Origin of the sequence: Larkinella fluvii (genome assembly GCF_051857545.1) — a bacterium.
Lineage (GTDB): Bacteria > Bacteroidota > Bacteroidia > Cytophagales > Spirosomataceae > Larkinella.
Map to the genome: position 1 here is coordinate 57672 of NZ_JBPZHB010000019.1, position 44618 is coordinate 102289.

At 56.5% G+C, this 44618-nt stretch carries 10 protein-coding genes (1 of these 10 only partly in view); all 10 read right to left on the reverse strand.

The features are described 5' to 3' along the window. Positions 1-13098, reverse strand: partial view of a beta strand repeat-containing protein gene (locus ACS5NO_RS31940; protein ID WP_439418860.1) — the 5' portion only. 4662 nt of this gene lie to the left of the window's left edge; only the first 13098 of its 17760 coding nucleotides appear in the window; the start codon lies at positions 13096-13098; its stop codon lies beyond the left edge, outside the window. Positions 13099-13175: 77 nt separating this feature from the next. Continuing rightward, on the reverse strand, positions 13176-29312 hold the full coding sequence (locus tag ACS5NO_RS31945) for a beta strand repeat-containing protein (protein WP_439418861.1): 16137 nt from the start codon (positions 29310-29312) through the stop codon (positions 13176-13178). A gap of 410 nt (positions 29313-29722) precedes the next feature. Continuing rightward, positions 29723-30562, reverse strand: a complete 840-nt coding sequence (locus ACS5NO_RS31950; protein ID WP_439418862.1) for a phage tail-like protein — start codon at positions 30560-30562, stop codon at positions 29723-29725. Between the two features lie 156 nt (positions 30563-30718). Then, complete coding sequence (locus ACS5NO_RS31955) at positions 30719-35026, reverse strand: hypothetical protein (RefSeq protein WP_439418863.1); 4308 nt, start codon at positions 35024-35026, stop codon at positions 30719-30721. 66 nt (positions 35027-35092) lie between these two features. After that, positions 35093-37462 (reverse strand): hypothetical protein, encoded by a 2370-nt coding sequence (locus ACS5NO_RS31960; protein WP_439418864.1) that lies wholly within the window; start codon positions 37460-37462, stop codon positions 35093-35095. Between the two features lie 477 nt (positions 37463-37939). Next, positions 37940-38134, reverse strand: a complete 195-nt coding sequence (locus ACS5NO_RS31965) for a hypothetical protein (protein WP_439418865.1) — start codon at positions 38132-38134, stop codon at positions 37940-37942. 265 nt (positions 38135-38399) lie between these two features. Then, the gene (locus ACS5NO_RS31970) at positions 38400-39128 is read right to left on the reverse strand and encodes a hypothetical protein (RefSeq protein WP_439418866.1); all 729 of its coding nucleotides are present in this window, start codon (positions 39126-39128) and stop codon (positions 38400-38402) included. A gap of 30 nt (positions 39129-39158) precedes the next feature. Continuing rightward, positions 39159-41267, reverse strand: coding sequence for a hypothetical protein (locus ACS5NO_RS31975; RefSeq protein ID WP_439418867.1), 2109 nt, complete (start codon positions 41265-41267; stop codon positions 39159-39161). Between the two features lie 284 nt (positions 41268-41551). Next, entirely contained in the window at positions 41552-42217 is a 666-nt protein-coding gene (locus tag ACS5NO_RS31980) for a hypothetical protein (RefSeq protein ID WP_439418868.1), read from the reverse strand. 30 nt (positions 42218-42247) lie between these two features. Then, on the reverse strand, positions 42248-44368 hold the full coding sequence (locus ACS5NO_RS31985) for a hypothetical protein (RefSeq protein WP_439418869.1): 2121 nt from the start codon (positions 44366-44368) through the stop codon (positions 42248-42250). Positions 44369-44618: the final 250 nt, after the last annotated feature.

Below are 44618 nucleotides of genomic sequence, written 5' to 3' on the forward strand. Positions count from 1 at the left end.
CGTCGGCGGACCCGGTTTGGGGATTACCACAATCGGGATGGTCACATCCGTACACAGTCCCGTCTGGTCACACACGTGCAAACACAACTCGTCGGGGCCACTGTAACCCGTGTTCGGTGTGTAGGTCACGCAGATCTGGTGCGTCGTGTTGTTGATCGACACGCTGGCCGTGCCGTGCTGGGGCTGGCCACACACCGTGTAGCTATGCACATCGCCCACATTGGGATCCAGAATCGGATAACATTCCGTCTTGGGTTCGCCCGTGATGGTCACAATCGGCGTCACCGGAACCACCGGCGGTTTGCCCACCGTGGTCGTTGGCGAAGTCGGAACGATGGTGATGGGGACATACGTCGTATCGCACAAACCACCCTGATCGCAGGTGATCAGACAAACCTGATCCAGGCCTGTGTAACCCGCCGTCGGCGTGTAGGTAAAGCACACCGTGTGCGTCTGGTTGTTGACCGTCAGGGGCAGACTCACCGTGCCGTGGGCCGGTTGGGCACATAATGTCACCGTGTGGGTATCGCCCACGTTCGGATCGGTGATCGGCAGACAAACCGTCACCGGTTTGCCCGGTTCGGTCACCACCGGATGACCCGGTACCAAAGGAGGTTCGTTGCAAGTGGTTGGAGCAGGCACAGCAATTACCTGTGTACAAGTGCCATTGCTCACGGTCAAACTCACCGGCACTCCCAATTGAAGGCCCGTAATCGTCTGCGTAACCGCGTTCACCACGCCGGAACTTGCCATTACCGTTACCCCCACCGGAACCGTGTATTTGACACTATAGGTAGTACCCGAACAACTCGTTCCGCCGACACTGATCAACGGATTCGTGCAAGGGGTAGGATCAGGACAGTTCGCACCTGCGATCACGACCGTCTGCGTGCTACACCCCAGTGTGGCAACAACCGTCACATTCGAACCGGTCGTACCCGTCACCAAACCATTGGCGTAACTGCCTCCTACCACGCTAAAGCTGGTTCCCGCATTAGCCGTCACACTCACGACATACGCTGTGCCGTTCTGGCAGATCGCCTGGCCTACTGATAGCCCAACGACGGAGGTACAACCTACCGGACAACTTGGGGCTACCACCGTTGTGCTCGTCACCGCACCACACCCGTTCGAAGCCGTTACCACCACAGATTGGCCGGACGGGATTCCGCTAATGGTGTTGGTAGCCGTATTTACCGTACCAAAAGTAGCCGACACAGTCGCTCCGGCACTGAGTATATAGCCGACCGAATAGGTATTGATGACCGTGTTACAGACCGTACCCGTGACTGAAAGCACCGGTTTTTGACAAACCGGACAGTTCATCGGAGCCGGGATGTTCACCACTTGTGGAGGACAACTGCCGTTGCTGGCCGTCAGACTTACCGGCGTTCCCAAAGGAATCCCCGTAATCATCTGCGTCACCGTGTTCAACACACCTACACCCGGCGTTGATGTCACCGTTACACCCGCTGCCGCAAAGTATTTGACACTGTAGCTGGTGCTTTCACAACTCGTGCCCGCCACACTCACCAAAGGATTCGTACAAACCGGGGGCGTCGTACAATCGATACCGCCTACAATCACCGTCTCCGAAGTAACGCAACCCGCCAGGCTGGCCACAATCGTTACATTCGTACTGCCCGCCACCGTCACCAGACCACCGTTCACCGTGCCACCGAAGGCCGTGATCGTTGCCCCCGCGTTGGCCGTCACACTCACCACGTAGCTCGTGCCGTTGCAAACCGGCTGGCCTACTTTCAGACCCGCCGTCTGGACGCAGGCAGGCACCGTACAATTCGGGGCCACAATCGTGAAGCTGCTCACCGAGCCGCATCCACTGGTAGCCGTTACAGTCACGTTCTGACCCGAGGGAATGCCCGTGATCATGTTCAGTGCGGTATTGACCGTACCCCCACTGGCCGACACAACCGCTCCCGCACTGACCAGATAGCTGATCGAATACGTGTTGGTCGCTGTGTTACACACCGGACCCGTCACCTCCAGCACCGGTTTCTGACAAACGGTACAGTTGGTAACAGCAACGGAGGTGGTTGTTTCTTTCGTAACAGAACAACCTGCTGTCGCGTCGGTTACTATGACCGTATAGCTTCCACTATTAGCCAGGGTGGCCGGGTTCACGGTCACCACCGCTCCGTTGGCGGTAAAATTATTCGGTCCCTTCCAGGTATAGGTATAATTGCCCGACGGAAGAACCGTAGCATTCAACACAAAACTGCCACCTGCACAGGCCGTCGCGCTGCTGATCGTTGCCGTCACTGTCGGTGCCGGATTAACTGCTAACGTGACGGTAGCCGGAGCAGACGTACATCCGTTCACCGTTTGTGTGACGAAATACGTCAAGGTACCCGTCACGGTCGGGGTTACGGTAATGGGGTTGCCACTGGTTGTGACGCCCGGGCCGCTCCATTGGAAGATTGCTCCAACGGAACCACTCGCAGTCAGCACCACACTCTGACCCTGGCAAATTGTACCCGGATTTGGTGCTTGCGGGGTTGGTGGAGTCAGTGGCCCGTTCAACGTGGCCGAAACCGGAACGGCAACCTGACAACCGAAAGCACTGATGGTTATATTCGAATAAGCACCTGCTGACAGATTGGTCAGGATATGCTGACCCGCCGGATTACTCATCAAGGACTGGCAAATGCTATTGCCTCCGTTGAAGCTGAAACAAACGGTATAAGTCTGGTTCGGTAAGGGGCCGGTTAGGGTAATCGTCCCATCATTCAACGTACAGGAGGTCGGATTTGTACTGGCCACCTGGGTAATGCTCGGTGTCGGATGAACAAGCGCCGTCACGGTTGCTGGCAGACTCGTGCAACCCGCAACCGTTTGTGTAACCGTATAGGTCAACATGCCCGTTGTAGTCGGTGTTACGACCGCCGGACTACCTGTGGCCATGAAACCTCCGGGGCCGGTCCACTGGATGGTCGCACCCGGCGTACCGGTCGCCACCAGTGTGAATGATTGCCCCAGACACACTGCGCCCGGATTGATCGATAACGGCGTTGGCGGATTGACCGGATTGTTCAGCGTGGCCGATTTTGGTATACTGATACAACCACCGATGCTAACTGTAATGTTGGTATAAATCCCGGCTCCCAATCCGGCAATGGTCAGTTGACCCATTCCGTTTGCGATTAACGCTGAACAGACCGGACTGTTTCCATTTTTGGTGTAACAGACCTGATAGCCCTGATTAGCCAGTAGGCCCGTCAGAACAAGAGAGCCGTCCGTGCCGGTACAGGTGGTAGGATTGTTAGCAATGATGGAGGCAATATCAGGCAATCCGCTCCCCGTGATCGTTACAACCTCCCGGGCCGAACAACCTTTGCTATCGGTTACGGTTACTGTATATGTTCCTGCCGGCAGATTACCTGCACTGACCGTTTGATTAGCCGCATTGGTAATCATTACCACAAATTGTGGTGTACCACCGGAAATATCGGTTACCGCCAAACTCCCGGGTTGGCCACAGGTTGCAGGGTTTACCTGGACATTAAAGTCAATGGCTGACGGTACGGTAACCACATAGGTCTGGCTGCTGACGCAAGTACCTTCTGTCCGGGTCACTATATAGGTTCCTGACCCGGCGGCAAAGCTTTGCGCCGTGGCTCCGTTGGTAGAACCGATTATGCCAACGCCAACCTGTGTAACGGTATAGTACACCGTTGGGGATTGCCCGCCCAGGAATACCAGCGAGCCCATCTGACCCGCACAATTCGGCTGATTTACCGACCAGTTGCTTACCGCAGGAGCCTGCGTCGGATTCAGCATAACGGTCGTTGTACTGGATACACAAGTGGGTATACCACTGGTGGCCACACTGATTGTATAAGCGCCTGATGATAACCCACTCAAAATAGTTGATGTACCAGCGACAGTCGTTGTGACCCCGTTTACGGTCAGTTGATAATTGCTATTGCCGGGAACAGCGTTCCAACTCACCACAATACTGCCATTGTTAGACCCACAGGCCGTTGGTGAAATACCATTTGCGGTCAAACTCAAGCTGGAGGGCCGTTGCGGAACGCTAATGGTTTGATAAGAAACACAGGGGGTATTGCCCGCCGAACTAATTGTAAAGCTATAGCTACCCGAAACCAGACCAGTTACTGCGATAGGGCTGGCACTGGTCAGTGTTCCGGTTGCTGCCCCGCTCCATTGGACCGTGTACGGAGAAGTACCCCCGGTTGTAGTAAATACCAAACTACCATTAGACAGACCACAGTCAGCACCTACGAGAGTGGAAGGTGTTACCTGAATTCCATCCGAAGGGTTGATAACTGCTGTATCTGCATAGGTACAGGTCAAACCGGCCTGCGTAATGGTTACCAATAATCGGTACATTCCCGCCGACAAACCATTCAAACTCGGCGTATTACCCACGGTCGCATTGTTAACCAGATTGGTCCACTGATAGGTAACCGTAGCACTTGCTGGTGCTGCCGGCACTACCGTAGCAGTGGCACTACCTGTCGATAGACCGCATTGGGTACCAACGGACTGCAGGCTAATATCCCGCACCAGACAAAGCTGTGGGCAGTTCGATGGAGCCGGGATGTTCACCACTTGTGGAGGACAACTGCCGTTGCTGGCCGTCAGACTTACCGGCGTTCCCAAAGGAATCCCCGTAATCATCTGCGTCACCGTGTTCAACACACCTACACCCGGCGTTGATGTCACCGTTACACCCGCTGCCGCAAAGTATTTCACACTGTAGCTCGTGCTTTCACAACTCGTGCCCGCCACACTCACCAATGGATTCGCACACATCGGGGGCGTCGTACAATCGATACCGCCTACAATCACCGTCTCCGAAGTAACGCAACCCGCCAGGCTGGCCACAATCGTTACATTCGTACTGCCCGCCACCGTCACCAGACCACCGTTCACCGTGCCACCAAAGGCCGTGATCGTTGCCCCAGCGTTGGCCGTCACACTCACCACGTAGCTCGTGCCGTTGCAAACCGGCTGGCCTACTTTCAGACCTGGAACCAGTACACAGGGAGGCACCGTGCAATTCGGGGCCACAATCGTGAAGCTGCTCACCGAGCCGCATCCACTGGTAGCCGTTACAGTCACGTTCTGACCCGAGGGAATGCCCGTGATCATGTTCAGAGCGGCATTGACCGTACCCCCACTGGCCGACACAACCGCTCCCGCACTGACCAGATAGCTGATCGAATACGTGTTGGTCGCTGTGTTACACACCGGACCCGTCACCTCCAGCACCGGTTTCTGACAAACCGGGCAATTCGTTGGAGCCGGAATCAGGATTACTTTATCCAGGCAAGGTCCTGTAAAGTCGGCGATTGGCGGGGTAGATACCGTCAAACTCACCGGGGTCCCCAGTAGAATGCCGGTTATTTTTCCGGTAGCCTGATTAACCTGTCCTGAGCTCGCCAATACCGTAGTACCGGTGGTCGTTGTGAAATTGACGGTATACGTGGTCGTCCCCGTTTCACATACGGTACCTCCTATGCTAATGCCCGGATTTACACAAGGCGTTGAGCAATTTTCAGGGCTCTTTATCTCGACGTTCGTGACGCAATTTCCACTACCTGCACTGATGACCGCACTGGTTCCGAGTGGAATCGTTATGGTATGATTAACCTGATTGATGGTACCGTTTGTTGTGGTAACGGTCACCCCTGATTCGGCTGCGAAACTAACCAGATAGACATTTCCTGACAGGTCGCAAATGGGCTGTCCAACCTCCAACTGAGGGGGGACACAGCCGGTTGTGCAACTTGTTGGACTTTGTACCGTTAGTGTACTCTCACAACCTACCCCGGTAGTCGCGGTAATGACCACAGGCGTCCCCACAGGAATGTTACTGATCGTATTCCCACTGAGAGTACCCACATTTGAACTGACCCCGGTCGTGCTGCTGAAAAAGGAGACGGAATATGTATTCCCATTACAAACCGGACGGCCTGCAGTCAAGGTCGGTTTGTTGCAATACGTACAACTCGCCGGTGGTAATACAATGCCACTAGCGGGACAACCCGGTGAATTCACCAATAGACTGGCACCCGCTCCAACCCCGGCGACGACTTCAATCGTGCCCGTAGCCTGATTAACCGTCCCCCCCTGACTGATGGTAACCGTCGTTCCCGCCGTTGCGATGTAATTAAAGTAGTACGACGTTCCTCCCGGTCTGCAAATGGGTCCGCTCAGACTAATGCCCGGGTACAGACACGGATTGCTACAATCAGGGCTCCCTACATTGATTCGGGTCATGCAGTTTCCTGTACCTGCGGTTACAACAAGATTGGTTCCCGCGGGAATGTTACTGATGGTATTACCATTGACATTTCCAGCATTGGCACTCACACTCGTACCAGGATCTACGGCAAAGCTTACCGCATAAGTCGCTCCATTGCAAATCGGCTGGCCTACCGTCAATTGGGGTGGCACACAACCGGTTGTACAACTTACAGGACTTTCTACGGTCATCGTATTGTCACAGCCCGCTCCGGTACTGGCGGTAATCACCACCGGTGTACCCACGGGAATATTGCTGATTATATTGTTACCGATCGTGCCTACATTCGAACTGACACTCCCCATGACCAGTCCCGCAGAACCAACATAGAAGCGCACCGAATACGTATTGCCGTTGCAAACCGGAGCCCCTACCGTCAAGATCGGCTTCTGGCAGGTGACACAATTGCCTGGGGCAGGTACTGGAATAACCTGCGTACAGGTGCCATTGCTCACAGTCATGCTCACTGGCACTCCCAATTGAAGTCCGGTAATGGTTTGTGTAACGGCATTCACAACGCCGGAACTTGCCGTCACCGTCACGCCCGCTGGTGCAAAGTACTTCACACTATAGCTGTTGGTTTCACAACTCGTGCCCGCCACACTCACCAATGGATTCGTACACACCGGGGGCGTCGTACAATCGATACCGCCCACAATCACCGTCTCCGAGGTCGGGCAACCCGCCAGGCTGGCCACAATCGTTACATTCGTACTGCCTGCCACCGTCACCAGACCGCCGTTCACCGTGCCACCAAAGGCCGTGATCGTTGCCCCCGCGTTAGCCGTCGCACTTACCACGTAGCTCGTACCGTTGCAAACCGGCTGGCCTACTTTCAGACCTGGAACCAGTACACAGGGAGGAACCGTACAGGTCGGGGCCACAATCGTGAAGCTGCTCACCGAGCCGCAACCACTCGTGGCCGTTACAATCACGTTCTGACCCGAGGGAATGCCCGTAATCATGTTCAGGGCCGCATTGACCGTACCGACATTGGCCGATACACTCGCACCCGCACTGACCAGATAGCTGATCGAATACGTGTTGGTCGCGGTGTTACACACCGGACCCGTCACCTCCAGCACCGGTTTCTGACAAACGGTACAGTTCGTTGGCAAACTCAATGTAGCTGTTCCTCTGGCTACGCAGTTCAGGGCGTCGGTCACCGTCAAGGTGTAACTTCCTGCCCCTACTCCGGTTAGTGAAGGGGTATTGGCGCCATTACTCCACAGATAGGTATACGCCGGAGAGCCTCCGCTGACGCTTACCAGGGTAATGTTGCCGGTTGTCGTGCCACAGGCAATCGTACTGGCCGACAATTCGGCCATAATGCCCAAAGGTTGCGTAATCGTTACCTGGTCACTCGTCTTACAGCCGTTGCCGTCCGTTACGATTACCGTGTATATCCCGGCGGCTAAACCACTGATGCTGCTGGTCACTGCTCCCGTACTCCAGAGGTACGAAACCGGAGCAACTCCACTCGTCACGTTGACGGAAGCGGTTCCGGTGGCGCCCCCCTGACAGGAAACATTGGTTTTGTTGATGGTAAATTGAGGGCCACTGACGTCATCAATGCTCACCGAAGCCGTTACCGAACATTGATTGACATCGGTTATTTTCACCGTATAAGTACCCGCTGACAGCCCGGAAACACTGGCGGTCATTGCTCCGGTACTCCAGAGGTATTGGTAACCGGAACTGCCACTGGCGGTTACGGTCGCCGTCCCGGTTGCCTGACCGCAAGCCGATGCGGTTCCGCTGATGGTCGCGGTCAGGTTTCCAGGAGTGCTCGGTATGGTTACCAGCGCCACATCTTTGCAACCAGATTGGTCGGTCACAGTCACACTATACACCCCGGCCACAACGGCATTAACACCAGCGGTAACGCTTCCTGTACTCCACTGGTACGTATAAGCCGGGCTACCACCGGAAGCTGTTACACTCGCAGCACCGGTTGCTCCTACGCAGGATGCCGGCGTAATCGAAGCGACGGTAAGTTGCGGTCCTCCGGCATTCCCGACCGAAACCAGGGTCGTTGAGAAACAGGCTGTGTTGGCAGCATCCGTTACGGTTACGGAATAAAATCCTGTTGCCAGAGCCGTTAGAGTAGGCGTTGTCGCCCCGGTATTCCAGCGATACGTATAGCTTCCGCTGCCTCCACTGGCAGTTACCGTCGCCTGACCATCCGTCTGGTTACAGTGAGCACTGGTGGAGACGACGTTCAATCCGATGGCACAAGGCGGTTGACAAACCAAAATACCGATGGAAGTAGTGGTTACCTGGGTAGTCGAGCAACCTGCGGCATTCGTTACGACGACGGTATAGCTGCCGCTGTTGGCGAGTGACGCGGAATTCACCGTTACCATGGCCCCGGTTGCTGAGAAATTATTCGGACCGCGCCAGGTGTAGGTATAACTACCGGCCGGGGTAACGATCGCATTCAGGACAAAACTACTGCCGACGCAGGCGGTGGCACTGCTGATTGTTGCCGTTACCGCAGGTCCCTGACCACCACCAATGGTAACCGTTGTGCTGGTCAAGCAGCCTTTGGAATCCGTTACGGTCACTGTATACATTCCGGCAATCAATCCGGTACTGCTCGCACCCGCTGTCGTAGTACCCGATACCGGGCCGGTGTAAGAAACGATGTAACCGGGTGTTCCCCCTGTGATGTTGGTAACCACCAGACTGCCGGGCTGTCCGCACGTTCCATCCATCGGTTGGACGTTGAAACTAATGGCTGCCGGAGCAACAATTTCCAGTGTCTGGGTCGTAATACAACCCGTTGGTTCCAGGCGGGTAATGACGTAGACACCAGCACCCAGTGTGTAGGTGCGGGGAATATCGCCCGTTGTACTGGCGATCAGCGTATTGTTCAGATACGCAAGTGTGTATTGCGTAGAGGAAGATTGCCCTGCGCCAAAAGTAATGATGCCGGTCTGCCCCGCACAATTGGGTTGCTGCTGGATCGTCCATCCGGCAACCAGAGGAGCCGGAACGGGATTGATCGTAACGACTTTACTATCAGAGACGCAAAGCGGATTGCCGCTGGCGATTTGAATACTATGTGTTCCTGCGCCAATGATCAAGGTTTGGGAAGTACCGGAAACCGGCGTAACAACACCATCTACTGTTAGCTGATACGGTCCTCCCACCGAATTCCAACTGACAACGATGGTGCCCGAAGTCCCGCAGGTGACAGGTTGAAACACCTGCGTAGCCAGGCTCAGGCTGGTTGGTAACACCGGAATACTGACGTTCTGTAGTCCCCTGCAACTGCTCCCAATACCGGTAACCGTAAAAATGTAATTGCCTGCTGACAGACCGTTGATTTGTACCGGGCTGCCCGGTGCATTCATGCTGCCCGTGCTGGTACCACTCCAACTAACTGAGTAGGGTGTAGTTCCTCCCGTAACAATCAATTGAACACCGCCATTTGTGGCACCACAGTTGGCACCAGTAATACTTGCCACCGACACATCCGGGCCGGGCGTATCACTAATCGGCACCTGACCCGTAAATACTTGTACACAATTACCCGTTGTCTCGGTAATGGTCACGGAATAGACTCCGGCAGTCAGTGCAGAGACCGAAGCCGTATTGCCCACAACCGCATTGGTCGCTACATTTCTCCAGAGATAGGTAACCAGCGTTCCTACCGGAGAAGCCGGCAACAGCGTGGCCGTCACGGAACCATCACTGGAACTACAGGAAGGATCCTCCGCCGTGAACGAAATTGAAGCAGTCCGGGGTGGACAGCAATCAGCTACGGTGACAGACACGGGTGTCGTCGCGGTAGCACTGCAACCGTTTAGATCAGTAATGACAAAAGTATAAGACCCGCTGTTGCTTACCTGGGCAGGTGTGATAATCGGATTTTGGAGAGATGACGCATAGCCATTGGGGCCGGTCCAACTGTAGGTATATGGTGGGACGGTACCGGTCGTTACATCGCCAAGCAAGTTCAGAGAACTGCCAACGCAAACCGATGCCGACACAAAATCGGCTTTGATGACCGGCGCCGGGTTAACGGCCACAACGCCCACCGCGGTCCCGGTACAGGCATTACCGCCCGTCACCACCACGGTATAACTACCCGCGTCTGAAGCGTCCACTCCGGTCAGAACAATCACCGGTCCACTGGCGGTGAACCCGTTCGGGCCAGTCCAGCTATAACTGGATGCCCCACCGCTAGCGGACAGCGTTACATTGCCCCCCACACAGGCCTGCTGAGGTTGCACCTGCACCGTCGGAGCTGCGCCCACCGTCGTGCTAACCACCTGCGTAGCGGTGCAGCTATTGAGATCGCTGACCGTCAGCGTGTAGGCTCCGCTCATGGTAACCTGAGCATTGGAACGCGTCAGAGGATTTCCGGTTAATGTTAGTCCATCCGGAGTTTTCCAGGTACTGGTGACGGGTTGAGACCCGCCGGTTAGGGTGGCTGATAAACTCAATACCTGCCCTACGCAGGCCGGTGTAGCGGTCAAATTGGTAATGACCGGATTGGGATTGACGAAGACTGTAACGGTTGCGATGCTGGTACAATTGGGTGCTCCGGAGTCAGTCACTACAACCGTGTAGGTTGTGGTAGAAACGGGGGTCACGGTTACGCTCTGGCTATTTCCCAGCACGACGTTCGGAGTCCACTGATAGCTAAGCGCTCCCAGACTACCCGTTGTCGTAGCAGAAAGTGTTGTACTTCCACCCACACAGATCGTTATCTGAGTAGTCGAAGCCGTTGCGGTCAGCGAGCAACAGTTGATCACACTCACCGCCACTGGCGTTGCGGATGTTGCCGTACACTGGTTGGCATCCGTCACCTGTACCGAATAATTCCCGGTGTTGGCCAGGGTTACATTGGCTATCGTTATCGGGTTAGCGGTTGTCGTTGTCGAGAAATTAGGGCCTGTCCAGGTAAAAGAATAACCCGGTGTTCCGCCAGAGGGGGTAGCCGACAGACTCAAACTGCCGCCCACACAGGCGGTTGTCGTAAGAGCCGTTGTCGTTACCATCGGTGCCGGATTGACCGTAACGGTCATACTGGCCGGTGCTGAAGTGCAACCGCCTACCGTCTGGGTTACGGTATAGACAAAACTGCCCGCTGTTCCGGGCGAAGCCGTTACCGGATTACCCGTCGTTTGCGTCAGGTTCTGACCCGTCCAGGTAAAACTGGCATTGGCAGCACCCGTCGCGGTTAGCGTCAGGCTGTTGCCCAAACAGATGGTGGCGGAAGGCGGAAGCGTCGGCGTGGCTGGTGGATTGGGATCCGTTAAGGTGACCGATATCGGCGTGCTTGCACATACACCATTTAAAGCCGTAAAAGAATAGACTCCTGCCGATAATCCCGAAACCGTTATCTGACCGGATCCGTTGGCGATCAGATTTTGAGTGGGCTGCCCCGTTCCATTTTTAGTAAACGCTACGGAATAACTTTGACCCGATGCTAACCCGTTCAAGGTCACCGTCCCGTCGGCTCCGGAACAGGATGTAGGATTCGTCATCGTGAAACTGGACACATTGGCTCCATTGACAACCGTCAGGGAAGTGGTAGCCGTCGCCGTACAGCTCCCGGCCGTGGTGGCCAAAACCGTATAGCTATAAACGCCCGGTGCCGATACAGTAACGGTAACCGGATTTCCGGTCGATGTGGTTAAACCGGGACCACTCCAGTCATAGGTGCTAAACCCACTGGTTGCGGTCAGCGAGGCCGTGGCGGTTCCGTTCGAAAGACAGACCGGCGGATTGTTTGTAATTGACACCGTGCCCGAACTAAGCCACGAGATGACCACACACGCCTGATCGACAGACGTGTTACAGACATCTCGGAGGGAGTTACAGATGGTTACTGAGCCGGGTTGCGTTACCCCATTTACGGTGGGGAAGGTAATGGTATAGGTTCCTGAAACAGGGTCGGTTACGACGGTAGCCTGCGGGCCATTCGGGTCCTGGGTTACGGTAAAGTTGCCCCAAACCTGATTGGCGGTGGAAACGACGGTGGTTCCTGCCGGCAAGTTGGCGGGATTCCAGTTCCGGAGAACCTGGGTAAAATAGTTATCAGAATAAGAAGTAGTGGTTGCGCATAGGGTTTTGATATCGTCTTGAATATCGGGTAATACAATTGTGGGGGAACTTAGCGGGGCATTTTTACAATAGCGCTCCAATGCCGGGACAAAAGCCGCCCGGGGAATCTGGATGGTAATTTCATTATTCAGGTTGGCTCCGAATACACTAAGCACATCATTGCGAACCGGTTCTCCGTTCACCAGAATCCGCAAGGCCGACGCGCAACCCGTTCCCGGAAACGAAAACAAAGGAACCGCTACGCCCGGCGTTACCGGATCCTGGTCAGTTAGCGGACCTGTTGGTCCATCCGGGTCAATATCGTTACCAGCCGGAGCCATCCCGACCTGGTGAACGGCCAAACCGTTGAGCGTGCCTAGCGGGGTGGCTCCTACACTGGTAATCAATTCATTATCAAGCACAAAATCCGTCCAGATACCATTATGATTGGTAATCTGGAAGTTGGCATCACGACCATTGCCCCCCGGCGTGGTAAAGCCGTTGGGTGCAATGATCGTGAACTGACCGGTTACGGTACGATGCAACGTGTTGTCGGTCGGAATATACCAGGCCGTATAGCGATTTGTAGCCGGATCGTAGGTCAATTGAAAATCGACCAGGGGGGTTCTACCCAACGGATCACAACCAGGGACATTTTGTGCCCTGACAGCATTTCCCCACGCTCCTGCCAGAAACAGGAGCATGATTACCCAGGGTTTTAGCCACATATTCACTACAGCTTTCATGTTGATCGTGTTTTTAATTCTGCTACCTGCGTTCATTCTTGTATTTCTCATGATTCGCTCCAAGTTTCTCATCATTCTTACGGAAGTTGCTGTACGATGATAAATGACGGGATATTTAAATCATTACTTGGGTGCTGAATCATGATGTTGTAAATAATATGCGTATCGTTTTGCTGCCCCTGGAAGATGGTCTTTCCGTTCAAATTAACATCCCCGCTGAAGTAGCCATTTAGAATGAATGACGGGATGTTAAAGAGGTTGGCCGGCGCAAGGAGTGGCTCCGTTGTAATCTGGATATATACTTCCAGCGGATCATTCAACTGACTCTGGTAAATCGTTGCGTTGTCCACATTGGCATTACCACCCCACAGCGCATACTTACCCGGTGCCCACGAAATATCCCGGCGTTCTTTGTCTCCATAAAGGCCAACACTATTGGGATCGCTGGTATCGTGCCAGATCTCAGCCGGCGTCAGGTTACGGAAATCGACCGTTACATTCGATCCGATTACATTCAGGCTACGCGTCGTCTGCGTCATCACACCCAGGTGGTTCCGGTGCCGGACGGCCACGTAATAATCACCCGGTGCAACGTGACTGATGTTCAGACAGGATGTTCCGTCAAGATCGACAATCGTACCATTTCGCAATACCAGTGCCGAGCGGGTGTATTTAACAATCGACGGCGTGGTCTTATCACGGAATTCAACAAACACCCAATCAACCACCGAATTCTCTCCCCGATTGGCAAACGTAACCGCCGGGTTGGTGATCGTTTCGTTGAATGGATCCAGTGCCGGGATTGAACCGAGGCCACCCGGATAGAAGGTCCCGATATAGGGTATAGCCCGGTACGGATCATTCACAGGAATGATTCCCAGTGCCCGCAGATCATCGCGCATGAGTGGGATAATGTTCCCGCCTGTTGACGCCGTACTGCTTGCCGGATTCGTCGGCCATATCCCATCGTCATCCACCAAAGCCCCCTGTAGATAGACGTATGGCGTGAAGCAGAAGTTACAGTTTCCGATGGTGAGACTAACCGCCTGACTGATCGTACAGCCGTTTCCATCACCCACTGTTACCGTGTAGCTACCAGCCGATAAGGCCGTCAGATTCGCTACGACTCCGGAAGCGCTGGTTACCGTGGTAGTATACGGGGCCATTCCGCCACTGGTTTGAACGATTGCAAGGCTACCACTGGTCAGCGAAGTACAGGTCGGCTGACCGTATTGAACGTTGATCTCCAGACCCGCAGGTTGATTGATGATCCACGTCTGAACGGCAACACACGAGTTCGACGTTGTGCGGGTTACCAGATACGTACCACCCGGCAGGTTCAGCGTCAGCGGTACATTCCCCGCAGTCTGCCCTACGATGGTATTCGAACCGGCAATCCGGACAACATATTGGTCGGTAGCAACGCCGGGAGCAGGTCCATAGGTAAGGGTTCCGCTACCGTCGGCACACAACGCATCCGTTTTCGACCAGCCCGCAATGGCCGTGCTTCCCGTCGTATTGATCAGCACATTCGTTTTGGTAACAGAACAACCATTGGCATCCTGCACCGTCACCGAATAAGAGCCCGCGGGCAGATTCGGGAAGGTTGGGGTTCTGCTGGTGGTCGAGAGCGTGATGTAGCCGTTGACCGTATATAGGAACGGTGCTGTACCGCCGGTCACATTCAGCGCAATCGAACCGTTAGCCGCTCCACAACCCGTTACATCGGTTGGTGTTGCCGATACCTGCATCACTGCCGTATCGTTGTGAGGAATCGTTACTTCTACCAGTGACCGGCAAACACTGGTTCCCGCCGACACGCTGAAGATGTAATTTCCGGCAGGCAGGCTACCAATCAGAACCGAACCGGCACCCGCGGCATTCTGCGATCCGGTAGCCGCACCCGTCCAGGTCACCTTGTAAGGCGTTGAACCACCTGAAAGGGTCAGAATCACACTCCCATTCGATGCGGTGCAACTTGCACCGGTCGTTATTGCCACTGTGGCAATTGGGCCGCCGATCTCATTGACATGAACTACGTCAACATACTTGCAGCCATTGTACACGCCACTCTGGGTAGTGACTGTCGCCGTTACGCTGTAGGTTCCGGACGCCAGCCCCGTGATGGTCTGCGAATTCTGTCCATTGCTCCACTCGTACGTTACAAATGAACCAGCCGGAGCCCCCAGTAAGGTAGCCGTCGCTGTGCCGTTTGATACGCCACATTCTGAATCCAGAACCGACTTGTTGAACGTCAGAACCGGACAGACCTGCGGACAGGGTGGCACGGTAATCAGGACACTGCTCACACCGGTACAGCTATTGATGTCGGTGACCCTAACTGTGTATTGACCCGCCGACAGCGTGTTCAGGTTCGAAACGACCTGGTTCTGACTATTTAATACCGTTACACTATAAGGTGCCGTTCCGCCACTGATTTGAACCACCCGGATTTTGCCGTCCTGGTTGCTTCCTCCGCCCGGCGCACAGGTTTCACCCGTGTACTGGACATTGAAGTCGATGCCTTCCGGTGCCGTAATGGTAAAGGATTGATACGAACTGATGCAATTGTTATCGCGCCGTTCGATGACATACGTGCCACGCGAAACCGCAACAGTAGCCGTGGTATTACCCGGTACGGTGGCAATCAGCGTGGTACCGCCCAGCAGAACCCGGTAGGTAACCGTTGACGCCTGACCACCCGCGAAGGTGAGCGTTCCACTGTTATCGGGGCAAAGCGCGCTCTGCGGTGTCCAGCCCGTCACTGACGGACCACCGGTGGTACCGATGGTGGCCGTGACCGTGGTCGAACAACCGTTGGCCGCGGTCACGCCAACCGTATAATAACCCGCCGGCAGATTCGGAATCGACAACGACGTCGAAGCCTGGCTGGCATATGCCAGCCCGTTCAGGGTGTAGGTGTAGTTCGGCGTACCGCCAGTTACCGTCACCGCAATCGAGCCGTTGCTGGCGCCACAACTACCGGCACTGGTTGGCGTGGCTGTCAGGGTAATATCCGCCGAAGTAGATACTGGCACCGTGACGTTTATGACGCCCTGGCAATTCGAACCGGTTCCGGTCACCACGAAGGTGTAACTTCCCGGTGCCAGGTTCGAAATCAGTACTGACGACGGATTCGGAGCCGCCTGGGTTCCGCTAACCGGGCCAGTCCAGCTTACTTTATAAGGTGCCGTACCGGCGGTCAGACTCAGGGACACCATACCCGTATTGACCGAGCAACGCGAGGGCGCGATGGCCAGAACGGATGGAATTGGGCCGCCCATTTCGTTGACATTAACGGTACCGACATATTCACATCCGATTGAAGTGCCGTTCGGCGTACCGGTTACCGTAGCGGTTACGCTGTAGATACCCGTACTCAGGCCAACTGCCGTGGGGCCGTTCTGGCCGTTGCTCCAGAGGTAGTTCACTGCACTACCTGCTGGCAAACCGCCCAGAGAAGCAACCGCTGTGCCATCATTGGCACCACAATTGGCATCGACAACCACCGTATTGAGCGGTAATACCGGACAGATTCGCTGACAATCCGGAATGGTGATGAGCAATTGCTGGATACCGGCGCAGTTGTTAACATCCCGCACCTCAATGATGTAGTTCCCGGCAGTCAGACCATTGGTAGCCGTACTGCTGCTGACCATGGTGTTGTTATTATCCAGAATACGAATCGAATACGGTGCTTTTCCACCTTCGATCTGGATGATCTGGATGCTGCCGTCGTTCTGAGCCACCCCGTTAGGTCCACAGGTCGCAGCTTTGTACTGAACATTGAAGTCCAGACCCGTCGGCGCATTGATGATCAAATTTTGAACGGAAGTACACAGATCCGCCGTACTGGTTCGGATGACGGCATAGGAGCCGGCACTCAGCACCAGTGTCGTTGCCGTAGCACCGCTGACGGTGGCGATGGTTCCGCCGTTCACCACACTAACCACACGGTAAGATGTCGTACCGGGTTGTCCACCGGCAAACACCAGCGAGCCAATATCACTCGGACAAGTGGCACTGTTTGCGGTCCAGCCCGCTACCGGTGGTGCGCTCGTATCCCCAATCAATACCGAAACTTCGTTAGCGGCACAACCGTCGGCGCTGCGAACACCGACCACATACGATCCCGCAATGAGGTTGCTCAGGGTGAAGGTCGGCAGCGATGACGTGCCGATTACTTGCCCGTTGAGCAGATACGTGAACGGTGCGGTTACGCCCGGTTGCAGAGTAACTGCGTACTGGATGCTGCCCGTTGGGGATCCGCAGGCGGTGGCATTCGTTGGCGTTGCCGTGACGGAAATCCGTGCGGCATCGTCCCGTGGAATATGAACCGGCACATAACCGGCACAGGTAGCACCATTGACGGTGCTCGTGATGCGGAAGACATAATCACCAGCCGCCAGACCGCTTACCGTCTGGTTGCCCAGATTACCTGCCAGCAGCGAACCGCTAATCGGACCGGAGTAGCTGATCACAAAGGGAGCGGTTCCGCTTTGGATGGTGAGCGTCACCTGTCCGTTGGTATTCCCCGGGCAAGTAGCAGGCAGAACGGCACCTTTGATGGCGATTGGCCCACCGATTTCATTGACGTTGACCGTATCGACAATCGCACAACCGTTCAGGTAACCACTCCCCTGCACATTGGTCACGGTGGCGGTTACCGAATACACGCCGGCTACCAATCCCGTAATCTGTGGTCCACTGGCGCCGTTGCTCCAGTTATACCCAACGGTTGCACCGCCTGGCAATCCACCGACCAGTGCCTGAGCACGACCATCATTGGCACCGCAATTGGCATCGACAACCGCCGTACTGAGCGGGAAATTACACGGTGGCGGGCTACAACTGCGCACGACAATGGTCGCCGTGGCCGTTGAACTACCGCAACCGGTTACGGCCGACGTATACAGAATCCGGAAGGTTCCGGCCTGAGAAACAATACCGTTGAACACTGACCCTACCAGCGCACTGCTGCTGGTCAATTCAGTAAAGGTTCCGCCTGCCGGGAATCGCGTGGCGAGATCAAAAATTTCATTGTTACAAATTGACAACACAACGCTGCTGGCAGCTACCGGAGCAGGCGTTACGGTTACCGAAACCGGCGTCACAGCGGTTTTGCTACAGCCGTTGGCATCGGTAATGACAACCGTGTAGCTACCACTGTTGGCTGCCGTTGCAGAAACGATATTCACCGTTGAAACCGTTGTTGTCGTGCTGAAATTCGGGCCGCTCCATACGTAGGTAACCGGTGTGGCTGCACCAGTAGCTGTTGCTGTCAGGCTAATGGTTCCACCCACACAAGCCACCGGCGAAGTTGCTCCAACGGCCAGGGTTATGTTACAGGGCGGTGCACAGCTTGGTGCACTCACCTGCGTCACCTGGGTCAGCGAACATACGCTGCTGATGGCCGTAATCGTTACCCCGCCACCCAGCGGTATGCCCGTGATTCGACCCGCTACCAGCGTATAGTTGCCCACATTCGAGGTCACGACAACACCTGTGCCCGCCGTGTAATTCACCGTGTAGGTGCTGCCGTTTCCGTCGCACACCGGACCACTGATGCTCACCAGCGGACCGCTGTCCGTACAGGTGCTCGTACATGTCGGTGCGGTAATCACCCGAGCCTGTGTACAATTCCCATTCGTAGCAATCACCGTTACATTGCTACCAACCACACCCGTCACCAGGCCGGTGAGCGGATTGAAGCTGCCACCAATAGCGGTCAGGCTTGACCCCGCACTGGCTGTTACACTCGCCACGTAGGTCGTACCATTGAGACACACCGGTGTTCCGGCCGAGATCGCCACCGTACAGATGGTACAGGTAGCACCTGTTACGATCGTCTCACTGCTCACGCCACAACCCGCAGTAGCCGTTATAACCACCACCGTGTTGAGCGGGATATTGTTAATCGTATTCGTAGCAAAGTCAATTATGCCTGCGTTGGCAGTTACACTCGCTCCGTTGCTCACCACATAGGTCAGTGAGCTTAGGCCCGTTACCGTATTACAAACCGGACCGGTCAACGTCAGCACCGGATCCACACAGACTGGACAATTGGTCGGCAACACCAGCGTGGCCTGACCGATGGCCACACAGCCGTTGCTGTCGGTGATCGTCAGGCTGTAGGTGCCCGCCACAATGGCACTCAGACTGCTCGTCGTCATGCCGTTGCTCCAACGGTAGCTGTAAACACCCGAACCACCACTGATGCTCGTCAGCGTGATGTCGCCCGTCGTACTGCCACAAGCTATCGTCGTCGGCGACAGGTTTGCCAGAATCGACGCTGGCTGAACGATCGTCTTCACATCACCAGCCTTGCAGCCGTTGCCATCCGTCACCACCACACTGTAAACACCCGCCGACAAACCGCTCAGGCTCGCCGTCGTCGCACCGTTGCTCCACAGGTAGCTGTAGATACCAGAACCGCCACTGGCCAAAGCCAACGCCGTGCCCGTCGAACTACCATTGCACAGCACCGCCGTCACACTCACCACCACACTCGGACCAGCCTGATCACTCAGCGTCACACTCTGAACGAACGAACAACTGTTGGCATCCGTCACCGTTACACTGTAGGTGCCCGCCACCAGACCACTAATGCTGGCTGTCGTCGCACCCGTATTCCATTTATATTGGTAGCCCGTGCTGCCGCTGGCCGTCATCGTTGCACTGCCCGAAGCCTGGCTACAGGCCGATGGCGTACTCGAAATCACACCCGTCAGACTGCCCGGAACACTCAGAATCTCGACACCGATCACATCTTTACACCCTTTCGAGTCGGTCACCGTCACGGTGTAATCACCGGCTACCACACCCACCAGGCTGCTGCCCGTTGTGCCGTTGCTCCACACGTAGCTCAGCGGAGATACGCCACCCGTCGCCGTCACACTCGCCGTACCCGTTGCGCCCAGACAGATCGCCGGACTCGTCGAGACCTTCGTAAACTGCGGACCTTCCACATCGCCCAGCGTCACCACCGTGCTGCTGGTACAGCCCGCCACGTCGGTTACCACCACCGTGTAGGTACCGGCCACCAGGTTCGTCACCCGGGCACCGGTTGCTCCGTTGCTCCACAGATATGTATACGTTCCCGAGCCACCACTGGCCGTTACCGTGATCTCCCCGTTGGCTTTGCCACAGTTGGTCTCCGTTTGTACGATCGCCAGGGCCGGGGCTGCGGCTGTCGCCGTCACCGATACGACCTGGCTCGAACGGCAACCGTTCGCATCCGTCACCACCACCGTATAACTGCCCGTTGCCAGGTTGTTCAAATTCGTTACCACACCCGATGGACCCGTCACCGTCACCGTCGTCAGGCCCGTGCCTCCGCTGATGTTGCTCACCGTCAGGCTACCCGGATTGCCACACGCGCCCGCAGATACCGACACGTTGAAGTCGATGCCCAGGGGCAGAGCGATCGTCACCACCGTCGTGCTCACGCAGCCCGTGCTGTTGAGCGCGCCCACCACATACGTCCCCGGCAACACCGTGAAACTCGTGCCCGTACTCACAAATGTACCCGTCGAGGTGTACAAGCCGTAGGTCACACCCACCACCGGAGACACCACCGCGATCACACCCGTTCCGCCCACACAAAGCGGCTGAACCGTGCTCACGACCAGCGCCGGACCGTTGCTCGTCGGTACCGTCACCGCCGTCGTCGAAAGGCCGCAACCCGCGTTGCCTGCCACCGAAACCGTCACCGCGTAACTGCCACCGGCAAGACCGCTGAAGGTCGCACTCGTGCCCGATACCACCGTCGACTGACCACCAACCGTCACACTGTAAGAGCTCACACCTGCCAGCGCACTCCAGTTTACCGTTACACTGCCATTGCTGCCCGTACACGAAGCCGGACTCGCTGTGGCCACCGGATTCAACGACACCGCACCTTTCGGAGCGATGACGAAGTCTTCCACCGCACGACAGCCATTCGCGTCGCTTACCGTCACGCTGTACTGACCCGCCGACAGACCGCTCAGACTCACCGGACCCGAAACCGCCACCATGCTGCCCGTCACCGGACCGCTGTAGCTCACCGTCAAAGAACCCGTCCCGCTCACCGTCAGCATGGCACTGCCGTTCGAGACCGCACAATCCGTCGCCGTCGTGCCGGACACCACCAAAGACGCACTGCCCACATCGCTCAGCGAGGTGATCGCCGAGTAAGAACACACCTGACTGCCGTTGGTCACCGTCACGCTGAGCGTATAACTTCCCGCGGCTAAACCGCTTACACTCATCACGTTCGTGGCTACCACCGCGTTGCTCACCGCATTACGCCAGCTCGTGGTGATCACACTGCCACCAGCGACCGTGCCCGACAACGTCGCCGTGATCGTGCCCGTGGCCTGACCGCACAACGGATTGACCGCTACCAGACTGATATCCCGGCTTTCGCAAGGCGGAATACAGTTCGTTGGCAACACCAGCGTCGCACTACCCGTAGCGATACAACCATTCGAATCCGTGATCGTCAGGCTGTAGGTTCCGGCCACCACGCCCGACAGACTCGCCGTCGTTGCACCGTTGCTCCAACGGTAGCTGTAAACACCCGAACCACCACTGATGCTCGTCAGCGTGATGTCCCCCGTCGTACTGCCGCACGCAATCGTCGTCGGTGACAACTCCGCCAGAATCGATGCCGGTTCGATCACCGTTACCCCGTCGCTGGCTTTACAGCCGTTGCCGTCCGTCACCACCACACTGTAAACACCCGCCGACAAACCGCTCAGGCTCGCCGTCGTCGCACCGTTGCTCCACAAATAACTGTAGACACCAGAACCGCCACTGGCCAAAGCCAACGCCGTGCCCGTCGAACTACCATTGCACAGCACCGCCGTCGTGCTGGTCACCACACTCGGACCCGCCTGATCATCGATGCTCACCGTTCCTGTGAAGGAACAACCGGCTACATCCGTCACCGTCACACTATATATCCCCGAGACAAGACCACTGATGCTGGCCGTCGTCGCGCCTGTATTCCATTGGTATTGGTAGCCACTGCTGCCGCTGGCCGTCATCGTCGCACTACCCGAAGCCTGGCTACAGGCCGATGGTGTACTCGAAATCACACCCGTCAGACTGCCCGGAATCGTGCCGATGGTCACCTGCGTGATGTCCAAACACCCTTTCGAGTCGGTCACCGTCACGCTGTACACACCAGCCACCACACCCGACAGGCTGCTGCCCGTCGTGCCGTTGCTCCACACGTAGCTCAGCGGAGCCACGCCACCCGTTGCCGTCACACTGGCCGCGCCCGTCGCGCCCAGACAAACCGCTGGGCTCGTCGACAGCACCGCCAGTTGCGGGGCTTCCACGTTGCCGATCGAAACCACCGTGCTGCTGGTGCAACCGGTAAGATCCGACACCACGACCGTGTAGCTACCTGCTAACAGACCCGTTACGTGACTGCCCGTCATCCCGTTGCTCCACACATAACTGTAAGCTCCCGTACCCCCGCTGGCCGTCACCGTCGCTTCACCGTTCGGCTGACCGCAGTTCGCGTTGGTAGCAATCACGTTCATCCCGAATGTTTCGCAGCATACCGTCACCGTTACCGGGTTGGTCATGACCGCCGAGGAGCTACAACCGCTGGCCGAGGTGGCAATCACGGTATAGCTGCCGCTGTTGGTAGCCAAGGCACTGTTGATCGTTACCATTGCCCCCGTCGCGGTAAAGCTGTTGGGTCCGCTCCATGTATAGGTGTAGCTACCGGTCGGGCTGGCACTTGCCGTCAGAATCAGACTACTTCCGACACAGATGGTATTGCTGTTCACCGAAACCGTTACAACCGGCTGGTCATTGACCGTCACCGTTGTCGAAGCCGTACCGGTACAGCCGTTGCCGCCGGTAATCGTTACGGAGTAAATACCGGCATTGGTAAGTTGAGCGTTCAGAATCGTTGCGCTCGGGCTGCTGGTAACCGTCGAGAAGTTAGGGCCACTCCAGGCATAACTCGTACCGCCCGGCGTGGCATCAAGCGTTACCGTTTGGCCCACGCAAACCGTCGATGGAGTTGCGGCTACTGTCGGCGTCGCGCCAACGGTCACACTGGTCGACTGAACCGCCGTACAACCGACAGCGTCCGTGACGACCACCGTATAGTTGCCGCTCAGGGTGGCTGTTGCCGTCAGGGTCTGGCCGGTTCCGGCGAATCCGTTGGGGCCGCTCCAGGCGTAGGTGAGTGGTGTTGTACCGCCCACACCCGTTGCGCTCAGGCTAATGGGTTGACCCACGCAGACAATCGCTGGCGTTGCCGCTGCGGTCACCGTCAGGTTAGAGCCCGTGGTCAGCACTTTAACATTCGTAAAGGTACAGCCTCGGCTATCTCCCATCGTAATGGTATAGCTACCGGCCATCAGGTTCGTAGCGGTGGGTGAACCATTCGCCACCACGCCCGTTGGACCGGTGATGGTGTAGGAGTAAGGCGCGGTTCCGCCGGAAGGCTGAACCACCGTGAAGCTACCCGATGCCGGAGAAAGACAGGTCGGGTTGCTGAACTGAATATTGAAATCCAATCCGTCCGGCTGATTGACCGTAATTGTCGTTACGGAAACGCAGGAGGTTGAGGTTGTTCTGGTGATTAAATAGGTTCCACCCGAAACCGAGTAAGACGTTGGCACATTGCCAAAATTCCGGCCAATTTCGGTTGCGGTTCCGGCAATCGTTACAACGTACTCGTCGGTGGCAATTCCGCCAACCGCACCGTATTGAATGATCCCGGTATTTTGTGGGCAAAGGGCATCGGTTTTGGACCAGCCAGCCACAGCGGGTTGCCCCGTCGGATTGATCAGCACGTTTTCGGTCTTCACAACACAACCATTGGCATCCATCACTTCCACCACGTTGACACCCGCCGGTAAACCCGATGCGGTGAAGGTCCGTGAAGCACTCGTGCCTTTTACGTAGCCGTTCACACTATAGGTGAAAGGACCCGTGCCCCCAGAAACGACTACCCTGACGGAACCGTCGGACGCTCCGCAACCGCTGGTGTTGGTTGGGGTGATCGCCAGCGTAAAGCCGTTTGGTGTACGGGTTGGGATCACAACATCGATGACGGATTTACAACTCGTGGTAGCATCCGTTACCGTGAAGACGTAATTACCGGCTTTCAGGCCTGTAATGTTCACCAGACCCAGGTTGGAAGCAGGCTGCGTTCCGGTGGTTGCACCCGTCCAGGCAATCATAAAGGGTCCGGTTCCGCTTTGGATATTGATGGCCGCAGAGCCGTTAGACGCCGTACAACTGGCTCCGGCGGTAGCCGATACACTGGCCACCGGACCGCCGATGTCGTTGACATTGACGGTATCGACGTACACACAACCCGCGTAGATGGTATTATCGGCAAACAGGCTGGCCGTCACCGAGTAGACGCCGGAGGTTAACCCGGATGCAACCGGTCCATTCTGGCTGTTGCTCCACTGGTAGGTTACCGTGGCACCAGCCGGTACGTTCAGCAGGCTGGCCGTTGCTTCTCCGTTGGTTTGTCCGCACAGGTTATCGATAACCGAGGTATTGAACGCCAGCGGAGGACATTTAAGCTGACAGGGTGGTACGGTGACAAGCGCACCGTTGTTGCCGGTACAGCCGTTGGCATCCACCACCGAAACGAAGTAATTCCCCGCAGGCAGATTGGTATGGCTGGCTCCTGCCAGCACCTGACCCTGGTTGTTGACAATCGAAACCGTGTAAGGTTTCGTGCCACCGTTGATCTGAACGATGTCCAGCGTACCGTCGCCGTTGCCGACGCCACCGGGTCCGCAGCTTTCCGCTACGTACTGAACATTGAAGTCGATACCGGCCGGGCCGGCAATGGTAAAGTTCTGGAAGGAGGTACAGGCTCCATCCTTGAGTTCAATCGTGTAGACACCCTGCGGTAAGCTAAACACAACCGGCCCTGTGGCATTTTCCGGGGTCGTGCCAACTTGAGTGGTACCCAACAGAATACGGTAGGTCCCCGCACCCGAGCCACCGGCGTAGGTAAGTGACCCCTGATCGAGGGCACAAACCGCGCTTTGTGACGTCCAGCCCGTTACGGCTGGTGAGCCGGTTTCGTTGATCGTTACGATGCGTTCGGTTTGGCAACCGTTGGCTCCGCTGGTGACGCCAACCCGGTAAACCCCGGCAGGGAGATTCGGGATGGATAAAGTATTGATGGCAACGGAGGTATACGCCGTTCCGTTGAGCGAGAAGGTATAGTTAGGACCACTGCCCGACGCCGTCAGGTTGATCGAACCATCCTGCGCTCCGCAACTGGAAGTGGGGTTCGGCGTAGCGGCCAAGGTAATGGAACTGCTCGATGAAACCGGGATCGTGACGTCCAGTACGGTTTCGCACGATGAGTTGGCACTCGTGAACGTAAAGACGTAGTTGCCCGCAGCCAGACCCGTGATCGGGAAAGACGAGATCGGAATGGAACCGGATACGGAGCGGGAACTGCTCACCGGCCCAACCCAGGTGACGGCCAAAGGCGTCGTACCGGCGGTTACGTTGAACGACACTGTGCCGGTATTGGCCGAACAGCTCGAAGGAACCACCGTCAATTGCTCGACTTTCGGGCCACCCATTTCGTTGACATTGACGGTTTCGACATACGCACAACCGGTAAAGGTTCCCGTCAGTACCGTGGCCGTGACCGAGTAAACCCCCGATGCCAGACCGGTGATGATGTTGCCAAAAGAGCCGTTGCTCCATTCATAGGTAACATCGCTGTCGGCGAAAGTACCCAGCGTGGCTAACGCGTGGCCGTCGGAGGCTCCGCAATTGGCATCCACGACGTAGGTATCCATCGGAATAACCGGGCAAACCACTTTACAATCCGGAACGGTAACAAAGACGCTTTCAACGCCCGAGCAACCTTTCGAATCGAATACTTTGACGTTGTAGATTCCCGGTGCCAGGTTGGTGTACACGCCCGGCGAAACCGCAGCGATCACCTGATTCTGGGCGTTGGTTACTGTCGTTGAATACGGTCCGGTTCCGCCGGTGATCTGCACGACCGTGATCGTGCCGTCATTGTTGGCCGTTCCACCCGGTCCGCAGTTTACTTTGGTATATTCGACGTTGAAGTTCAGTCCTTCCGGCACCGTGATGGTCACCGTGGTAAAGGAGGTACAGGCCGACGCTGTCGTGTTTCCTTCAATACTGTAGGTTCCCGCCGGTAGTGTCAGCGTCGTGGAAGTGGCTCCGCTGATGCCGGCCGTTGGGCCAACAATCGCACCTGAGGTTACTTCACGAACCAGGAACGTAGCCGTTGGCTGACCACCGGCAAAGATCAACTGACCCTGATCGGATGGACAGGTCGGGTTGACCGGCGTCCAGCCCGCAATGACCGGGGCACCGGTTTCTGTAATCGTTACCGGAATTTCGGCTGAGGTACAACCACCCGCCGAACGCACGCTAACCATATAAACGCCAGCCGCCAGACCCGTAACCGTGTAGGTCGGTAAAGCCGAGGTGCCGAGGGCAACCCCATTGAGCGAGAATGAATACGGTCCGGTTACGCCCACCGCCGGAGTGGCCGTGATGACGATGCTGCCCGTAAACGAACCGCAGGCCGTGGCATTGGTCGGTACGGCGGCAATAGTGATCTGATCGCTGTCGTCTTTCGGTATCGTAATCGCCAGGAAAGACGAACAGGCGGTATTGCTCGTGGCACTACTGATTTCAAAGCTGTAGGAACCGGGGGCCAGATTCGGAATCGTGGTGACGCCCAGGGTGGCACCGGGCAGCGAGCCGGTGGCGGCACCCGTCCAGGAAATCGTGAAAGGTCCCGTGCCGCTCGTAATGTCGATGGCGACAGCGCCGTTGTTGCCCAGACAGTCGGCGGAGGTAATCAGGTCGATTTCGCCGATCGGTGCGCCAATGTCGTTGATGTTCACACTATCGACTACCGTACAAACGCCGGTGGCCGTGGTGATGGTGGCCGTCACGCTGTAGACGCCAGCCGCCAGTCCGGTGATGTTCGGGCCGGTTTTTCCGTTGCTCCAGGCAAAACCGGTCGTCGCTCCTGCCGGAAGGCCACCGATGGAAACCGACGCGGTTCCGTCGCTGTTGCCGCAGGTCGCATCGACTTTGCCCGCGCTAACGGGATAATTACAGGCCAATGGCGTACAATCGCGCACGACGATGGTCACAAAAGCCTGATCGATCGGGCAACCGTTGCCACCGACCGCATACGCTACCGTGAACGAGCCGACACCCGATGCAATCCCGCTAAAGACCGTGCCGGTCATCGACCCGCTCAACACCGAGAAAGACCCCCCGGCGGGGAAGTAGGTGGCCAGGTCGGCGGTTTCGTTGTTACAGAGGGACAAGATTTTGTCTTCACCCGCCGAAGGGGCCGCGTTGACGGTCACACTAACCGTTGCTGTTGCCGTACAGCTTTGGCCGTCGGTGACCGTAACGCTGTAGAGTCCCGAAGCGGCCGCCGTAACGGGCGAGATCGTCGGGTTGGCGGTGTTGGCGGTAAATCCGTTCGGACCGGTCCAGGCGTAGGAAATAGGGGCCGTCACCGGAGCCGTCGTGCTGTTTCCGGCCGTAACGGTCAGGTTCAATAGACCGCCGACACAGGCTACGATGGGATTCCCGGCGGTGACCGTCAGCGAACAGCAGTTGCTGACCGAGACCGGCACCGTGGCCGTTCCCGAACAACCCGTTGCATCCGTTACCAACACCAGATAGGTTCCGTTATGAATCGCAGCCGCCGTAGCGGTTACGAGTGGCGTCGAACCCGAAGCGATGAAGCCGTTGGGGCCCGTCCAGGCATAGGTCAGTGGTGCCAAACCGCCCGTTGCCGAGGCCGACAGACTCAGCGGCTGACCGATGCAACCACTGCCTATGGCTACCGAAGCCAGCACATCCAGACCCGGATTGACAACAATCGTACAGGTAATGGTGGTGGACGATGGACAGGAAGCCGGGGCAGCACTGACGCCCCAGACCTGAAAGGTAATGGTTTGGGAAACCGGCCCGGTGTTGAACAACGCCTGACTGATGTCGCCGGTGCCAGATTGGTTGTTATCGAGCCGCAACCAGTGAACGACGGTGCCGGGGAGGTCACTAATGAAGCTGATGGCACCCGTCTGACCCGAACAGATGGTTTGGGAACAGACCGAGGGCGTGATAACCGGAACCGGATTGACGGTCACGATGGATGTTGCTGTATTGTTGGGACAACCAAATGAAGTAACCGAAGCAGTATAGGTGAAGGAGGTAGAGGCCGTGACCGATGGAAAATCCGTGACGTTCCCCAAACCGGTTACATTGCCCGGCATCCGGGTCCAGAGGGTTTGCTCGCCCGAGGGAACCGTGGTGTAGTTGATGGCTACCTGCTCGCCCGAGCAAATCGTGGCCGACGTGAGGCTCGGCGTGACGGTGATGGGCGGACACGCGCCCGCCAGCGTATAGACGATGAACGACCCCGGCACGATGGCGGCCGTGGTGGTGATGGAACCGGCCGTAACTGTTCCGGGAAGGCCGGTAAACGTACTCGCGCTGGTGTTCTGAATAAGCGAACCGGTATCGAAGGCCGACGGAATGGCGACCCACTGGTTGCCGTCCCAGCCGACGATGGTGAGTTTGCTCAAGTCCCCTCCTACCATCGCGGTGATGGGGGTGTTGGCATCCCAGGTGAGGGTGATGCGTGCGGGCGTGGTGCCGTCGATGTCCCAGTATTCGACATTGTCGACCGTGCCGACGCCCGTGGCTTTGGCGGTGGTGGGGAAAGCGAGACCTCCGCCGGGCAAAACGCCGTAGGCTCCGCCCATGAGGTTGCTCGTGGTGGCCACACCGGGATCGACGCCGTAGTATGCGGCCGTAGTCGGAGCCGCAAAGGAGGAAGCCGAAACCGCAGCGGGGCGGTATTTATCGTTGTCGCCGATGGGGAAGGTAAACGGACCGGTATTGTAGGTCCGGACGTAGCCATCCACAAAAGCGGTATTGCTCGCGTTGATCCAGGAGCCGTTGGGACCCACGAAGCTGTACATCCCGATGGCGGGTTGCCGCTCGGAGCCAATGATCCCGGCATTGATGGTGCCACTCCCGGTGACGAAGTTGTGCTGCGCATAAATAGCGTCCTCGCCCCCGGTATGCATGAATGTGCTGCCAAAACTGCCCGACTGAGCGTACACCTGTTGGCTAAGGACGGTAAACACAAACGTCATGAAAACCAACAACTTGTGCTTTCTGGTATAATTTCCCATCACCTTATCGCGATTTAATAACTTTATTGATTGACTACTGAATTATGGTAACTCCCCACTGTTTACTAGCCTTTAAGCGTCGGACCGGCCTAAAGGGGCACTTTGCTCTAAGCATGGTTTCGCTTGCCAAGCCTCGGTTTTGCTTCCTAAGCCCGGTTTGCCCCCAACCGAAACGTCGGCCCGGCCCCTAACGGGGGCTTCTGCATCCGGTTTTTTCAAGCCCCCTTTAGGGGCCGGGCCGACGTTTCAGTTGGGGGCAAAACCAAGCCCTGGAGCAAACAGAGGTATTACTGGAAATCAAAAAGAACGTTGCGCCTTCGTACCAGTTGGAAGGCTGAGGTTTCAGAATAACGAGCTATGCGCTATCCTGAACTTGTGCCAGCGGCTTATAAAAACCGCCCATAGAGTCATTATTGGCTAACTGAAACGATTAGTTTATTTTCAGTATAGGTTACATCTCCACAACCAGGTACAATTTGGTCACCAAAAGCAATTTTTGCCGGGGCACCAGTATTGACCCAAGGGGCGAAGTAGACTCTTACTGTGTAGTTACTTCTTACAGGAAGATTTTTCAGCACAGCCTTGCTGAGGGTGGAGCTGCCTCCGCAACCAGTACCAGTATGAGTGATAAAATTCGCGCCAACTCGCTGAAACACTCCAGGAGTAGTTACATCGACATAAATAACTATATTAAAAAATACGGTAGTCGTATTATTTGCCAATATGTAAGTAGTAGCCAGATCGATCACTACATCATTTGTATTATTGGTAATGCCAAACGACCCTGTATGGTTGAGGTAGGTCGCACAAGGTAAAACAGAAGGGGCTGTATACACATTACAAGTACCTGATATCGTAGGGAAATCTATTACACCCCCTACACTTTGTTCAAATGATGTTATTACTGTATTCCTTTGCGCCGGTGCCAACGCCACCCAACCCGTCCCATCCCAATAATACTCTCCGATTTTAGCCGCCAATGTCGGATAGCTGGTATTCGTCGAGGTAATGGAAGCATTCGTGTTGTAGACGTGCATCCCCGCTGCCGGGGTTCCCGCCAAGCCCCAGGTGGTCGTGGTGGTCAGGCTGATGCGGGGCATCAACAGGCCCTTGTTGGTGCTTTCCATCTCGATCAGCGAACCGGGGTTGATGGTAGTTGGGTTATCGCCCACTTTCATCTGAGCTTGAGCCACCAACGTGCTGGCTAAAAAGGCGATCATCGCGAGCGTATGCTTGATAGAGGTTTTCATTGCGGTCTTGTTAAAAAGCGGTTATTGATGGTTATTTTTTTAGAGAGTAGAAGCGAGACAAGAGAGGAAAGACGATGAACGGCCTGTTGATGGTTCGGTTTTTTGTTTTCCTTCTCCTTTCTATTGTCTCTTGTCTATCTTGTCTTTACTAAAAACTTAATTATTCACCGTGATCTGCGACGTGATGGGGGCACTGGTGCACCCATTCTGCGTCGCGGTAAAGGTGTAGAGGTACGTTCCGACGGGCAACACCTGGTTGATCGTTACGCTGCCCGTTCCGGTGCCGGTGCTGGCCGGTGGATCGGGCGTGGCGGGTGTGCGGGTCCAGTTGAGGGTTGCCGTGGGCGGGAAAGCCGTAGCCACAATATTTGTTTGTTCTAACAAGCATATAATTGCATTTCTGGGAATGACCTGCAGGGCCGGAGCCGGGTTGATGGTAAGGGTAACCACTTCGGTGTCGGAGCAATTCCCGGCCTGGGCCGTAACGATGTAGGTAATCGTTTGGGGTACGCCATTGAGGTTGCTGATACCGGCAAAATTGATGGTTGTTCCTGTTCCACTTTGTCCCAGATTGTTGATCCACGTTACGGTGGCTCCACCGTCGCCCGCCACCGCGAGTGTGGTGCTTTGGCCGGAGCAGATCGTCAGACCGGAGCCCGTACTAATACTTAGACTGGGTTGGGTCGCAATGGTCACAGTTGTCGACGAACTTGCTGTACATCCGGCTGCATTGGTGGCCGTTACGCTGTAGACGCCACTGGCTGCGGTGGTGGTGGTGGGGATGGTCGGGTTCTGCAACGCGCTGACAAAACCGTTCGGCCCGCTCCAGGCGTAGGTCGTAAACCCGCTCGTGGCCGACAGCGACAGGGTGCTGGCACTACACAACGGGCTGTTGCTCGTCGCCATCACGGTCGGGGCCGTTGGGCTGTTGATGGTGGCCGACAGCGCGGTCGTACAGGTCGGGTCGCCTACGGCCTGAACCACAACGGTATAGCTTCCCGGTGCCAGGTTGGCGATGGTGAATGGACTCGTGCCGAGGGGCTGAGCCGCTCCGCCGTTTACGCTATACTGGTAGGTCTGCGAACCGGTGTAGGTGACCAGAATGGAACCGCTGTTGGGTGATAAACAACTCGTAACCGAGGTCGGCACGGCGGTGGCGACGAGGTCGCAGCAGTTGTTGACCAGGATCGTACAGGTGATGGTGGTGGACGACGGACACGAAGCCGGGGCCGGACTGACGCCCCACACTTTGTAGGTAAAATTTCCGGCGGTGGCAAACAAACTGCTGATGTTGCCCGTGCCGGTGGCCCCGTCTTCGACCCGCAGCCAGTTGATGGTGCTGCCGGGAATGCTGCTGACAAAGGTGATGGCCCCGGTTTGGCCGATACAAATGGTTTGCGAACAGATCGAGGGCGTAATGATGGGAACGGGATCGACCTGCACCGTGGTGACGGCGGACAGGCTGGGGCAGCCGAAGGTTCCCGTGACGATGGCGGTATAGGTATAGCTCACTGGCGTGGTGCCGGTGGCGGTCGGAAAATCGAGGACGTTGCCCAAACCGGTTTGCCCGCCCGGCATCCGGGTCCACTGGGTTTGCGCGCCCACCGGCGAGGTGGTGTAGTTGATGGCAACCTGATTGCCCGAACAGATGGTGGTGGAGGTCAGGCTGGGAACCGGAGCAGCCGGCGGTGCCGGGTCGGTCAGGGTGATGGGGCCCAGCGTGTTGGACCCCGTCGTACAGGTCAGATTGGTTACCTTGATGTTGGTGTAGGTTCCGGCACCCAGGTTCGGAATAACCAAACAGCCCGTCGCATCAGCGGTTAACCCACCGAGGGCGGTTTGTGCGACATTATCTTTTTCGTAGGTGACGGAATGCCCTGTGCTGTTGGCTGGTAAGCCGCAGATTTTGATGCTGCCATTGGCTACGGAACAAAATGTAGGGTTGGTGTTGTTTGCCGACACATTGGTAATTGTCGGACAGCTCTGCACCGTTACGGGAACGGTACAGGTGGAGTTGACACCCGTCAAACTACAAGAGCCAGAAACCTGGGGCGACGTCAGGGTGAGGGTTCGAACACCGGCGACACCGCTGCCGTCGTACACCACCGGAATGGTCATCGACGTTTGTCCCGCCGTGAGCGTGATGATTACGGGAGCGGGGTTGGTGGTAAAACCGGTTCCGGTAACGGTGACGGCCACCGATCCTGCCACTGAAACAGAGATCGGAATGGTGAGTGTTCCGGTTTGTCCGGTTACGCCATTGGCCAGAAAAACCCCGGAAGCTGTGGCCCCGGCCGAGCAATTGAACGTAAACCGGGCGGCTGGTTGCGCACAACCAAAAGCCGTCTGAGCCAATCCATAGGTAGAGGTGGTTCCACCCGATAGCGCAAAGCCGGTCGGCACAAAATTGGCCCCTACTCCCACCGTATTCGGACTATTGATAACCCCCAGTGTTCCCAGTCCGTAACTGGCGACGTACATTTTCCCGTCGGGTCCGCGTACTACCTGACCGCCCAGACCTGCCGCATTACCCAGATCCACTTTGGTAGCGAATACCTGAGCCCCTGAAGTTTTGCCAGCGATGGTAAACTGAAATAGTTTTTGAAACGAATTCAAACCCGACACGTAAATCAAATTCCCGTCGGGCGAAAAATCCCCCCCGTACGCAGCCTGTTGTGGGTCGTTATAGTCCATACTCCAGAGCAGGTTTACCTGCCCCGTTGTGGCATTGAAATCGAATAAGTCAATAGTCGTGTGCCAGCCCAGCGTCGCATCGAACCCATTGCTGCTTACAAGCATCATCTTGGTACCATCGGGTGATAAACGCAAAACCCGCGAACTGGTAGGACTGGCGATATAGCTGGATGTCACCCGGACTCCGGTATAACCATTCGCATCGAATTGATACGCTAACACCTGGTTATTGTTATTGGTAGCAGCAAATACCCAGAACTTGGTGGGGTCACTGCTGGGGACGGCAATCATGGCTTCACTGAATATCTGTGAATCGATTTGAATATTTTTCTGAGTAACCGATTTGGAACACATATCGACTACCGAATACGTCAGATTGCCCAATAGCGGATTTTGCTCCAGTGCAAAATTATTGGCAATGATAAAATACTTGTCCGGATTGCCGGGCGATTGGTACGCTACATTTCCCTGGGTCATGGAAGGGTGCTGCAAAAGCCCCGTGCCGTTGGTCATAATCGCGCCGGTGGCATCATATACATTGGAAGTAAGTACACTGGGATTTGTGTTGTAGTCGAGTGGCGCTCCAACATAAAACAACAATTCTCCTGCACTGTTGGTAGCAACGGCTGAACCTTCGGCGGCCTGCAGGGAAGTAACAAACGACGTAGGGGCATTGAGGGAAGCCCCAAAGTCGATTCCGGCGTTCAGCCCAAATGCCCAATACCGCTGCTGAGCGAGCTGCTGGGCGGGCGTACAGGACGGGGGCGCACTGCCATTGCAGACATTCAAAGCCGCATTGTTCGCCAAACTGTACGTACCGGTATAGCTGGCCGTCGTTACTTTGCCCGTCGTGCTGACAGTCGGAACACCCGTACCAAAAACGCCCCCATCCCCGCCGTCGGCCGTAGGAAGGCCGTAGTATTCGTTGGCATCACTACAGGCGTCATTGTCGCTGTCCAGATCCAGGTGATTGGCGAAGGTATCGCCATCGGCATCCGCCGTGGGTGAGCAGGTGGTTTTGGGGTAATTCTGGGCGTCAAAACTCGCAGAAACCGATAAGGTTAGTTCGAAAATCGACGTATAGCCAATGGTACCGGCTACCCCCTGAACGCGGTATTGCTGGTATTTTACATTTGGCTGGAAGGTATTGTCGATGGTGATGGTTACGTTGGGAACTCCGCCCGGGTAGGACTGCGGATTGGATAGGTTGACCCAGGTAGAGCCATCAAACCCCTGGAGAACCATCGTCGACGTTACCGCCGTTGAGAAGGTATTACCGGCATACAGCAGGTTAAGCGAGCTTATAGCAACCGGTACTGTGGGAGTTACCTGAAAGATCGTTACGCCTGCTATGGCATTCGAAGTCGTAGCAAATGAGGAGACTCCATTGCCCACCACGCCGTCAATGGCATTGGAGAGCGGCTGGCCCGCAAATTCGGCAATCCCCGAAGTAATCGACACAATGCGGGTGGCTTCTGCTGCGGTGTAAAAACAGCCCGGCGACTCCACGGTGTCCAGAATACCGTCGTTGTCATCGTCCAGATCGACGGAGTTGATCACGCCATCGCCGTCGAAGTCGGCACCGGGTGCCGTCCCTCCTACCTGGGCGGATGCGCTCCCGAGAAACAGTCCTACGGCCAGGAAAGTCAGCCAGAGTGCTTTCATACGCTGCGCCATTCGCAGCGGTAATCCGGGCAGGTTGACGGCCTTTGGGTATCGAGCAGGCCACTCCGGTAACCCACTTTCCAGGCAATATAAAAGTTGTTTCATCTTCATTGCTTGCTAAGAATTTCAAAAACTCGGGTATCGAAACGGATCAGCCGTCTCAAAGTCGTCTTAATTATTCACCGTCAACGGCACCGTGACGGGCGAACTCGTGCAACCGCCCTGCGTGGCTGTGAACGTGAACGTGTAACTTCCCGGCGGCAACACCTGGTTGACGGTCAGGCTTCCCGTGCCGGTTCCCGTTGCCGGGGGCGGATTGGGGAGAGCCGGACTCCGGACCCAGTCGAGGGTGGCCGTGCTGGGGAAAGCCGTCGCGACGATGTTGGTTTGTTCCAGATCGCAAATGATGGCCTGCTGCGGGTTGACCTGCACCACCGGTGCCGGATTGATGGTCAGCACCACGGTTTCGGTGTCGGAACAAGGCCCGGCGTTGGCCGAAACGATGTAGGTAACCGATTGGGGTTGCCCCACCAGGTTCAGCAAACCGCCAAAGTTGATGGTGGTGCCGGTGCCGGTTTGGCCCAGGCTGTTGATCCAGGTGACGGTGGCCCCGCCATCACCGGCGACGGCGAGCGTGGTGCTTTGCCCCGAACAGATCGTCAGTCCCGTTCCCGCCGTGACGGTCAGGTTGGGTTGGGTCGCCACGATCACCGTGGTCGAGGCCGTCACCGTACACCCGGCGGCTGTGGTGGCCGAGACCGAGTAGGCTCCACTGATGACGGTGGTTGAAATCGGAAGAACCGGGTTCTGCTGCGTACTGCTAAACCCGTTGGGGCCGCTCCAGGTGTAGGTGGCAAAACCGCTGGTGGCAAAGAGCGTCAGGGTGTTTCCGGTACAGACCGGGCTGTTGCTGCTGGCGGTCAGGTTGGGAACAACCGGGCCACTGACCGTGGCACTGACAACCGTCGAACAGGTAGGATCGCCCACGGCCTGAATGGCAATGCTGTAGGTATTGGCCGCTAAGTTACTGATTGTAAACGGACTGGTGCCGAGGGCCTGAAACGCTCCGCCGTTGAGGCTATACTGGTAGGTCTGCGAACCGATGTAGGTCAGGACCACAGCCCCGCTGTTGGGCGTGACGCAACTCGTAACCGCCGTCGGGGTAGCTGTCGCGACCAGGTCGCAGCAGTTGTCGACCACAATCGTGCAGGTAATGGTGGTGGACGACGGACACGAAGCCGGAGCCGGGGATTCGGCCCAGACCTGATAGGTATAGGTCAGCGACGTGGGACCGGTATTGATCAGCGACTGGCTGATGTCGCCCGTGCCGCTCGATGGTGCCGGAGAGGTTGGTGTCCGCACCCAGTGAATGGTGGAACCGGGAATGGTGGTGGTGAAGGTAATGGCACCGGTTTGGCCCGAACAGATCGTTTGCGAACAGAACGAGGGCGTCACGATGGGAACGGGATTGACCAGAACCGTGGTGACGGCGGTCAGGCTGGGGCAACCGAAGGACGTGACCGCAGCGGTGTAGGTATAGGTGGTGGGGGTGCTGCCGGTGGCGGTCGGAAAGTCGACCACGTTGCCCAGGCTCGTCAGGTTGCCCGGCATCCGGGTCCAGATCGTTTGTCCGCCCGTTGGGGTGGTGGTGTAGTTGATGGCGACCTGATTGCCCGAACAAATGGTCTGGCTGGTGAGGTCGGCGATGATGTTGGTGGTGGGGCATGAACCCGCCAGCGTGTAAACCGTGAAGGAACCCGGCACCACGGTGGCGTTGGTGGTGATGGAACCCGCCGTGATCTGAGGCCCCAGGCCCGTGAACGCACTCGCGCTGGTGGTCAGCGTCAGGGAAGCCGGATCGACCGTCGACGGAATGGCCACCCACTTCGTGCCGTCCCAGCCCACAATGGTCAGGTTGTTCAGGTTGTCACCCACCATCGAAGCGATGGGCGTGTTGGCATCCCAGGTGAGGGTGATGCGCGCGGGCGTGGTGCCGTCGATGTCCCAGTATTCGACGTTGTCGACCACGCCGACGGTGGCGGCTTTGGACGTCGTGGGGAATGCGGGGCCTCCTCCCGGCAGAATACCGTAGGTCCCGCCTTTCAGGTCGCTGGTCATCGCTGAACCCGGATCGACGCCGTAGTAGGCCGCCGTGGTGGGGGCGGCCGCCGAGGAAGCCGACACCGCGGCCGGGCGGTATTTGTTGTTATCGCCGATGGGGAACGTAAACGGGCCAGAATTGTAGGTCCGCACGTAGCCATCCATAAAGGCGGTATTGCTCGCGTTGATCCAGCTACCGGCCGGGTTTACGAAGCTATAGACCCCGATGACGGGCAACCGCTCCGACCCCACGATCCCGGCGTTGATGGTGCCGCTGCCGGTGACGAAATCGTGTTGTCCCAAAATCCCCATCTCCATCCCGGTGTGGACGTAGGTGCTGCCAAAACTGCCGGATTGTGCCCGTGCGCCCTGGCTTATGACGGTTAGCACAAACAGCCAGAGAACTTCCCATCGGTGCTTTTTCGTAAAATTCCCCATCATCTGATTGCGCGTTAAATGCGTTGTATATGAACTGGTTAATGACTTTATTTTTATTTCGCCGGGTTTGTGCCGATGGCGGCTTTGCCCCGATTCCGGCTTTGCCCCGTTCCCTTAAAGGGGACTTGGACACAGAGCGGGAGTAATTAGCGTCGTCCAAAGCATTGTCCAAGTCCCCTTTAGGGGAACGGGGCGAAACCGACGAACGGGGCAAAAGCGACGGCCTTTCTTATTTGCTTTGACAAGCAATTTTAAAATCAAATATTACTCCCACTCCATCAACACCTGCCAACAGGTCAGGCAGCCTGTCGGTGTCGGATTACTTCAATCTCGGCTCCCCGGTCGATGGCTTCATTCATTCAAGTCATCCAGACGATCCCGAACCGTTTCATCGCTAATGGAATCTTGCTCAGATTTATCATAAATGGCTAACAGGAAAAAGATTTAAGATCCCGTTCAAAATCAGCAGTAACTTCGACCTTATAACTCATTAAGCAGTTCTCTGGCTGATTTCAACTTTATTTTCCCCTCCACGTGCAACTGCGCCTGGCGATAGCCCCGTTCAATGGCGTCCAGAATTTCTTCGTTCGTTGGCGAAACATCTTCTGTCTGAGCGTCACCCTCGTTTTCAATTCGTATCTGCGCCTTTAACGACTTAGCCAGTTCCAGAAACAATTGCCGCTTCGGCGGTCCGATTATACCGGGCGTCCGTTTCGATGATCAGTACCATGTCGAATCCAGTTAGTTAGTGCTTACCAAATTTACACAAAATCGGCAGTTTCTGTTCATCGACAGGTTTTGGGTGCCTAAAGCTCCATTCTTTTGCCGATCGATACATGAGAGTTGCAAGATGTCCTACTCGATTTGCAATTTGTAACATGCCCAAATCACTATTCGAACCATTAAAATTTACAAACCCACAGGAACCAAAAAATCAATCTTACATTTTCAAGGCTATTATAGGACCAATATTACTTATATGACCGTAACGGGGTATTCCCCAATATTTAGGCTTGATTACGGTATTATCAGCGTTAACGATTACCAACTGAGTAACTTTCGCTGCTACCTGAGAAAAGTTAATTACAGGAATTACGTGTGGGCCATCGGGTTGTCCTGTCGTTCCCCACAGATAAGATGGAAATGTCGCACTACCTGATTCGGTAATAAATTCAAAATATATATACTGTGGTAAAGTATTAGCCAATGTTGAAAAGTTAGTAGGATCAGGATATAAAGGTGTGCTCGTTGTTGAGGGTTGCAAGTAATCGAATTGAGCATAATAAAATAAGGTGTATACTCCCTTATTTAGGGTCAAAGGGGAATTAGCTATATATTCTGTAACCGTTGGCGGATTTATGTAAGCTCCTAAAGGTGGGCTACTAAGACCAGTGATAACCGTAGTTGAATAAGGGAGTTGCCAACTCGCTCCCCCCACGGCATCCGACGTTAATATTTTCCCCGTTCCTTCCGTCCCATCCTGAATCGTCAACTGCCCGGTGGTTTTATCGACTTTCACCTTGCGGTTGGGCGTGGAGGCTTCCACTTCCAAATTGGAGGTGGGGGCAGCAACGGTGGGGTTGGTCCCGATTTTCACCTGAGCCTGGGCCACCAACGTACTGGTAAACAGGGCAATAATAGCGAGGGTATGTTTGATTGCGGTTTTCATGGATATGCGTTGTAAAGAGTTGTTTAAAAATCAATTCTGCACCACTACCTGCGACGTGACCGGGGCACTCGTGCAACCGTTCTGCGTTGCGGTGAATGAATAGTCATACGTACCGACGGGCAGGACTTCATTCACGGTTACGCTGCCCGTTCCGGTGCCGGTGGCCGGGGCCGGTATTGCCGGGGTGCGCATCCAGTTGATCGTTGCGGTGGCCGGGAAAGCCGTTGCCGTCACGGTCGTCATTTCCAGCGCGCAGACCACCGCCTGTTTGGGCACCACCTGCAGGGCCGGAACCGGGTTGATGGTGAGCGTCACCACCTTGCTGTCGGAACAGTTCCCGGCACTCGCCGTCACCACATACGTGATCGTCTGGGGAGGACCGCTGATGTTGTTGATCCCCGCAAAGTTGATCGTGGTTCCGGTGCCGCTTTGTCCCAGGCTGTTCACCCAGGTCACTGCCGCCCCGCCGTCGCCCGACACCGTCAGGGTGGTGGCCTGGCCCGAACAGATCGTCAGACCCGAACCGGCTGTAATACTTAGACTGGGTTGCGTCGCAATGGTCACAGTTGTGGAGGCCAAACCGGTACAACTAATGCCGTCGGATACCGTCACGGAATAGACGCCACTGGCTGCGGTGGTGGTGTTGGGGATGGTCGGGTTTTGCATCGTGCTGACAAAACCGTTGGGGCCACTCCAGGCGTAGGTGGCAAAACCGCTCGTGGCCGACAGCGACAGCGTACTGGCACTACAGAGCGGGCTGTTGCTCGTGGCCGCCACAATGGGGTTACAGCAATTGTCGACGACAATCACGCAGGTGATGGTGGTGGAAGACGGACAGGACGAAGGGGCCGGACTGACGCCCCAGACCTTGAACGTAATGGTCTGCGAGGTGGGGCCGGTGTTGGTCAGGGCCTGGCTGATGTCGCCCGTACCGGTTTGGTTGTTATCGACCCGCAGCCAGTTGATGGTGCTGCCGGGAATGCTGCTGAGGAAGGTGATGGCCCCCGTTTGCCCCGAACAGATCGTTTGCGAACAGATGGAGGGCGTAATGATGGGAACCGGGTTGACCGTCACCACGGTGACCGCCGTCAGACTCGGACAGCCGAACGTGCCGGTGACCACGGCGGAGTAGGTGTAGCTGACCGGCGTGGTGCCGGTGGCGGTCGGGTAATCCAGCACGTTGCCCAGTTGAACGAGGTTGCCCGGCATCCGGGTCCACTGGATTTGGGAACCGGCGGGGGTGGTGGTGTAGTTGATGGCCACCAGTTCGCCCGAACAGATCGTCGTGGAGGTGATGTCGGGCACAATGGTGGTGGGCGGACAGGCCCCCGCGAGCGTGTAAACCGTGAACGATCCCGGCACCACGGTGGCGTTGGTGGTGATGGAACCCGCCGAAACCTGCGGGGCAAGGCCCGTGAAGGCACTCGCGCTGGTGTTCTGGAGCAGCGAAGCCGCATCGACCGTCGACGGAATGGCCACCCACTGGGTGCCGTCCCAGCCAACGATGGTGAGGTTGTTCAGGTTACCGCCCACCATCGAAGCGATGGGCGTGTTGGCATCCCAGGTGAGGGTGATGCGCGCGGGCGTGGTGCCGTCGATGTCCCAGTATTCGACGTTGTCGACCGTGCCGACGGTGACGTCTTTGGATGTCGTGGGAAAAGCGGGGCCTCCGCCCGGCAAAACGCCATAGGTGCCGCCTTTCAGGTCGCTGGTCATCGCTGAACCCGGATCGACGCCGTAATAGGCCGCCGTCGTGGGTGCCGCGAAGGAGGACGCCGAAACCGCGGCCGGGCGGTATTTGTTGTTGTCGCCGATGGGGAACGTGAAAGCCGCGGTATTGTACGTTCGCACATAGCCATCGACAAAAGCCGTATTGGTCGCGTTGATCCAGGAGGCACTGGCCCCCAAAAAGCTGTACAGCCCAATGACGGGTTGCCGCTCGGAGCCAATGATGCCGGCGCTGATGGTGCCGCTGCCGTTCATGAAGTCATGTTGGCCCAGAATAACCGTCTCGATTCCGGTATGGGCATATGAACTGCCCACACTACTCGATTGAGCGTGTACCAACTGGCTGATGACGGCAAGCACGAGCATCCGGAGAACGGCCCATCGGTGCTTATTCGTAAATTTCCCCATCATTTGATTGCGCGTTAAATGCGTTGTATATGAACTGGTTAATGGCTTTATTCTTTTCAAGATTTTGCCGATGCCGTCGTAGCACAGAGCACCATCAATTGATTGCCAAAGCAATTGAAAGCTATGCTTTTTATTCTCACTCAATCAACAATCAGATAGCCTTTTGATGCCGCATCATCTCCACTCCGGTTCCCCGGTTGATGGCTTCGGTTTCTGTTCATGCACCGTTTCCGGATGCTTAAGGCTTCTTACCGGCTCAATGCCACACGCGACCGGTAACGGGGCCATTATATTTTAGATACCAGTACACTAGGCATCCAGACCGGGTTTGTTCCAGATGTGCCCGTTTTCCAATCGGCAGCACCTGTAGGATGCGAAGGAAATAATCGAATTGTCAATACGTCACCAACACTACAATTCGAAGCCACCATATTCAGGGTGAATGAGAAAGCAAAATTGTTGGTTCCGGCAACGTAGTACTCAATCTCATCAACCCGTACGCCATTCTTGTATAAGATATAGTAAGCACTACTCATTCCGCTGGAAAACGCCGTTGAAACACCCCACCATCGGATCGATACCAAATAATTTCCGGCGAGCGTTATATTAAGTGGAGCGTCCAATATCAAGGTTGTTTCAACCCCATTCGGAAAGATCTGAGCCACACTAGACTTAATCTTTCCGCCTGCCAGTGTATTGGATTGCCAGCTTCCTCCCCCATTGGCGTCAGAGGTAAACACTTTGCCTGCTCCTTCGGTCCCATCCTTAATCGTCACCTGCCCGGTGGTTTTATCGACTGTTACCTTGCGGTTGGGCGTGGAGGCTTCCACTTCCAGGTTGGCGTTGGGGTTGGTTACTGTCGGATTGGAACCGATTTTCATTTGGGCTTCTGCCACGACCGTACTGGCGAAGAGAGCAAGAACGACGAGGGTATGTTTGAGGGCGGTTTTCATGGCTATAAATTGTAAAGAGTTGTTTAAGAATCAATTCTGCACCGTTACCTGCGACGTGGCCGGGGTACTGGTGCAACCGTTCTGCGTTGCGGTGAAGGTGTAGGTGTAGGTGCCGACCGGCAAGGTTTCGTTCACCGTCGCACTGCCCGTTCCCGTGCCACTGGCCGGAGCCGGAATCGCCGGGGTCCGTGTCCAGTTGATCGTCGCCGTGGCGGGTAAGGCCGTTCCGGTTACGGTCGTCATTTCCAGCGCACAAACCACCGCCTGAACGGGAATCACCTGAATGACCGGGGCCGGGTTGATGGTGAGCGTCACGATTTTGCTGTCGGAGCAATTGCCGGCACTCGCCGTCACCACATACGTGATCGTTTCGGGGGTGGCGTTGGTGTTGCCAATTCCGGCGAAGAAAATCGAGGTGCTGGTGCCGCTCTGTCCCAGGCTGTTCACCCAGGTCACCGTGGCCCCGCCGTCACCCGCTACGGCCAGCGTGGTGCTTTGGCCGGAGCAGATCGTCAGACCCGAACCGGCGGTAATGCTGAGACTGGGTTGCGTCGCAATGGTCACCGTGGTGGACGCCAAACCCGTACAACTGATGCCGTCGGATACCGTCACGGAATAGACGCCACTGGTTGCGGTGGTGGTGTTGGGAATGGTCGGGTTCTGCATCGTGCTGACAAAACCATTGGGGCCGCTCCAGGCGTAGGTGGCAAAACCGCTCGTGGCCGACAGCGACAAGGTGCTGGCACTACAGAGCGGGCTGTTGCTCGTGGCCGCGACCACCGGGTTGCAGCAGTTTTCCACGACAATCACGCAGGTAATGGTGTTTGAACTGGGGCAACTCGCAACCGAAGCCGGGTATTCCGCCCAGATCTGGTAGGTATACGTCAGGGAGGTCGGGCCGGTATTGGTCAGCGACTGGGCGATGTTGCCCGTGCCACTCGAGGGTGCGGGTGTGGTGGGCGTTCGGACCCAGTTGATGACGCCCCCCGGAATGCTGGTGACGAAGGTGATGGCCCCGGTTTCGCCCGAGCAGATCGTTTGCGAACATTGCGAGGGCGTCAGGATCGGTTGCGGATTGACGGTCACGACCGTGGTGGCTACATTGCTGGTGCAACCAAACGCACTGGTCACAACGGCGGTGTAAGTATAGCTGACCGGAGCGGTTCCGGGTGCGGTGGGGTAATCGATGACATTGCCGAGGTTGGTCAGGTTGCCCGGCATCCGGGTCCACTGCACGGTTTGGGCCGCAGGCGTGGTGGTGTAGTTGATGGCAACTTCGCCCCCCGAGCAAGTGGTCAGGGAGGTGATGCTGGCCGTCACACTGGTGGGCGGGCAAATGCCCGCGAGGGTGTAGACGATGAAGGAACCCGGCACCACGGTGGCGTTGGTGGTGATGGAACCCGCCGAAACCTGCGGGGCAAGGCCCGTGAAGGCACTCGCGCTGGTAGTCAGGGTCAGGGAGGCCGGATCGACCGTCGAGGGAATCGCCACCCACTTCGCGCCGTCCCAGCCGACGATGGTCAGGTTGTTGAGGGTGGTGCCGACCATCGCGTTGATGGGCGTGGTGGCATCCCAGGTGAGGGTGATGCGCGCGGGCGTGGTGCCGTCGATGTCCCAGTATTCGACGTTGTCGACCACGCCGACGCCCGGGGCTTTGGTGGTGGAGGGAAAAGCGGGGCCTCCGCCGGGCAGAATGCCGTAGTTCCCGCCCATCAGGTTGCTGGTGGTGGCCATCCCCGGATCGACGCCGTAGTAGGCGGCTGTGGTCGGGGCGGCTGCCGACGAGGTCGAAACCGCAGCCGGGCGGTAGCGGTTGTTGTCGCCGATGGGAAAGGTAAAGGGCGTGGTGTTGTAGGTCCGCACGTAACCGTCCATAAAGGCGGTATTGCTCGCGTTGATCCAGGTGCCGTTGGGGTTGACGAAGCTGTACATCCCGATGATGGGGTTGCGCTCGGACCCCACGATCCCGGCGTTGATGGTGCCACTGCCGGTGACAAAATTATGCTGCTCATAGATCGCCATTTCGGCGGTGGTATGGGCAAACGTGCTGCCAAAACTCCCCGATTGCGCGTGCAGGTGCTGGCTTATGACGGCAAGCACCAGTGTCCAGAGAACGCCCCATCTGTGCTTTTTCGTAAAATTCCCCATCATCGACTTGTGAGTTAAAAACTTTTAATATGAACTGGTTACAGACTGTGTACTTTTATTTGGGGCTTTTGCCGCTGCGATGCATTTGCCCCGCCGTCGCTTTGCCCATCCCCTTTGCTCCTAAATCGCTTTTGCCCCTCCGACGCTTTGCCCCTACATCCGTATCGACGGCCCGGCCCTAAAGGGGACTTGGACAATGCTTAGGACGAAGCTTATTACTCCCGCTCGGTGTCCAAGTCCCCTTTAGGGCCGG

Coding starts and splice junctions, on each gene's coding strand:
- ACS5NO_RS31945 (WP_439418861.1), bottom strand. CDS start 29,312: ATGGGAAATTATACCAGAAAGCACAAGTTGTTGGTTTTCATGACGTTT.
- ACS5NO_RS31950 (WP_439418862.1), bottom strand. CDS start 30,562: ATGAAAACCTCTATCAAGCATACGCTCGCGATGATCGCCTTTTTAGCC.
- ACS5NO_RS31955 (WP_439418863.1), bottom strand. CDS start 35,026: ATGAAACAACTTTTATATTGCCTGGAAAGTGGGTTACCGGAGTGGCCT.
- ACS5NO_RS31960 (WP_439418864.1), bottom strand. CDS start 37,462: ATGATGGGGAATTTTACGAAAAAGCACCGATGGGAAGTTCTCTGGCTG.
- ACS5NO_RS31970 (WP_439418866.1), bottom strand. CDS start 39,128: ATGAAAACCGCAATCAAACATACCCTCGCTATTATTGCCCTGTTTACC.
- ACS5NO_RS31975 (WP_439418867.1), bottom strand. CDS start 41,267: ATGATGGGGAAATTTACGAATAAGCACCGATGGGCCGTTCTCCGGATG.
- ACS5NO_RS31980 (WP_439418868.1), bottom strand. CDS start 42,217: ATGAAAACCGCCCTCAAACATACCCTCGTCGTTCTTGCTCTCTTCGCC.
- ACS5NO_RS31985 (WP_439418869.1), bottom strand. CDS start 44,368: ATGATGGGGAATTTTACGAAAAAGCACAGATGGGGCGTTCTCTGGACA.